At 62.5% G+C, this 57,286-nt stretch carries 54 protein-coding genes (1 of these 54 cut by a window edge); 35 read left to right on the top strand and 19 right to left on the bottom strand.

Annotated elements, in window-relative coordinates:
* The coding region (locus ACX80C_RS08915; RefSeq protein WP_459326112.1) for a MerR family transcriptional regulator at window positions 1–361 on the bottom strand (361 nt) is incomplete at its 3' end.
* A gap of 89 nt (window positions 362–450) precedes the next feature.
* Here ACX80C_RS08915 and ACX80C_RS08920 point away from each other — a divergent pair.
* Window positions 451–930 carry a nucleoside deaminase gene (locus tag ACX80C_RS08920; protein WP_459326113.1) on the top strand — a complete coding sequence of 160 codons (480 nt, stop codon included), beginning with the start codon at window positions 451–453 and terminating at the stop codon, window positions 928–930.
* Window positions 931–934: 4 nt separating this feature from the next.
* Here the strand turns inward: ACX80C_RS08920 and ACX80C_RS08925 are convergent, their stop codons facing one another.
* Window positions 935–1,447, bottom strand: coding sequence for a hypothetical protein (locus ACX80C_RS08925; RefSeq protein WP_459326114.1), 513 nt, complete (start codon window positions 1,445–1,447; stop codon window positions 935–937).
* Window positions 1,448–2,148: 701 nt separating this feature from the next.
* Here ACX80C_RS08925 and ACX80C_RS08930 point away from each other — a divergent pair.
* From ACX80C_RS08930 to ACX80C_RS08980, 11 genes are all read left to right on the top strand, one after another.
* Window positions 2,149–2,370: a hypothetical protein gene (locus tag ACX80C_RS08930; RefSeq protein WP_459326115.1), complete on the top strand. Its 222-nt coding sequence runs from the start codon at window positions 2,149–2,151 to the stop codon at window positions 2,368–2,370.
* Between the two features lie 71 nt (window positions 2,371–2,441).
* Entirely contained in the window at window positions 2,442–3,557 is a 1,116-nt protein-coding gene (locus tag ACX80C_RS08935) for an AI-2E family transporter (RefSeq protein WP_459326116.1), read from the top strand.
* Window positions 3,558–3,605: 48 nt separating this feature from the next.
* The gene (locus ACX80C_RS08940) at window positions 3,606–4,931 is read left to right on the top strand and encodes an APC family permease (protein ID WP_459326117.1); all 1,326 of its coding nucleotides are present in this window, start codon (window positions 3,606–3,608) and stop codon (window positions 4,929–4,931) included.
* Between the two features lie 93 nt (window positions 4,932–5,024).
* Window positions 5,025–5,774 carry a hypothetical protein gene (locus ACX80C_RS08945; protein ID WP_459326118.1) on the top strand — a complete coding sequence of 250 codons (750 nt, stop codon included), beginning with the start codon at window positions 5,025–5,027 and terminating at the stop codon, window positions 5,772–5,774.
* Complete coding sequence (locus ACX80C_RS08950) at window positions 5,771–7,402, top strand: RecQ family ATP-dependent DNA helicase (protein ID WP_459326119.1); 1,632 nt, start codon at window positions 5,771–5,773, stop codon at window positions 7,400–7,402. Before ACX80C_RS08945 ends, ACX80C_RS08950 begins: the two co-directional genes overlap by 4 nt.
* Before the next feature lie 85 nt (window positions 7,403–7,487).
* Entirely contained in the window at window positions 7,488–7,691 is a 204-nt protein-coding gene (locus ACX80C_RS08955; RefSeq protein ID WP_167995260.1) for a hypothetical protein, read from the top strand.
* A 143-nt stretch (window positions 7,692–7,834) separates the two neighbouring features.
* Window positions 7,835–8,173 (top strand): DUF6504 family protein, encoded by a 339-nt coding sequence (locus tag ACX80C_RS08960; RefSeq protein ID WP_459326120.1) that lies wholly within the window; start codon window positions 7,835–7,837, stop codon window positions 8,171–8,173.
* A 29-nt stretch (window positions 8,174–8,202) separates the two neighbouring features.
* Entirely contained in the window at window positions 8,203–8,955 is a 753-nt protein-coding gene (locus ACX80C_RS08965; protein ID WP_459326121.1) for a DUF1648 domain-containing protein, read from the top strand.
* Between the two features lie 20 nt (window positions 8,956–8,975).
* Window positions 8,976–10,433 (top strand): AAA family ATPase, encoded by a 1,458-nt coding sequence (locus tag ACX80C_RS08970; RefSeq protein WP_459326122.1) that lies wholly within the window; start codon window positions 8,976–8,978, stop codon window positions 10,431–10,433.
* A 25-nt stretch (window positions 10,434–10,458) separates the two neighbouring features.
* Entirely contained in the window at window positions 10,459–11,112 is a 654-nt protein-coding gene (locus ACX80C_RS08975) for an alpha/beta hydrolase family protein (RefSeq protein WP_459326123.1), read from the top strand.
* A 57-nt stretch (window positions 11,113–11,169) separates the two neighbouring features.
* The gene (locus tag ACX80C_RS08980) at window positions 11,170–11,631 is read left to right on the top strand and encodes an NUDIX domain-containing protein (protein WP_459326124.1); all 462 of its coding nucleotides are present in this window, start codon (window positions 11,170–11,172) and stop codon (window positions 11,629–11,631) included.
* 114 nt (window positions 11,632–11,745) lie between these two features.
* Here ACX80C_RS08980 and ACX80C_RS08985 read toward each other — a convergent pair whose 3' ends face one another.
* Window positions 11,746–12,639: a LysR family transcriptional regulator gene (locus tag ACX80C_RS08985; protein WP_459326125.1), complete on the bottom strand. Its 894-nt coding sequence runs from the start codon at window positions 12,637–12,639 to the stop codon at window positions 11,746–11,748.
* A gap of 82 nt (window positions 12,640–12,721) precedes the next feature.
* On the opposite strand from ACX80C_RS08985, the gene ACX80C_RS08990 reads away from it, so the two are divergent.
* The 3 genes from ACX80C_RS08990 to ACX80C_RS09000 all read left to right on the top strand — a co-directional run bounded on the left by ACX80C_RS08990 (window position 12,722) and on the right by ACX80C_RS09000 (window position 16,108).
* The gene (locus ACX80C_RS08990) at window positions 12,722–13,420 is read left to right on the top strand and encodes a LysE family translocator (RefSeq protein WP_459326126.1); all 699 of its coding nucleotides are present in this window, start codon (window positions 12,722–12,724) and stop codon (window positions 13,418–13,420) included.
* Window positions 13,421–13,502: 82 nt separating this feature from the next.
* Window positions 13,503–13,958, top strand: coding sequence for a hypothetical protein (locus ACX80C_RS08995; RefSeq protein ID WP_459326127.1), 456 nt, complete (start codon window positions 13,503–13,505; stop codon window positions 13,956–13,958).
* 131 nt (window positions 13,959–14,089) lie between these two features.
* A complete protein-coding gene (locus ACX80C_RS09000; protein ID WP_459326128.1) occupies window positions 14,090–16,108 on the top strand; it encodes a calcineurin-like phosphoesterase C-terminal domain-containing protein in 2,019 nt (672 codons plus the stop codon).
* A gap of 58 nt (window positions 16,109–16,166) precedes the next feature.
* Here the strand turns inward: ACX80C_RS09000 and ACX80C_RS09005 are convergent, their stop codons facing one another.
* The gene (locus ACX80C_RS09005; RefSeq protein WP_167995268.1) at window positions 16,167–16,442 is read right to left on the bottom strand and encodes a hypothetical protein; all 276 of its coding nucleotides are present in this window, start codon (window positions 16,440–16,442) and stop codon (window positions 16,167–16,169) included.
* Between the two features lie 109 nt (window positions 16,443–16,551).
* Between ACX80C_RS09005 and ACX80C_RS09010 the strand changes: the two genes are divergently transcribed.
* Entirely contained in the window at window positions 16,552–17,289 is a 738-nt protein-coding gene (locus ACX80C_RS09010) for an alpha/beta hydrolase (RefSeq protein ID WP_459326129.1), read from the top strand.
* Complete coding sequence (locus tag ACX80C_RS09015; protein ID WP_459326130.1) at window positions 17,289–17,849, top strand: dihydrofolate reductase family protein; 561 nt, start codon at window positions 17,289–17,291, stop codon at window positions 17,847–17,849. The genes ACX80C_RS09010 and ACX80C_RS09015 overlap by 1 nt, the downstream gene beginning before the upstream one ends.
* Window positions 17,850–17,871: 22 nt before the next feature.
* Here the strand turns inward: ACX80C_RS09015 and ACX80C_RS09020 are convergent, their stop codons facing one another.
* Both ACX80C_RS09020 and ACX80C_RS09025 read right to left on the bottom strand, forming a co-directional pair.
* A complete protein-coding gene (locus tag ACX80C_RS09020) occupies window positions 17,872–18,519 on the bottom strand; it encodes a hypothetical protein (RefSeq protein WP_459326131.1) in 648 nt (215 codons plus the stop codon).
* Between the two features lie 196 nt (window positions 18,520–18,715).
* Entirely contained in the window at window positions 18,716–20,275 is a 1,560-nt protein-coding gene (locus tag ACX80C_RS09025; protein ID WP_459326132.1) for an HNH endonuclease signature motif containing protein, read from the bottom strand.
* Between the two features lie 226 nt (window positions 20,276–20,501).
* On the opposite strand from ACX80C_RS09025, the gene ACX80C_RS09030 reads away from it, so the two are divergent.
* A complete protein-coding gene (locus ACX80C_RS09030; RefSeq protein WP_459326133.1) occupies window positions 20,502–20,819 on the top strand; it encodes a hypothetical protein in 318 nt (105 codons plus the stop codon).
* Between the two features lie 102 nt (window positions 20,820–20,921).
* On the opposite strand, the gene ACX80C_RS09035 is transcribed toward ACX80C_RS09030, so the two are convergent.
* Window positions 20,922–25,091: a family 20 glycosylhydrolase gene (locus ACX80C_RS09035; protein ID WP_459326134.1), complete on the bottom strand. Its 4,170-nt coding sequence runs from the start codon at window positions 25,089–25,091 to the stop codon at window positions 20,922–20,924.
* Window positions 25,092–25,345: 254 nt separating this feature from the next.
* Between ACX80C_RS09035 and ACX80C_RS09040 the strand changes: the two genes are divergently transcribed.
* Window positions 25,346–29,065: a glycosyl hydrolase family 95 catalytic domain-containing protein gene (locus ACX80C_RS09040; protein ID WP_459326135.1), complete on the top strand. Its 3,720-nt coding sequence runs from the start codon at window positions 25,346–25,348 to the stop codon at window positions 29,063–29,065.
* 141 nt (window positions 29,066–29,206) lie between these two features.
* A complete protein-coding gene (locus ACX80C_RS09045; RefSeq protein WP_459326136.1) occupies window positions 29,207–29,743 on the top strand; it encodes a GNAT family N-acetyltransferase in 537 nt (178 codons plus the stop codon).
* Here ACX80C_RS09045 and ACX80C_RS09050 read toward each other — a convergent pair.
* The 6 genes from ACX80C_RS09050 to ACX80C_RS09075 are packed head-to-tail and all read right to left on the bottom strand — an operon-like array spanning window position 29,724 to window position 36,607.
* Window positions 29,724–30,779 carry a Gfo/Idh/MocA family protein gene (locus ACX80C_RS09050; protein ID WP_459326137.1) on the bottom strand — a complete coding sequence of 352 codons (1,056 nt, stop codon included), beginning with the start codon at window positions 30,777–30,779 and terminating at the stop codon, window positions 29,724–29,726. The two genes, ACX80C_RS09045 and ACX80C_RS09050, sit on opposite strands and share 20 nt — an antisense overlap.
* Before the next feature lie 14 nt (window positions 30,780–30,793).
* Window positions 30,794–31,813: a LacI family DNA-binding transcriptional regulator gene (locus ACX80C_RS09055; protein WP_459326138.1), complete on the bottom strand. Its 1,020-nt coding sequence runs from the start codon at window positions 31,811–31,813 to the stop codon at window positions 30,794–30,796.
* A gap of 50 nt (window positions 31,814–31,863) precedes the next feature.
* Window positions 31,864–33,351: a glycoside hydrolase family 1 protein gene (locus ACX80C_RS09060; protein WP_459326139.1), complete on the bottom strand. Its 1,488-nt coding sequence runs from the start codon at window positions 33,349–33,351 to the stop codon at window positions 31,864–31,866.
* Entirely contained in the window at window positions 33,351–34,229 is an 879-nt protein-coding gene (locus ACX80C_RS09065) for a carbohydrate ABC transporter permease (RefSeq protein ID WP_459326140.1), read from the bottom strand. Before ACX80C_RS09065 ends, ACX80C_RS09060 begins: the two co-directional genes overlap by 1 nt.
* On the bottom strand, window positions 34,226–35,230 hold the full coding sequence (locus ACX80C_RS09070; protein ID WP_459326141.1) for a carbohydrate ABC transporter permease: 1,005 nt from the start codon (window positions 35,228–35,230) through the stop codon (window positions 34,226–34,228). The genes ACX80C_RS09065 and ACX80C_RS09070 overlap by 4 nt, the downstream gene beginning before the upstream one ends.
* A 57-nt stretch (window positions 35,231–35,287) precedes the next feature.
* Window positions 35,288–36,607, bottom strand: coding sequence for an ABC transporter substrate-binding protein (locus tag ACX80C_RS09075; RefSeq protein WP_459326142.1), 1,320 nt, complete (start codon window positions 36,605–36,607; stop codon window positions 35,288–35,290).
* A 369-nt stretch (window positions 36,608–36,976) separates the two neighbouring features.
* Between ACX80C_RS09075 and ACX80C_RS09080 the strand changes: the two genes are divergently transcribed.
* Window positions 36,977–38,086, top strand: coding sequence for a spore photoproduct lyase family protein (locus tag ACX80C_RS09080; RefSeq protein WP_459326143.1), 1,110 nt, complete (start codon window positions 36,977–36,979; stop codon window positions 38,084–38,086).
* On the opposite strand, the gene ACX80C_RS09085 is transcribed toward ACX80C_RS09080, so the two are convergent.
* Both ACX80C_RS09085 and ACX80C_RS09090 read right to left on the bottom strand, forming a co-directional pair.
* Window positions 38,054–39,103, bottom strand: coding sequence for a DUF808 domain-containing protein (locus ACX80C_RS09085; RefSeq protein ID WP_459326144.1), 1,050 nt, complete (start codon window positions 39,101–39,103; stop codon window positions 38,054–38,056). The two genes, ACX80C_RS09080 and ACX80C_RS09085, sit on opposite strands and share 33 nt — an antisense overlap.
* Before the next feature lie 126 nt (window positions 39,104–39,229).
* Window positions 39,230–39,823 (bottom strand): TetR/AcrR family transcriptional regulator, encoded by a 594-nt coding sequence (locus ACX80C_RS09090; protein ID WP_459326145.1) that lies wholly within the window; start codon window positions 39,821–39,823, stop codon window positions 39,230–39,232.
* 86 nt (window positions 39,824–39,909) lie between these two features.
* Here ACX80C_RS09090 and ACX80C_RS09095 point away from each other — a divergent pair, with 86 nt between their 5' ends.
* Complete coding sequence (locus tag ACX80C_RS09095; protein ID WP_459326146.1) at window positions 39,910–40,314, top strand: VOC family protein; 405 nt, start codon at window positions 39,910–39,912, stop codon at window positions 40,312–40,314.
* Here the strand turns inward: ACX80C_RS09095 and ACX80C_RS09100 are convergent.
* Window positions 40,311–42,650 (bottom strand): beta-galactosidase, encoded by a 2,340-nt coding sequence (locus ACX80C_RS09100; RefSeq protein WP_459326147.1) that lies wholly within the window; start codon window positions 42,648–42,650, stop codon window positions 40,311–40,313. The two genes, ACX80C_RS09095 and ACX80C_RS09100, sit on opposite strands and share 4 nt — an antisense overlap.
* Window positions 42,651–42,776: 126 nt before the next feature.
* On the opposite strand from ACX80C_RS09100, the gene ACX80C_RS09105 reads away from it, so the two are divergent.
* Genes ACX80C_RS09105 through ACX80C_RS09115 form a run of 3 tightly spaced genes read left to right on the top strand, consistent with a single transcriptional unit; the run spans window position 42,777 to window position 43,595 of the window.
* Entirely contained in the window at window positions 42,777–43,046 is a 270-nt protein-coding gene (locus ACX80C_RS09105; RefSeq protein WP_459326148.1) for a hypothetical protein, read from the top strand.
* Window positions 43,043–43,327 carry a hypothetical protein gene (locus ACX80C_RS09110; RefSeq protein WP_459326149.1) on the top strand — a complete coding sequence of 95 codons (285 nt, stop codon included), beginning with the start codon at window positions 43,043–43,045 and terminating at the stop codon, window positions 43,325–43,327. Before ACX80C_RS09105 ends, ACX80C_RS09110 begins: the two co-directional genes overlap by 4 nt.
* Entirely contained in the window at window positions 43,317–43,595 is a 279-nt protein-coding gene (locus ACX80C_RS09115) for a hypothetical protein (RefSeq protein ID WP_459326150.1), read from the top strand. Before ACX80C_RS09110 ends, ACX80C_RS09115 begins: the two co-directional genes overlap by 11 nt.
* 26 nt (window positions 43,596–43,621) lie before the next feature.
* On the opposite strand, the gene ACX80C_RS09120 is transcribed toward ACX80C_RS09115, so the two are convergent.
* The gene (locus tag ACX80C_RS09120; protein WP_459326151.1) at window positions 43,622–44,485 is read right to left on the bottom strand and encodes a GrpB family protein; all 864 of its coding nucleotides are present in this window, start codon (window positions 44,483–44,485) and stop codon (window positions 43,622–43,624) included.
* A 47-nt stretch (window positions 44,486–44,532) separates the two neighbouring features.
* On the opposite strand from ACX80C_RS09120, the gene ACX80C_RS09125 reads away from it, so the two are divergent.
* Window positions 44,533–45,015, top strand: a complete 483-nt coding sequence (locus tag ACX80C_RS09125; protein ID WP_459326152.1) for an AAA family ATPase — start codon at window positions 44,533–44,535, stop codon at window positions 45,013–45,015.
* A 118-nt stretch (window positions 45,016–45,133) separates the two neighbouring features.
* Window positions 45,134–45,346, top strand: a complete 213-nt coding sequence (locus tag ACX80C_RS09130; protein ID WP_459326153.1) for a hypothetical protein — start codon at window positions 45,134–45,136, stop codon at window positions 45,344–45,346.
* On the opposite strand, the gene ACX80C_RS09135 is transcribed toward ACX80C_RS09130, so the two are convergent.
* The gene (locus tag ACX80C_RS09135; RefSeq protein ID WP_459326154.1) at window positions 45,343–45,837 is read right to left on the bottom strand and encodes a GNAT family N-acetyltransferase; all 495 of its coding nucleotides are present in this window, start codon (window positions 45,835–45,837) and stop codon (window positions 45,343–45,345) included. The two genes, ACX80C_RS09130 and ACX80C_RS09135, sit on opposite strands and share 4 nt — an antisense overlap.
* 57 nt (window positions 45,838–45,894) lie before the next feature.
* Entirely contained in the window at window positions 45,895–46,503 is a 609-nt protein-coding gene (locus tag ACX80C_RS09140; protein WP_459326155.1) for a hypothetical protein, read from the bottom strand.
* Window positions 46,504–47,225: 722 nt separating this feature from the next.
* Between ACX80C_RS09140 and ACX80C_RS09145 the strand changes: the two genes are divergently transcribed.
* The 8 genes from ACX80C_RS09145 to ACX80C_RS09180 form a co-directional block, all read left to right on the top strand.
* Window positions 47,226–48,716 (top strand): type I restriction-modification system subunit M, encoded by a 1,491-nt coding sequence (locus tag ACX80C_RS09145; protein WP_459326156.1) that lies wholly within the window; start codon window positions 47,226–47,228, stop codon window positions 48,714–48,716.
* 2 nt (window positions 48,717–48,718) lie between these two features.
* Window positions 48,719–49,900: a restriction endonuclease subunit S gene (locus ACX80C_RS09150; RefSeq protein ID WP_459326288.1), complete on the top strand. Its 1,182-nt coding sequence runs from the start codon at window positions 48,719–48,721 to the stop codon at window positions 49,898–49,900.
* A 2-nt stretch (window positions 49,901–49,902) separates the two neighbouring features.
* Window positions 49,903–50,799: a HipA domain-containing protein gene (locus ACX80C_RS09155; RefSeq protein WP_459326157.1), complete on the top strand. Its 897-nt coding sequence runs from the start codon at window positions 49,903–49,905 to the stop codon at window positions 50,797–50,799.
* Window positions 50,784–51,542 carry an HIRAN domain-containing protein gene (locus ACX80C_RS09160; protein WP_459326158.1) on the top strand — a complete coding sequence of 253 codons (759 nt, stop codon included), beginning with the start codon at window positions 50,784–50,786 and terminating at the stop codon, window positions 51,540–51,542. Before ACX80C_RS09155 ends, ACX80C_RS09160 begins: the two co-directional genes overlap by 16 nt.
* Before the next feature lie 152 nt (window positions 51,543–51,694).
* Window positions 51,695–52,150, top strand: coding sequence for a helix-turn-helix domain-containing protein (locus ACX80C_RS09165; RefSeq protein ID WP_459326159.1), 456 nt, complete (start codon window positions 51,695–51,697; stop codon window positions 52,148–52,150).
* A 46-nt stretch (window positions 52,151–52,196) separates the two neighbouring features.
* Window positions 52,197–55,658, top strand: coding sequence for a DEAD/DEAH box helicase family protein (locus tag ACX80C_RS09170; protein ID WP_459326160.1), 3,462 nt, complete (start codon window positions 52,197–52,199; stop codon window positions 55,656–55,658).
* A 93-nt stretch (window positions 55,659–55,751) separates the two neighbouring features.
* Window positions 55,752–56,810 (top strand): LolA family protein, encoded by a 1,059-nt coding sequence (locus ACX80C_RS09175; RefSeq protein WP_459326161.1) that lies wholly within the window; start codon window positions 55,752–55,754, stop codon window positions 56,808–56,810.
* Window positions 56,807–57,286: the 5' portion of an ABC transporter ATP-binding protein gene (locus ACX80C_RS09180; protein ID WP_459326162.1), read on the top strand. The gene runs 477 nt beyond the window's last position; the window shows 480 of its 957 coding nt (coding positions 1–480); it begins with the start codon at window positions 56,807–56,809; the stop codon falls past the right edge of the window. Before ACX80C_RS09175 ends, ACX80C_RS09180 begins: the two co-directional genes overlap by 4 nt.

Raw genomic sequence — 57,286 nt, forward strand, 5'->3', positions numbered from 1 at the left:
CAGCCAGCGACAACAGGCCCCGCCAGCGAGCCCAAAAACCACAAATCACCCCGAGGCCAGAATCAACCGCGAGTCCAGCTACCAATCCGACCCTCATGAAAAATCCGGGCTCGAGGTGCTTCCGCAATGCACGCGTCGGTTTGGCGTTCCTGCCGAGCGCGTCCGCGATTGCCGGGAGCCCGAGCCCCAGATCACGAAGCAACAGGATCCGCTGCAGGCGAACCAGGGCGCCGTCGTCGTAATAGCGGTACCCGTTGCTGGCGACCCGCGACGGCGACAGCAGACCCACCCTGTCGTAGTGCCGTAGCGTGCGACTGGTTGTTCCCGCCAGCCGTGACACTTCCTGTATCGACCAGTCCATCCGTTCCTCCTTACGTGCCTTCACCACCGTATAAGTTGACGCGGCGTCAAAGTCAAGATGCTCTCTGGGGCGGGTGTAAGGTTCCGACCATGAGCGCTTTTGAGGAGCAATTCCTTGTCCGGGCGATCCAGCTGGCAACCGAAAACGTGCACGACGACGGCGGCCCCTTCGGTGCGCTGATCGCCACGGACAGCGGGCGCACCTTCGAGGGCACCAACCGCGTCACCGCACACAACGACCCCACGGCCCATGCCGAAGTGATGGCGATCCGCAACGCGTGCTCATCCCTGCGCACATTCGACCTGACCGGCTGCATGCTCTACACAAGCTGCGAGCCCTGCCCGCTCTGCCTCGCGGCCGCGCTGTGGGCTCGCGTGGGCGGCATCGTGTTCGCGGCGGACCGGCACGATGCCGCGCGCGCCGGCTTCGATGATGCGCTGTTCTACGAGTTCTTTGAGGCGCCTGTGGAGGATAGGTCCATGCAGGTGCGGCAGCTTGTACTTCCGGACTCGGCGAGCGCAGCCCCGTTCGACGCATGGGCGGCCCTGGCGAATCGGACCGACTACTGAGCGGTCACTCCATCGGGGAAATCTCGACCTGGGCACCTATCCATGCCGGCGGAGATTGCAGGTGGCCGGTCTCGAACCATGTGCTTATCGGATCGGTCGCGTAGTACGCGTAAATGGGGACGAGGTGAACCAGCGCAACTGCGATGATGGCGAGCGCGGTGGCCAATCCCGCCACACGGACCGAACGCGCGGACCGCTCACGCGCATTGACCCACAGCGTGAACAACACAGCAAGGGCGGCGATCAGCAGCACGACCGTGACGAGCGGCAAGGTCGTGATGGAGATGCAGGGCGGGACCCCGGCAATCGCGTTGCCGTTCGCGTCAACAAAACCGGCGCCTGCATCGACTCCGCCCGCGCATCCACCGGCGCTCGACGTCGATCCCACCCAGTACAAAACGCCGACGACGGCGGCGGTCACCACCACAGCACGGCCGGCACGCCGTGCGGATTTGCGCGCTGACACTCGTGCGGAGTCCTTGTGCGCGCCGTCGTCAGCTTTTCCTTCGGACTTCACGGGCGTACCGGTTCAGACAGAATCTTGATTCGATGCCATGTTGCGTTTCCCCCAACGTCGTCGTAGCTGCGCTGCTAACCACAACTATCCGCGACTGGTGGAGCAGTTGCGGACCCATACCCTGCCCCCCGGAAGTGACAGCAACGACTGCACCGCATGCGTTGCCTGCAGTGCAGTCAGATCCTGACAGCACATACCGCTTATCCGGAGGCCGCGGTTGGTCGGGCTCTTCGCGCTTCAAGCCCACGCAAAAATCGCGAGTATTAGGGTGGATCGAAACGCTTGGGCAAAGAGCGCCGCGCCAATAGCCCCGACCGCACCAAGCAATATAGCCGCACTCAGCGATACAGCCGCACCCAGGGGGATCAGTGCACGCCAGCAATACTAGACATCCACGAAATCACGGGCCATCAACGCTGCACACATTGTCAGCATTCTTATGCTGGTCGGGACGGCGCTCGGTACTCTCTTCCAGGTAACGGGTGCGCTCCTCTTCGGATCAATCGATATCGAACTCGCTGTCGTGCCCTTCTGGCCACAGCTGCCCGAGGGAACAGTGATAACGGAGGGGCCTCCGGCCACAGTGGTTTCGGGAGGTTTTACCTCCGCCGAGGTCACGGTCGCCGGGCTGCTGTGGGATGTGCGGATCCAATTGGCTGCGATATACGCGCTTCAGGGCGCCACAACGATGCTTGTGGCCTATGCCGTCTACCGGTCGCTGCACAGTTCCATCGGACTGCATCGTTCAAACTGGTTCCACCGGGCCGTTCGGCGTAGCCCCCGGTATCCACTTCGACGTCCAGCTCTGGCCCATCTGGGTTGGCCTGGCGCTACTCGGACTGGCCGCGGTGTTCCGCTACGGGGAGAAGTTAGAGGCAGAGAACGAGGAATTGAAGCGCGCTGCCGCCGTCACGCGGAGCTGAACCCTCACCCCTCCCGGAATGCAAAGTATGCTTAGTATTTAGTCCGGGCAGACCGCAAGGAGAGGAACCTTATGACTGAGCCGCATTTGAAACCCGCTCGTTCCAGCGTCTGGAAGGACGGCCTCGGGCGCACCGCGTCTCGTGCGGCCCAGATCCTCCTGATCCTCACCCTTGTAGTGGTGGCGATTTACGGTCTGCTGCAGATCCGCCTCCTGGTGATCCCGGTGATCATTGCCCTGATTCTGTCGGCAGCGATCGGCCCCTTCGTGAACCTTTTACGACGGCGGGGCGTCCCCGGCGCGCTCGCCACGGCTATCGCCTTCCTCGCCCTGTTGATAGTGCTCAGCGGCATCATCACAATCATCGTGTTCTCCGTGCGCAGCCAGGCGGACGAGCTCGTGACCGCAGCCACCGAAGGCCTGGATGAGCTGCAGGCCTTCCTCACGAGCGGCCCCTTCCCCATCACTCCGGAGCAACTGGAGCAGGCGCGGGCCGCCGTCGTCGACTTCGCCACCAGCGCCCAGTTCCGCTCAGGCGCGATCTCCGGCGTTTCGGTCGTGGCGGAGTTCCTCACCGGCGCCACCCTCATGATCGTGATCCTGTTCTTCTTCCTCAAGGACGGAAAGAAGATCTGGGAGTTCTTCCTACGGCCGTTCGGTGGCGAGCGTGAGCAGAAACTGCGCCGCTCCGGAGCGCGGACCCTCGAGGTCCTCGGCAGCTACGTCCGCGGAACGGCAATCGTTGCGCTTGTGGACGCCGTGGCCATCGGAATTGCGCTGCTGATCCTGCAGGTGCCCCTTGCCCTTCCGCTCGCGATGATCGTGTTCATCGGCGCATTCATCCCGCTTGTCGGCGCAACACTGGCCGGGGTCCTTGCCGCACTCGTGGCGCTGGTTGCCAACGGGCCGATCGTCGCGTTGATCGTGGTGGGCGTCGTCGTCGTCGTCAATCAATTGGAAGGCGACCTGCTGCAGCCGGTGGTGATGGGCAAGTCCCTGCGGTTGCACGCTCTGGTGATCCTGCTCGCGCTGACCGCAGGGACCATCCTCGCGGGGATCATCGGCGCAGTGCTTTCGGTGCCAATCGCCGCGGTTGCCTGGGCGGTCCTGCAGGTGTGGACTGCAGAGGACCCCCGGCTCGAACCGCTGAACCCCGATCTTCCACCCGCCGGCAGCGAACCGACCTAGCCGAATTCACAAAACCAAGCAGGCTTACTATCGGCTAGGATTCGAAAGATGACCACTGATACGGCGCCGAATTCGAAGCTCAAGCAGGGCATTTCCGGCAAGCTACTGTACCTGTTCATTCTCGGCGATGTCCTTGGTGCGGGCATCTACGCCCTGGTAGGCGTGATCGCTGCAGAGGTTGGCGGAGCCATCTGGATTCCCCTCATCATTGCGCTGGCCCTCGCGCTGCTGACCGCCGGCTCCTACGCCGAACTGGTCACCAAATACCCAAAGGCCGGCGGCGCCGCAGTGTTCGCGAAGCGCGCGTACCGGCCGCCGTTCATCTCATTCCTTGTGGGCTTCTGCATGCTCGCCGCCGGCGTGACCAGCGCGGCCGGACTGGCCCTGGCATTCACCGGCGAATACCTCTCGGCATTCATTGCGGTCCCGCCCACCTGGGCAGCAGCGGTCTTCCTCATCCTGTTGGCCCTGCTGAACGCGCGCGGGATCAAGGAATCCGTCCGAAGCAACGTCGTCATGACGGTCATCGAAGTGTCCGGACTGGTACTGGTGATCGTGGTGGTCGCACTGTTCCTGGGCCAGGGCGGCGGCAACCCGGAACAGATCTCGCAGTTCCCCGCCGACGTGAATCCCGCAGTCGCGGTGCTCGGAGCCTCGCTGATCGCGTACTACTCCTTCGTGGGCTTCGAAGTCTCCGCCAACGTTGCCGAAGAAGTGCGCGATCCGGCCCGCGTCTACCCGAAGGCACTCTTCGGTGCACTGGCAACCGCCGGGATTGTGTATCTCCTGATCGGACTGGCCTCCGCCGCGGCGCTCCCGGCCGAAGACCTTGCCGGGTCAACCGCTCCCCTGCTCGACGTCGTCACGGCCACCAGTTTCGGCATCCCACCATGGCTGTTCAGCCTGATCGCCCTGGTCGCGGTCGCGAACGGCGCCCTGCTCACGATGATCATGGCCAGCCGGCTCACCTTCGGCATGGCCGAAGAGGGGCTCCTGCCCTCCGTGCTGGGCAAGGTTCTCCCGAACCGCCGTACGCCCTGGGTAGCTATCATTATGACGACGGCGGTCGCCATCGCCCTGACCCTCACCGGAGACCTCGCCTCACTCGCCGAAACGGTAGTGCTGCTTCTGCTCTTCGTGTTCATCAGTACCAACGTGGCCGTCCTGGTACTGCGCAAGGACCGCGTGGACCACAAGCATTTCCGGATTCCAACGGTCGTTCCGTACCTGGCCGTCGCGTCGTGCGTCCTGCTGCTCACACAGCAGTCCGCCGAGATCTGGCTACGCGCGGGTATTCTCGTTGCAGTGGGCGTTGTGCTGTACTTCGTGAGCGCAGCGGTGACGCGCCGGTCCGGGCGGGAGGTGCGCGGGTGACCATTCCCAGAATTTCGGTCGACATCGACAAAGCAGCCCGTTTATCGGGCGCGTGGGTCGATTTCGGTCGATCTTGCAGCGGGGAGTAGCTCCATGGCGTTGGCGATTACCGGTTCGCTCATCATCGCCCTGGTGCTCGCGGGGCTGCATCTGGCCGCGCTTCGGATCCGCAAACTGCCGCTTGTGCCGGAGCAGGTCACGGGATCCTTCGCCGGCGGGCTGGCGGTGGCGTACGTATTCCTTCACCTCCTGCCCGAAATCGCCGAAGGCAACGAGGCAATCGGAGAACTCCTCGAGGACACAATCGAGGTAACGCCGCTGTTTGACCTAGGCATCTTCGTTGTCGCCCTTACCGGGTTCACCGCGTTCTACGGGCTGGACCACCTGGCCACGCGTCGGCGCACCCGGGACAGCCCGGACTCGGGCGGCGTGTATTGGCTGCACGTCGGCGCCTTCGCGATCTACAACGCGCTCATCACCTACACGATGACGCTTCGCCTGGAAACCGGGGTTCTCTTCGCCATCCTGTTCAGTGTCGCGATGGGCTTGCACTTCGTGCTCACCGACCGCCATCTTGAGGAGCATTATCCGCGCAGATTCAGGACCAGTGGACGGCTGGTGCTGGCCGGCGCGCTGATCCTCGGCTGGGCGCTCTCGGCCCTCTTCGCGCCGACGAGCACTGAGGTGGTCGCAATCCTGACCGCGCTCCTGGGAGGCTCCGTGCTACTGAATGTGTTCAAGGAGGAGCTGCCGTCCAATCGCGGATCGAGCTTCCCGTGGTTCCTCGCCGGGCTGGTGCTGTACTCCGCGCTGCTCGCCCTGATCACGGCGGCAGCCGAATGAGGAAGGCGCTCGCAGAGACAGCACGGTCCCTCTTCGGTTGGGATACCCTGCTGCCCGGCCAGCGGAAGGCCCTCGCCGCGGCCGACGACGGCAGAAACCTCCTCTGCGTCCTGCCGACGGGTTACGGGAAGTCCGCCATCTACCAGGTGACTGCGATGTCCCGGCCGGGTGTCGCCGTCGTCATCTCGCCGTTGATTTCGCTGCAGCGCGACCAGGTCGAAGCGATCAACGAGGCGCTGGGCCACACGCGCGCGTACGTGCTGAATTCCGCAGCGACCGAGACAGAAATCGACGAGGCGTGGGCAGCCGCCGAGGACGACGATGAAGAGCGCCGCGCCAAGTTCCTGTTCCTCGCGCCCGAGCAGCTGGCCCGGGATGACGTTGCGAAGCGGCTTGGCGCGCTGGACCTATCCGTGCTCGTCATCGACGAAGCGCACTGCGTATCGGCGTGGGGCCATGATTTCCGTCCCGACTACCTGCAACTCGGTGCGCGGCTGTTGCGGCTGAAGCGGCCCGTCATTGCGCTCACGGCAACCGCGTCGCCACCCGTGCGCCAGGAAATCGTGGAGCGGCTGCGGTTGGGGGACGCCGTCGTCGTTGCCGAAGGTTTTGACCGGCCCAACCTTCACCTCAGCGTGGAGCAGCACGAATCCAGGCGGGACAAGCGCCGGGCGGTGCTGGATCAGGTCCGCGGCCTCGACGGCCAGGGACTGCTCTACACGGCCACCCGCAAGGAGACAGAGAAGTATACGCAGGAGCTTCGGGAAGCGGGATTACGTGCGGATGCCTACCATTCCGGACGGAAGAAGTCGGAGCGGACCGCACTGCACGAGGCATTCCATCGGGGCGGGCTGGACGTGGTTGTCGCGACGACGGCGTTCGGCATGGGGATCGACAAGCCGGACGTACGGTTTGTGGTGCACGCTGACATCCCCGATTCGCTGGACAGCTACTACCAGGAGATCGGGCGGGCCGGGCGCAATGGTGAGCCGGCCGTCGTCGTACTTCACTACCGTCCCGAGGATCTGGGAATCCGGCGGTATTTCGCAGCGAAGGGTGTCGATGATGAGGGGCTGCGCGCACTGTTCGCGACACTGCGCGCGGCGGATGAACCGCTGGACTCCGCCGGAATCCGGCAGGCCACCGGGGTGTCGCAACGGAAGCTCTCCGGTCTGCTGAACCAGTTGCTCGAGGTGGGCGCGGTCCGCGAGCGCGGCGGATCCTACCGTGTTGCGTCCTCCATGGACGTGGACAAGGTGATTGCCGACATCGTCGAGCACCGGAAGCGGCGCCAGGAGATGGACCGTTCGCGCGTGGATATGGCACGGCAGTACGCGGAGCAGAAGGGCTGTCGCCGCAAGTTCCTGCTCGGCTATTTCGGTGAGGAGCGCGAGGACCTGTGCGGGGCATGCGATAACTGTGATTCGGGGCGTTCCGCCGGGCACGACGACGACGCCGGTCGCCGCCCGTTCCCACTGCAGGGCCTGGTTCGGCACCCAGACTGGGGCGAGGGTGTGGTGATGGGGTACGAGAGCGATGTGGTGACTGTTTTGTTCGAGGAGCACGGCTACAAGTCCCTGTCGCTGCCGCTTGTGGAGGAGAAAAAGCTACTCATTGAGGTGAAGTAGCCTCTGTTTGTTCAATGCCCCTCGCACAGAGAACCTCAGCATGGTTACACTTCGAGAAGTAACCCGTTGAACGTGAAAGTGACCTATGGAAACCAACCACAAGATTTCGCCGGAGGACCCGTTCCCGGAGGATCTGACTGTCCTTGACGATACCGAGTTGGAAGTGCTCAATAGCCGCGCGCACCGCGAGCTGGAGGCCGAGTACGCGACCGGTTTTCCGGAGCCCGAAACCGAGGCACGGCTGGAAGAAGTCAACCTTGAACTGAACCGTCGCGAGCAGCAAGGCTAGACGCTTCTTCGACACTTCCGGAATCCGGATTGGCAGCAGTATTCCCGCTCGCCGGTCCGGGTTCTTTTTTGGCCTGTCTTCGACTTCCATTAATCGAAGATCTGTTCTAGTTTTAAGTCCGGCATAGCGGAAGGTGGCGGACAGTGACGGCGCATCAGGTTGACGAGGTAGATCCGGGGTCGCGGCCCCTCAATGAAGAGGCTGATATCCGTTTCACTGGCCGGGATGAGCCGCTGGCGCTGCGCTGGCGCGGCAGTATCTGGCAGGTGCTAGGTGAGCCGTTGCACTGGTCCAGCTCGCGTAGCTGGTGGGAGCCGGACCCTGCCGGCATCATGGGCCAGGGCAGCATCATGACCATGCAGTATTGGCGGTTCAGGGCACAGACGGGGCCGGCCTCCCCCATCCTCGTGTTCGACATCTGCAGCGATCCGCGCTGGGAAGGATGGCGGCTGGTGCGGGTGACCAACCTGGCGGTGCACTGAGCAGCCGGAGCCGCACATATGGTTATTGCATGGGAATCGCTACACAGTCTCGCTTGGAGAAGGGTCGCTATAAGGTCTGGCTGACCTTTCCTGCGGCGCTGCTCATCCTTGTCTGCTTCTTTGCGTACGGCGCGTCACTATACGATTCGCTGCCTGAGCGCATTCCAACGCACTGGGGCATCAACGGGCAGCCGGACGACTGGGGCGCAAAGGCCTTCGCCACGGTATTTTCCTCCTTGGTCATCGGCGCGGGGGTCATCGTGCTGATCGCCTTCATCTCCGCGTTGATACCCGTGATGGTCCCGCCGCGCGAAGACGCCTCGGCGTGGGAGCAGTACCGCCGGGAAGGCATAATTCGGGGAACTGTTGCCGGGCTGGGCCTGGCCTCGGTAGGGATTGCGTTGCTGATGGGCGTCCTGAGTGTCGGCGCGTGGAACAACCCGGATGGCCCGTCCGTGTGGCCGACGGGATTGTTTGCCGTCTTCGCACTGGCAGCCATCTTCGCGAGTTATGCGGTGGCAGCGCGCTGGGCACATTCGTTGGCGGCGCGGGATGGCATTGAACCCACCGAGGAAGAAGCGGCGGAGGACAAGTTGTGGATCGCGGGCGTCCTCTACAACAACCCTGACGATCCGCACCTGTGGGTTTCGAAGCGTGAAGGAACGGGTTACGGGCTCACGATCAACATCGGGACGCGGAAGGGGCGAGTCGCCGTCGTCGTTTTCCTCGCCCTGGTGAGCGTGCCCCTCCTGTTGATCACGGTCCTACCTCTGGTGATGTAGCTCACTGCTAGGCTTCGGGCATGGATGAGCAGATGGGGATCTTCCTTTCCAACTTCAAACGCCTCGCAGATCTTGCATCCGAACACACACGGCTCAAAACGGCAGGCGAGTCCCTCCTGGACGCCCTCTCCGATTATCTTGGAGCGCCCGTTCAGGACCTTCCGGCAGTCAGCGAGGAAATCCCGGCGCACCGGTTCGTCGACGTCGATATCGCGGTGGATGAGATCAGCGGTCGTGACCCGGAGCGGCGGCTCATTGGCGTCGGAGGGGGCCAGCAACGGCAACATGCTTCGTTCGCGGACCTCATTCAGAACTCACTGATGCATTTCACGGTGCCGGTCGGTCAGCCCGACTTCGTCACGATCGACACCGGACCCACGACGCGCCGCGAGTCGCTCGGCTTCGGCATTTGGCTCTTCTCCTATGAAGGAGTGCGGCTCGCCGCCCTGCAGCGCAGCGCCAACCCGCAGTTCGGCAACAACAGTTCAACTGTGGAGGTTATCGGCGCCGATCGCGACGCCGCCTCAGCCTTCCTGAAGGAAATGCGGGAGCTTCTGCGGGACCACAGCGTGATCAAGGGCCAGGTGGTCTCCTTCACCAGAACGGACTACCACCCCGGGGCGGCAGGCGTCACCTTCCATGAGCGGCCCAGCGTTCGCCCTGACGAGGTGGTCCTGACTGCCGGTGTCCTCGAGCAGGTCGCCGCTCACGTGCTGGGAATCGCCGAGCATCGCGACGCAATCCTCTCGTACGGCCAGCACCTCAAGCGTGGGATCCTCCTCTACGGTCCACCCGGAACCGGAAAGACGCACACAGTGCGCCACCTCCTCAGCGAAAGCAAGGGTACGACGGCGATCCTCCTCTCCGGGGGTTCACTCGCCTTCATTGCCGAGGCGGCAAAAATGGCCCGGGCCATGGCACCCTCGCTGGTGGTCCTCGAGGACGTTGACCTGATCGCGGAGGACCGAAGCTTCGGCCACGGCCCGCAGCCCCTGCTATTCGAGGTGCTGGATGCCTTGGACGGGCTCGACAGCGACGTCGACGTGGCCTTTGTCCTCACCACCAACCGCGTGGACATGCTTGAGCGGGCGCTCGCGCAGCGGCCCGGGAGGGTGGATCTCGCCGTCGAAATTTCGCTGCCGGAAAGGAGAAGCCGCACAGCCCTGCTGAAGCTCTACTCGCCGAAGGGCAGGTTCAGCTCTGCGGCGATAGATGAGGTCGCAGAGCGCACGGAAGGCACCACCGCCTCCTTTGCCAAGGAACTGACCCGGCGGACCGTTCTTCGCGCGGCCACGACCGGTGCTGAACTGGCCGATGAGCATCTGCTCGCCGAGGTCGACCTGATGATGTCCGAAGGCGAAGCGCTGACCCGAAGCCTGCTCGGTAGCGGACCAGCCAATGAACCGGAGGGGTTGCCTGGCGGACACTTCCCGGGCAACGGAGGTTCAGCTTATGGGAGCAGTATCTCCTTCGACTAGTTCGCTCGTGCGCGATCATAGGAGCATGTCCTCAACCGAGCAACTCAGCATGACCGTTGACGAGAGCACGTTCTCCGGCGTCTATGCCCGGCCAAACAAGCCCAAGGCGACCGTTGTCATTGCGCACGGCGCCGGCGCGGGAATGGATCATCCCTTCCTCGCAGGTTTCAGCGACGCGATGAACGCGCTCAATTTCGCAACGCTCCGCTTCAACTTTCCGTATATCGACCAGGGCAGGCGCTTCCCGGATCGTCCGCCGAAAGCCGTCGCCGCGTGGCGGCAGGTGATGCAGGAAGCGACGAGCCGCGCGAAGGGTGAACCCGTGTGGGCGTGCGGGAAGTCTTTCGGTGGCCGCATGGCGTCGATGGCCGTCGCCGAAGGCATGCCTGCCGCCGGTCTTGTCTACCTCGGTTATCCGTTGCACCCGCCGGGCAAGCCGGAGAAGATCCGCGACGCGCACCTGTACGGCATCGAAATTCCGATGCTGTTCCTCCAGGGTCGCAATGACGCGTTCGCCCGGCCAGAACTGCTGGACGCCGTCGTCGCGAGAACCCCAACAGCCACGCTGCAGGCAGTGCCCGACGCCGACCACTCCTTCGCGATCAAGGGCACCAAGCGGGATCAGCAGGAAATCGGCGCATCGCTAGCGCGCAGCGTGGCGGCGTTCATCGCTGCTTGAGCGCCCCCGCGGATACCGTATTCAAGGCACTTATCAAGAACAACGAAATGGAGTCCCGTGTCTGTTGCCGAGTACTACCTTCAGCTGCCGAAGCGCCGTCTTGCCGCCGGCGCGGTGATCACAAACTCACAGCGTCACGTACTCATGGTCGAACCGACGTATAAGTCACCGTGGGAGGTGCCCGGTGGAAGCGTCGAGCACGGAGAATCCCCCAAGGGCGCATGTATTCGTGAGTGCCGCGAAGAGCTGGGCCTCGACATCAACGTGGGCCGCCTGCTGGTACTTGAGCACCAGCTGGAGGCACTCCCGCGCGGCGATTCCGGTATGTTCCTTTACGATGGCGGGAGTCTGGGCGAGTCGGCAGAGATCACGCTTCCGGCAGACGAGCTTCGCTCGTTCGCCTACGTGGACCCGATGCAGCTGTATGAAGTCACGTCCGCCCGGCTTGCCAGCCGTATCCAACACGCGCTGTCCGCCCTTGCCGCGGGCGATACCGTGGAGCTGGAGACCCAACGCTGAGCAAGACCCTCACGCCCCGGCGGGCCTTCCCAAACGCTGCCCTTAAGTGCAGGGCTGCCGGTTCGAACCGGCAGGCCTGCCGCTAAGGGCAGTTTCTACCTGGAGCCCACACGATCACGCCTGCGCCGCCTCCCTCAGCGCCTCGAGCACCACCTGGATCAGGCGGGCACGCGGAGGGTGCATCCGGACGTGGGCAACAATGCGCCGATGGACAGGTGGATCAGCGAGCGGCCGCACCACGAGCCCTTCCGAAAGCCCCACGATCGCCATCCGCGGAAGAACCGTGATGCCGAGCCCGGCTGCGGCCAGGCTGATCGCCGCGTGATGGTCATCGAGGCGGGCCACATAGCGTGGCATGAAGCCCGCGCTCTGGCATGCGCGCGCAATGATCTGCCCGGTTGGGCCGTCATGCATATCGTGGTCGATCCAGGGCTGGTCACTGAGCTCGCTGAGGGTGACAGTCGACCCGGAAGCCAGCGGATGATCAGCCGGCAGCACCACGCAGAACTCCTCCTCAGCAAGCACGTGGCGCCGGTAACCCTCCTGTTGTTTACCCGTTTCCACAACGGGCTCGTTGCGGACATCGACATCGGACCGCTGTCGTCCGCCTGCGGGGTTCAGTTCGTTACTGCTCATCTCAACAACGACGCCGGGAGACGCCGCATGCAACGCCCTCACCACGTGCGGCATCCACGCCTGCGCAACTGAGGCGAAGCAGGCGATTGCTATCCGTTCGGCCCTCCCTTCGCGGAGATCCGTCACAGTTCGCCCAAGCTGTTCCAGGCTGACAAGGGCGTCCTCGCTGGCGTCGGCGAACTGACGGGCTGCCGGCGTCGGCTCGATTCCCCGACCACTCTTCTCGAACAGCACCAGCCCTGTCTGCCGCGCGAGGCCCTGCAGGTGCTGACTGACGGTGGCCGGTGCGAGGTGCAAGCTGCGTGCAGCGGCATGGACCGAGCCAGCCGCGATCACCGAACGAAGAATGGTCAGGCGGTGCGGATCCAGCATGCAGCAATTGTACGGCTTCACCTGACGGTCCGCCGTAAATATTTGCTAGTGCAGAAGGGTCCCAAGCTGGCACCGTGGACCTATGAACGCTTCGAGCTACCTCGCCCTCCTCGGCGTAGCCATCGTCCTCGCCGTAACGCCCGGTCCGGACACCATGGTGACACTCAGCAACGCTCTCCGCGACCGGCGGGCAGGATTGCTGTCCGCACTCGGCACCACGGTGGGCGTGTTCGGCTGGGCGGCGCTTGTCGCCGTCGGGGTAGCGGCGTTCCTCGAGGATTCGCCGCTGGCCTTCCAGACGTTGCGTCTCCTCGGCGGCGTCTACCTCCTCTACCTGGGCCACCGCGCAGTGTCCGTCCACTTCTCGACGAAGCGCCCTGTGCCCGAACCCGTTCCAGCAGTCGGCGCCGCGCCACATAGTACCGGCACGACGACGACGGCAGTTCAGGCCCGCCCGCAGGTTCGCCGGACCGCGCGGTCCGGCTTCACTGCCGGGCTGCTCTGCTGCCTTACCAACCCGAAGACCGGCCTCTTCTTCCTGGCACTGCTGCCCCAGTTCACGCCGCCCGGTGCGGGGGCGCTGTTCGTCGTCGTCGTAATGGGCGGCACTGTGGCCGCAACGCTCGGGATCTACCTTGTGGGCGTTGCCCTTGCCGCGCACACGGCGAGCAGGTGGCTGGGCCGTGCGAGCGTGACCCGGTGGATCGACCTGGGCTCCGGCGTCGTTTTCGGGCTTCTCGGCCTGATGGTTGCGGGGCCGGTGGTGATTTCCTGGTTCTGACGCGGTTACAACTGGGCCTCAAACCCGCAGCGTGGCAGGTCAGCCGTATCGCCGGCAGTGCGAGCCGATGCACACTGAATCCATGCGGAAATTCAGCGCGGGAGTGTTCCTTGCTCTCGGTGCTTCGCTGGGTACATCGGGCTGTGGCGTTGACATCGGTACGGTCGCCTGCGCAGGCTGGGTCTGGTTCGAAACGCCGCAGGATGCATTCGACGAAGCCGAGCTGGTGCTCGTTGGGCGCCCCATCGCCGAAGACGGACAGCAGCGCATCTACGGCTACGACGCCCAGATCCATGTTGTGAGCATCGAGAAGGTGCTCAAGAGCGACGTGGAGCAGGACGAGATCCGCATCGCGTCCATGCCGCAAACCTGCACGGATGTCGGCGTTGTCTACCCCAACGGTGATCCGTTGGACATGGACCAGAGGGTGATTATCTTCGCGTCAGAGCAGGAGGGACAGTGGTTCACGATTACGCCGGAACAGGGAGTTCTCAGCTTCGCCGAAGGCGAGGAACTACCCTTCTCAGTTGGCCCATGAGTATCCCGATCGAACAACGGACCCTATTCACCTGATCGTCACCAGACTGTCAGTTGCCTGACCACACGGGGCCAACGGACCTCCCTAGCGTGAGGAGCGCGACATCACTCTCACGCGAAAGGTACTTCCGCATGACGCCTCGAACTATCGGCAAACGCACCCTCGCAGGTGCGGCAGCCGCCGTCGTACTTATCCCTGCCACCTTCCTCAGCCTTCAGGTGGCCACTGCAAAGGAGAAGCCGGAGCCGCCCATCGATCCAACCGCCTACGTAGGCGGACCTCAGATCATCCCGGCAACCGGCGAGCCGGACAACGTGCTGCGGGGCGCCGTCTTCGACGACGCCAACAAGGACAGCATCCGCCAGCCCAGGGAGAAGGGCATCGAAGGGGTTGCCGTTTCGAACGGCCGCGATGTTGTCCTCACTGACAGGTTGGGCCATTACAAGCTGACAGTCGACGACGGCGACACCATCTTCATCTCGAAACCCGCCGGCTGGGACACCCCGGTTGACGAGACGAACTTCGCGCAGTTCCACTACCACCATTCGCCGGACGGCACGGAGCAGGACCTGCGGTTCGGCGGCCTGGAGCCCACCGGCCCCCTCCCGAAGGCCATCAATTTTCCCCTCGCCAAGAACAAGGCGAGCGCCGGCGACGTAACCTGCGGCATGCTCGGTGACGTACAGACCTACTCCAACCAGGAAATCAGCTTTGCCCGGACCGGACTGGTTCGCGATCTGTCCCAGCGTGAGGATTTGGACGCCTGCGGGCTGCTGCTGCTCGGCGACGTGGCGGGCGATGACCTCGGCATGTATCCGCGGCTGAAGGAGAATCTGTCCGCTGCCGGCGCGCCGATCCGCGCGGTCCCGGGCAACCACGATTACGACATCGATGCGACCAGCGACGAGTGGTCCTTCGACACGTTCCGCCAGCACGTTGGGCCCACGAACTTCTCGTACGACGTCGGCCAGCTGCACATCATCGGCCTCGATAACGTGCGCTACCCGTGCACCCCGGAGGACAACGAGGACGGCAAGCACTCGTTCTGCAATGACCCGGAGAACATGCCCGCCTACAACGGCAAGCTCGGCGAGGAGACCCTGGCCTGGATCGAGGCGGACCTGAAGAACGTGCCGATGGACAAGCGCGTGGTCATCGCGACTCACATCCCGCTGGTCTCGCACGCGGACATGACCAGCCCGAAGCACCAGACCGACGACGTCCTGAAGCTCTACGAACTGCTCGAAGGCCGCGAAGCGCTCTCTCTGTCCGGTCACACGCACTCGTTGGAGAACCTGACTGCGGGCTCCTCGTTCGGCCCGTGGAAGGAAGCGGTGGGCGTGGACTCGATTCCGTTCGACCACATTGTTGCCGGTGCCCCGAGCGGTGACTGGTACTCCGGCGACATCAATCTCGACGGCATTCCCAACGGCATCCAGCGCGACGGCGCCCTCCCCGGCTTCCTCACCCTCGAGACCGACGGCGCCTCCTACGTTGACACCTTCCATGCGACCGGGCGCGACGACGACCAGATGGCCCTCGCCGTCAATTCGCCGCACTTCCGCGACTGGTTCCAGACCCTCATGAATTGGCGCGCCAACACACCGTACAGCGCTACCGACGCTGTGCCGCCGGTAGCACTTGGTGACCTCGGCGATCCCGGCATGGTCACGCCGTCGGACCTTGCGGATGGAACCTGGCTCACGGCCAACATCTGGAATGGAACCAAGGAATCTTCGGTGAACGTCTCGATTGACGGCGGCGCACCTGTCGCGGCGACCCACACCCAGCCGGCCACCGGCGAAGGACAGCTCTCCGGTGCCGAGTATGCCGATCCGTACGCGGCCATCCGCCAGTTGCAGGTTGCGCGCTTTGCGTTCGAATCGACGTCGGGCAACCCGGAGGCGCAGGGATTCAGCCTGTATGCGGGCAGCCAGTACGGGCCATCGGCGCCGCGTCCGGGTAACAACATTGCCCAGACGATGTCGCACATGTGGCGTTTCGACCTACCCGGGGACCTGGAGGTGGGGGTCCATACCGCTGACATAACGACGACGGACCGCAACGGCCGAACCTTCTCGGAAACCCTGGTGTTCGAGGTTGTCGAGGAACGTCCGCAGCAGAACTTCCGCTCGGAACTCTTCGACTGACGCCGTGAGCAGGATCGCGCCCGGCCCCCTTTTGGGCCGGGGCGCGATTTAGCTTGCGCTAGCGGTTCACGAGCTTGAAGAACGTGCTGGACTCGCCGCTCGCCTTTTCCTCCTGGTACAGGAAAGCGAGCTTGTTGTCATCGAACTTCTCAAACCATTCATCCCAGCTGATGTGCTCGAGGCTGTCCTCGCCTGCGCCTCCGGGGAAGTCGATGCGCAGGACTCCGGCGTCGTCGTTGCCTTCCGTTCCCTTGACGCTGGCAGGCTTGCCGTCGTTGCTCTCGACCCACTTGCGGATCTCATCGTGGTCGGTGGTTGTCTGCGACGATGCCATGGTTCCTCCTCGTGCTCCGGAAAGTACAAAGTACCCTTACTAAAATACGCACCTCAGTTCAACGCATCAACCCCTCGTTGAAGCGCGTGAGCTTCGCTAGTGTGAACCCATGACGAGTCCGCTCGACCTGACTGTTTTCCCCGCGACGACCGACACACCGCAGCCTTCTCCCGCTGTCCTCGTCCTTCCCGGCGGCGGGTATGGAATGACTGCCGCCCATGAAACCGAGCCGGTAGCTCAATGGCTCGCCGCAATGGGTATTCACGCTTTCGTTCTTCGCTACCGGGTTGCTCCCAACAGGCACCCTGCACCGCTGACTGACGCCAAAGCAGCAATGATCCGTATCCGGGAGGGCGCGCACGGACTGCCGGTCGACATCAACCGAGTGGGTGTACTGGGCTTTTCCGCCGGCGGGCATCTGGCGGCGTCCCTCTCCACGGCCGCCTCCTGCGGTGATCCGCAGTTTGACGTGCCCGCGGCGGTACCGAACCTGTCCATCCTCTGCTATCCCGTCATTTCCTTCATGGACGCCGTTCACCAGGGAAGCATCGATAACCTGCTCGGCCACGCGCCGTCGTCGGACCTGCTTCGCCAACTTTCGCCGGACCTGAACGTGACGGCAGCAACGCCGCCGTCGTTCCTTTGGCATACAGCCGACGACGACGCCGTGCCGGTCGAGCACAGCCTCGCCTATATGCGCGCGCTGGTCCGGGAGGGAGTACCGGCGGAACTGCACGTCTTTCCGCACGGCGCCCACGGACTGGGGTTAGCGCTTGAAGAATCCGGTCCGGATCAATGGACAGACCTGTGCGAACAATGGCTCAGACGGCAAGGATGGGTGAAGTAATGGCGAAGCTGATTTACTCCATGATCGGGTCGCTGGACGGTTACATTGCCGACGCGAACGGCAATTTCGACTGGGCCGAACCGGACGAAGAGATACTCGCCTACATCAACGCACAGGAACGTCCAATAGGGACCTACCTCTACGGACGGCGGATCTACGAGCTGATGACCGTCTGGGAAACAGATCCCGATTCCGTTGCCGACTCCCCCGCAGCCAAGGAGTACGCCGAGATCTGGCAGGCGGCCAGCAAGATCGTCTACTCCACCAGCCTGCAGGACATTACGACGACGAAAACCCGGCTTGAGCGCTCGTTTGAGCCTGCCGCTGTGGAGGAGTTGAAGCGCACGGCGTCAGCGGACATCGGCATCGGCGGGCCGACGCTCGGCGTTCAGGCCTTCCGCGCAGGGCTTATTGACGAGGTGTATTTACTGCTGCTGCCGGTGATTATCGGCGGCGGCTTGAGTCTTTTCCCGGGGGATGTGCGGCTGGACCTTCAGCTCAAGGACACCCGCCGGTTCGCTAACGGCACGTTGGCTTTGCAGTACGACGTCGGTCGCTGAGTCCGCGTTTCGAGCGTACGACTTAGGCAGGGCGGTCGCCTGAAGGGCGGTCCTCTGCAGGTTTAGCGGACGTGTCGGGTTCAGTCGACTTGAGGAAGACCGACGTGCGATGAAACTCGCGGGCCATCAGGCCAAACGCCGCCGCAAACGCCGCGACAACCGCAAGGAACCACCATCTCAGTCCATCTGATCCGATGAAGGCCTGAGGCAAGAATATGAGCACATATCCGGGCGCAACCAACAGTTGTGATGCAAGGCCCTTACGCATTTGGATGACCAGGCCGCGAGCCACGATGCGTTCGTCCCCTTCGGCCTGAACGGAACCGCGAATTTGCCTGCGGCCACGCTTCGACTCTCCTTCGCTGACCAGGTGATGGATCGACGGCCCATCCGGCGTTACGAGAGGGCTCACCTTCTTCGATGAGTACACGAACCCGCTGATCATTACGGCAAGCCCCGAGAACATCACTCCAATCCCGAAGAGAAGCCGGTCAGCGCGCCCGGAAATGACCACCCCGACAATCCAGACCACAATTACCGACACGACCACGACCAGCGGAAGCACGGTGACGTAGTAACGCTTCACGGCCGCGGAGATGCCGTGGTCCTGAAGGCCGCCAGCCAGCCGGACGGCACGGTTCCAGCCAGCGGAATGCTCGGTTAGTTCCACGTCTTACCCCCGTTCGACCCACAGTGCCTCTAAGCATCGCTTGCAACGAGCCACGCACACAAGGGCTGTTCGAATCAGGGCGCGACAGCGCGGGCGCAACGAAACCTCTCTACTCGCCAGGAGGCGGTGATCACTTCGTTTCGTTGGGCGCGACAGCAGTGCTCTCGATCGTGCGTTATGCGCGTGTTCGGTGGTGTCAGAAGGGTGGCGGCCGTTCGGCTTGTTGCTCCGGTCCGTCTTCCTCAGCGGGTTCGGTGTCCGGTTCACCGTCACCGTTGCACCGGGCTCGCATGGTGGTGGTGAGGTTTTGCAGGATCCGGGTGGTCGGTGAAACCTCACCATCGCTTGGTGGTGGTTCTGGTGGTGTGGTGTAGGTCCGTCCCCCGGGCGAGGTCCACGACAGCCCGCCGCCGCCGCTGCCCTCCGGGTGAGCTTTCGGTGTCCAGTCGGTTTGATGCTTAAGCATGTGATGCCGTTGACAGACCGGATACAAGTTGTCCTGACAGGTGGCACCATCCTCGGCCCAGGAGATCAGATGATCCAGGTCACAGCGGCTGGCCTGCCGGTTACACCCATAGAAAGAACACGTTTTCTCCCGCACCTGTATCCAGGTGCGCAGGTCCTCACTGGGCCGGTACCGGGTCCGGTCCAAACCCAGCACAGCCCCGGTATACGGATGCGTGAGCAGCCTGAGGAACGAGGTGGCGTTACCGGCCAACTCCCGGGCGGCTTCTGCCGGGATCGGCCCGTAACCTTCCAACTCTGCCGGTTCATCGGTCAGTCCCATCAGAGAGAACACCGGGACGGTGACCAGGATCTTCGCCGTAGAAGGAACCAGGCCATCACTTCCCTTAGAACCTGATGCGTTCAGGAGGATGTCAGCGAACACATCAGCGCGGAGTTGGGTCAGGGTCCGCGGGTCATCGGCGGCCCGTAAACCGCGGGCGGTGGCATCAAGGGTCGTATGAATGGCGTGAGCCCGCTCCGCCGGCAGGTACGCGCTGAGCCAGGACATCCCATCCGGGCCCGGTTCGATGAGCACGCACCGCTCGGTCTCGGCTCTGACCCGGCGGGCGGTGATCGTTTCGGGATGCAGTTTCTCCCGCAACCGCCGACACCGTGCGGTGAGCTTGGGCCGGTTCAACTCCTGTGCGGTCTCCAGGACCTTCGCCTCAAACCCCGGTACAGCCTCCGCGGGAAGGGTCCGGGACTGCTCAATGATGACCGATGCCCTTCCTGGACACAGCCGGCCCTGCTCCAAGGCCTGCAGCGTGCCCGGCAATGAACCGGTCAACGCCAACGATTCAGACACCAGACGGGCAGCGGCACCCTCGGACAGCTTCAACAGTGCAGCTGTCTCCGACACGGCCTCGGTGAACTGCAAATCCCTACCCGACCACGACGAATTCCCGCCATCACAAGCCGAATATACCGCCGAGACCAGCCGGGCGCGCTGCCCTGCAGCCCACGACGTCAACCGGTCCGCCGCCCGCAACGCATCCAACGTATCTGCCAAACCCAACGAACCGAACGAAGCCAACGAAGCCAACGCAGCCGCGGAACCGGTCTGAGCGTGCTGCACGAAGCCGACCAACTCGTACGGGGACGCGTTCTCCACCCGAGCCCGGGCATGCTCATCAGGGAAGGAGCCACCGCCACCGGGATCCAGGTTCTCCTCGAAATACGCGCCACGCCAGCCCCGGTCCGCGTCACGATACGCGTCCTCAAGGCTCGGCAACCCGCCAACGAAATCCATACCCTCACTCAATCATCCGGCTCTGACAAAACCGGATCGAGCAGCACCAGAACCGAAAAACCGGCGTAGACCGCCGGTCTACGCCGAGGTCTACTCGAAACCCGAGGCCTTACTCCCCGAACCGCTATGGTTCGGCCAGACCCCATGTGGACGTCGAGACTGCCACACTGACCTTGAAGCAAATCAGGCCAGTAAGAACCTGCGACTTCTACAGTGAGGAGACCGCATGAAGATCTATGTGATTCTCGGCAGTGTTCTGCTTATCACTGCTGGGATCGTCAGCCTCGTCGTAGGCAACTGGACCGTCCTGACTGGCGCTTTGCTCGGATTAGTCATGGTCTTCACTATGGACCTGGCTTTCGATTGGAGCGAGCGATACTCCCAAGAAACCGAGCGGCATCGCGAGACACTGGTCGGCACTAGGACCGTCGAAGCAACGACCTACTATGACGACGACGGAAACGAGATACTCCACAACTCTTCTGACATGTTGCCACGGAAGGATCCAGCCGGCCCTGAAACGTCAGAGGGACAAGGAAAGTGACAGCATCCCTTCCAGAAAGGATCGTCGGGTTTGCCCGCCAACCCAGAAGAAGAGCGCTCCAGCCAGTGGCCCGAGCGCTCCTCAATCAATAGGTCCAGATGCCTAGCGCCCCGCTCGTCCCCGCGCCTTGGTGGGCTCGACGCTAAGCTCAACCTCGGTCTCGGAAGGGGCGTACGACGCATCGCCCACGTACCGAACCGTCAGGTTGTGGGTGCCCTCGTCAAGCATCACGCGGAAGGACAACTGCGCGGTCCCCTTCTTCTTCAAAGTCTGCGCGTCGATCACCTCGTCACCATTCAGCAGCTCAACCACGCCACCGGGCTGACCGGCAGGCGAGTTCACCGTCACATCAGCGATCGCCCTGCGGAACTGCGGGAGCGAATCGTCCTTCCACGTCACGGTCACAGACGTCTCAGCACGTCCGTCGTCGGCCTTCGGTACTTCGACCGTGAGGGCCTCCGCGACGTTACCGGCCACATCAACGGCCCGGTAGCGAACCGTAGTCTGTGCGTCGGAGACCACGATCGGTTCGCCGTACTCTGCGAAGGCCGCGTCGCCTACCGCGTACTCGACCCGGTCCACTCCGGAGCCGGCGTCAGTCGCCCCCAGCGACACAGTCCGCGCGTCCTCGTCCACCACAGCTGAGGTGACCGGCTTTTCTGTGTCCACCCTGATGTCCAGGCTTACGACGTCGGACACGTTGCCCGCCGCGTCGGTCGCCCTCGCGCTCACGGTAGAAACACCTTCGGTGGAAACCTCCACCGGGCCCTCGTACGGCTGCCACCCGGCACCGGCGTCGATCTCCAGCGTGGGTGCGGAGTCGCCGTCGTCGGTGGCCGTCGCGGTGACGGTTGCGGCCGACGTGTGCCAGCCCGAAGCCGGCGTAGCCGGATCGATCGCAAGTGAAGCAACTGGAGCAGCGTTATCAACAGGAGTGCCACCGATATTGATCTCGGCTGCACCGGCGAACGCGTTGCCCGGTATCGAGTTCAGTGCACTGAGCTTCACGTAGCGGCCGCGCGTGGATTCAAGCTCGACGGTCTGGCTGAACGTGTCCGCAGTGAACGCACCGGCAGCAACCGGGTCCGACCACGTTGTTCCATCGGCCGAAACCTGGATCTCGTAATCCTTGATCCGGCCGTTTGCGCCGCTCTGACGCGCCAGGTACTGCAGCCCCGTCACGTTGTATTCCGCCCCGAGGTCAAGAGTGATCCAGTGGGGGAACGCCGGCTGCGCTGCACTCCATTGCGTGTGCCAGATCGTGGCGGGATCACCGTCGAGCACGTTGATTGCCGCACCATCCTCGGCCTCGGTTTCCTCGCTATCGACGTCGTGAACACTCAACAGGGACTGATCCAGCGGATTCGCCAGCACCTTGAAGTCAGAGTCGACGTCGAAACTCACTGACGCTGTTCGCTCGCCCTGGCTGGCGGTGAGGGTGGCCTCACCGGCTGGAGTTTCCCTCGGAACCACGCCGTGACCGGTGAACGTACCGTCTTCAAGCGTACGCACGGAGTAGACGCGCTCCCCGTTCACGCTGATGTCCACGTAGTCGTTGGGCGCGAAGCCAGTGAGGCTCAGCGGTTCCCAGTTCCCTGCAACAGCGGCCTTGTCAGTGTGCCCGGCAGTAACGGCGGGGTCACCGGTTGGGCCGGGCTCAATCGGCGGCAGCGGGTTATCCGGCGCTACGGCAACGTTCACGGACCGGGTTTCGCCGGTCGAGAGCGTCAATGTGCAGGATGCATCAGCAGCGAACGCATGGTCCGCAACCGCACTGTAGACACCTGCACTGTGCAGGTTGTCCCGCTCCTGATCCTGGGTGAAATTCACCGGAATTATGGTGGTCCCACAGACCAGTTCACCGGTCAACGGCTCTGTAAGAGCACTGTTGGAGACAGTATCTCCATCCGTGGTCACAGTGTCAGCGACAATCGACGTTCCGTCCGCCGAAGACTTGGTACCCGGAGCGACAACCTGACCAACTGGCCACTTCGCCTGCGCGTTCGTCCGGGCGTCCAGATCCAAGCCGGCGACGTCGGTGGTCCACTTTGTTGTGGGAGTCTCGTAGTAGTTGGCTCCCTGCACGGTAAGGTGCTCACCGAACTGGCCGAGACGATCCTTGAAGGACTCGACGTCCTTTCGATCCGCGGCGCTCCACCCTGTCTCGAGTACTGCTGCTGCACGAGGGAGAGTCAGGTACTGCGCCTGGTCGAGGCCTCGCACCGTTTCAGACCAGAGCGGCGCGGCGACGCCAAGGAGACCGGACTCCGGCACGCCGCCTGGAACAACTGTTGTCGGTTCCCAGTTGTAATAGCGGTCGACGTCGCACGTTCCGGAGCAGGCCCAGCTAAGTCCGATCGGGGTTGCCGGGGTGTACTTCTGGTCGATGTAAGCACCGCCAGCAGCCGAAACCACAGCCTTGCCGCCCTTGGCGACGAAGTCCCTGACCCAGCTTCCGGCGCCTACCCAGTAGTGCACCACTGAGCCGTTCCAGTAGCCCGGCCCCTGCTCCAGTCCGGCTTCCGCATACTCACTCCAGCCGATCGTGCCTGCGCCGCCGGTTACCTCACGGACCTTGGGGACCACCTTCTTGATGAAGTCGACGTACCGGGTATGCCCCATTGCGTGAGACTCGTCCCCGCCGATATGCACGTAGGGGCTGTCGGCCATTTCCGCGACCTGCTTGAAGACGTGCTGCACGAAGGTGTAGCTAAGGTCCAGCTGCTCATCGAGTGCCGAGTAGCCGACATTGCCCGTACCATTCCAGGGAACGACGCCGGTCTTTGGGTCACGCGCGGGAAGCGAACGCTCCGTATTCAACTCGGGAATGGCGTACAGAGCGGCATTCGTGTGGCCGGGCACGTCAATCTCCGGGACGATGGTGACGAAGCGTTCCTTCGCGTACGCCACGATGTCACGGAACTCATCCTGGGTGTAGAACCCTGTGCGTCCCAATTCGTCCTGGTAGCCGCGGGTGTTCATGCCGGTCGACCCCGATACTGAGGTCAGGCGGCTGTAGTCGATGGGGTCCCCTTCGACTTTGCCCTCGTTCGTGATCTGGATCCGCCAGCCTTGGTCATCGGAAAGGTGGAAGTGGAGAACGGACATCTTCAGCTGGGACAGCGTGTCAATGTACTTCTTCACGGCATCGACACTCTGGAAGGAACGCGCGACGTCCAGCATCACTGCACGGTAAGAGAACCTCGGGGCATCCTCGACGTGAATCGCGGGCACGGCCCATTCCGTGTTCACTATAGTGTCCGAGTGTGCCCATGCCGGCAGGAGCTGGCGGAGGGTCTGCGTGGCGTTGAACGCACCGTGCGGCGTCTTGGCCGTGATGGAAACGCCGTCTGTTGTGACGTCCAGGACATACGACTCCTCGGAAGCCGCCGCGCCATCCACCGTGTATGCGGCATCGGGATCGACGGTGATCGTGATACTTCCGGCAGCTTCGCCGCCTGCCTGAACCGGTACGTCATACCCGGTGGAATCCCGCAGGCCCTGTGCGAGCAGCTCGGCTACCGGGGTGGCGTCGCCGGTGGTATTGATTGTCAGTGACGGCTCGAGCACGAAGGGGGCGGCGTCGTCGTCGTTCTCAACGACCGCAGGCTGGGGAATCAACGCGGCTTCCTCCTCTGGCTTCGGTTCCGGTCCGGTCCAGATTTCCAGTTCCCACAGCGAAACTCCATAGAGCCGTCCGCCAATAGGGGTGCGTTCGAGCGTTTGCATCCTGACGTACTGATAGGCGGTCAAAGGGTCGGCTTCCCCTCCGACAGTCTGGGTGTCCAACTGCGCGCACGCCGGCGCAACCTCGCCCGTCGCGTCCACCCAATTTTGCCCGTCGGTGGATACCTGGAGGACATACCGCTTGGCACACGCAGTCTCCCAGTAGATGTTGACATGATCGATGACAACCGGTTCGGCGGTCTTCACGGTGATCCAGGCGTCATCCGCGGCGTTGGATGACCAGCGCGACGTGTTGGTGCCCGCGGGTCCGGAAGTGATTCCGTCGATCACCTTCTCGGGTGTCCACCCGAACGAACCGTCACCTTCACTGCCGGAGGCCGATACCACCGCGCCGCTGGACTTCAAGGCGGCATTGACCGGCTCGGCGGCAGTCTCAGCCGCCGCACCCTGTTGAACAAAGGTGGCAGCAAGCATCATCAGGGCGATGGACGCCGCTGCGGTGCGGGCAGCCCGTCGAAACCCCTTCCAACGACGCCGGGGCAAGCGGCTTTCCGGCTTTGAAGCAACGGGGCTGAAGTGAGACATGTTGGCTCCTGGGAAGTTGAGAGCCGGCGTAGATGGAGGGCGAAATGTGAACTACATCACCGGCTTTGTTTACCCTAAGCACAAAGTGTGAAAACATCCAGACACTTTTGCAATTTTTTGAATTTTCAAAGCACGGTGTTTTCAATATCCGTCACTTGTGCCACTCTGTAGCCTATATTCAAAGCTCGAACGTCGGATGTTTGAGTCAACTACGTGCCCTCGGAATACCAATCCTCGGATCTGGAGCCACAAGAATGAGACTATTTTTATCAGCTGTGCTGACCGCGGCAATTGTAGTACCGCTGCTCAGCGTCGCCCCACCACCGCCTGAAGCGTCCGATACGCAGGTCGTCACGGAAACGAGCGATTCCGGCATTCCCGCGGAGGACCCATTGCGCATGTGGTACACCACTCCTGTCACCGACTGGGAAAGTCAGGCGCTTGTGCAGGGCAACGGCACCACAGGCCTGATGGCATTCGGGCACCCAGGCAAGGAGCGCCTGCATGTCAACGAGAAGACCCTGTGGAGGGGTGGTCCGGCCCAGGGACGGAACTACATAGGCGGCAACCGGACTGTCGGGGTCACACCTGAACAGTTGGAGTCCTACCGCGAAGCGCTGGACACAAAGTCCACCCATGTGTTCGGACTTCCGGCGGGAGAGTCGAACAGTCGGCTGACGAGCCAAATGTTCGGGAATACCGGAGGAATGGGCCAATACCAGGACTTCGGCGACATTTATCTGGACTTCGCTGCCGCCGGGGTAACAGACGCCGGTGCTTCCAACTATGTTCGCGATTTGGACTTGCGCACCGGTGTCTCGACTGTGAACTTCGATTCCAACGGCGTGCACTACGAACGGGAGTACTTCGTAAGCTACCCGGATCAAGTCGCGGTGGTGAGACTGAGCGCAACAGAGCCGGGCAAGCTTACCTTCACCGCGGCAGCGCAATCGGCCGCAGGTCTGACCACCAGTGCTGAAGCGGATGCGAGCAGCAAGTCAATCACGCTTGCCGGCCAGGTGAATGACAACCAGATGAAGGCCGAGATGCAGCTGAAACTGGCGAACGAGGGCGGAACGGTGACCAGCGCGGACGGCAGAGCCCTCACCGTCACCGGTGCGGACGCTGTCACATTGGTTTACTCAACGGGCACGAACTACAAGAACGAGTATCCGGCCTACCGCGGGGAGGACCCGCACGAGAAAATCAGCGAACGCGTTGAATCCGCTCTCGCCGGCGGATATACAAGTCTGCTCGAGCGACACCTCAATGACTATCAGGAACTTTTCTCACGGGTGGAAGTAGATCTGGGCGCGGCTGTACCCGATGTTCCCACCGACCAGCTCATGAGGGAATACCGGGCGGGCAAGTACGATCTCGCCGTTGACGAGCTGGCTTACCAGTTTGGCCGCTACCTCAGCATCTCCGGATCCCGGGCAGGGGATCTTCCAACCAACCTCTGCGGACTGTGGATGATCGGAGATGCCAGCCGTTTTTGGGGCGCCGACTATCACTTCAACGTGAACGTCCAGATGAACTACTGGCCCGCCATGACCACCAACCTGGCGGAAACACAGATCCCGTTCAATGAGTATGTGGAGTCCCTGGTTGTTCCGGGACGCCTGACCGCCGAGCGATCAGCAGCCGTGAAGACGGAAGGATTTGAGACAGCGCCAATCGGCGAGGGAAACGGCTTCCTCATAAACACCCAGGTCAATCCGTTCGGGCACACTGCGCCCATCGGATCCCAGGAGTACGGCTGGAACATAGGAGGATCTTCCTGGGCACTGCAGAACATCTACGACTACTACCGATTCACTGGTGACCAGGACTTCCTTCGCGAGACCGCTTACCCCATGCTCAAGGAAATGGCGGTCTTCTGGAACGAGTACCTCTGGTACAGCGACTACCAGCAGCGCCTCACCGTAGCTCCCGGCGTTTCTGCGGAACACGGTCCTACCGCTGTGGGGACCGCCTATGACCAGTCAGTGGTGTGGGAGCTTTACAAGATGGCCATCGACGCTTCCGAGGTCCTGGGAGTCGACGAGGATCTGCGTGAAGTGTGGCAGGAAAAGCAGTCCCAGTTGGACCCGATCCTGATCGGGGAGGAGGGCCAGGTCAAGGAGTGGTTCGAGGAGACCACGCTCGGTAAGGCCCAGGCCGGCTCCCTTCCGGAAGAGAACATCTGGAACTTCGGCGCCGGAGGAAGCGCCAACCAGGGTTCAGTACACCGCCACGCTTCCCAACTACTGGGGTTGTTCCCCGGAACGTTGATCAACAAGGACACACCTGAGTGGATGCAGGCGTCAATCAAGTCACTGGACCAGCGCGGTCTGAACGGCACCGGCTGGGCGAAGGCGATGAAAATCAACATGTACGCCCGGACCGGGCAGGCGGAGGACACCTACTTCATGGTTCGCGCGATGCTCGCCGGAAACACGAACGGTCTACTGGACAACCTCCTGGATTCGCATCCGCCGTTCCAGATCGACGGTAATTTCGGGCTGACGGCCGGCATGACGGAGATGCTTGTGCAGAGCCAACTGGGCTACACGCAGTTCCTGCCGGCACTTCCCACGGCATGGCATACCGGTAGTGTCGAAGGCCTTGTGTCCCGGGGGAACTTCGTCATCGATATGGATTGGACGCATGGTGCCGCAACCAAATTCTCGGTGACTGCGCGCAACGGCGGAACCTTCACTGGCGAGTACTCGGGAATTGCCGATTCTACGGTCAGGGACTCGAAAGGCAACGAAGTTGCTGTAACTGCAAGTGGTTTGGACAGGATCTCGTTCGCCACGGAGAAGGATGAGACTTATGTGATCACGCTGGAGAACGTCGAGTTCGAACCACTCAACGTTGCTCTTGGCAAAGACGCATCGCAATCATCCACATACACGGCCGATGGCGCGGGTTTGTATGGACCTGAGAAAGCCGTCGACGGCAACACGTCCGGAAATGGCACCAACCTTTCGAACACCGCAGGAGGCGAATCTGACCCGTGGTGGCAGGTCGATCTCGGCGCTCAACACAATCTGACCGAGACAGCCGTCTGGAATCGTGTCGATTGCTGCACCACTCGGCTCAAGAACTACACGATAGCCGTGTCACCCGAGCCGTTCCCGGACCGAGCGCTCACAGCGGAGGACCTGAGCGCGGACGGTGTGTGGTCCACCGTGGTGGCAGACCAGGCGGGCCGTCCGTCGAAAACGGCCACCGAGACGACCGGGCGCTACGTCCGGATCCAGCTGAACAACACAACCAGCGAACTGAATCTCCCCGAGGTAGAGATATTCGGCTACCCCGCGTCGGATCCCGATCCGGCGTTGGCGAATATGACGGTTTCCGGTGTCACCGGGGCTCAGGCGTCCCCCGGTGCCGAAGTCACGCTTTCGGCAGTTGTCTCCAACGACGGCGACGCAAGCGCTTCAGCTGTTGTCATTGACTTCACGGTCGACGGCGATGTGGTTGCTTCCGCCGGACCGGTGGATGTTGCGGCGGGCGTGGATGCGACTGTGACGGCATCCTGGGACTCGGGGGATCGGGACGGTGCGCTGAGTGTCACTGCGGTTGCTGACCCGGCCAATGTGGTGGAGGAGTCCAATGAGGATGACAATATCGCCACGGGTACGGTGACAGTTGCTCCGGCAGTCAAGGAACCGCCGGTGCCCGACTTCACGCCCACTGCACCGGGAAAGAACGAACTCAAGCGGGAGAGCGAAGTCGACTTCGGTGCTCCGAGAGGTCCGGTCGGCCCAAATGAGGACGTAGTCCTGACCGCGCCTACAGCCGAAGCATGGTTCTACGTCTACGTTGACGCGACGCCTGTGGGATGGCTGCTCGCGGACGCAAACGGCAAATTGACCTTCAGGTGGCCAAGCGACCTGAAGTCGGGCGCCAAGCGGGTCTCGCTGACTGACGCTGAGGACACCCTCCTCGGCTGGGACCGCGTGATCAAGAACGGCGAGCGCTGAACCTTCAGTGTTCCGAAGTGATTCACGCCTAGTTGAACTGGGCCATTCGCTTTAGGGCGAAGGTAGTATGCAAATGCGCGTACTACCTTCGCCCTTTTGGTGGCACGGCCCTTGGACTTCGCCCCACACGGAAGGAACGACGTGGCAGAAAGCGCGATCCTCCGCCAGTGGACAGCCGACGACGACGGCGCCCTCCACCGCGCCGTCGCCGGCAGCGGTGATCTCCGCGTCCAGTTCGGCCACCACAACCTTTCGACGCCTGACGAGTGCCGCCGCTTCATCGAGGACCAACTCGCCCGGGAAAGCGCGTCGGCACGGCACTTCGCGGTCGAGGCGGGCGGGAAAGCCGTGGGAAGCATCGGCGTCACCAATATGGAGTTCAACCACGGAACGGCCTGGATCTCCTACTGGCTAAGTGCCGATGCCCGCGGTTCCGGTCTCGCCGCCCGCGGACTGGCATCCGCAAGCGAATGGGCCTTCTCGGAGGGACTGTTCCGGCTAGAGCTCGGGCACCGCGTGAACAACCCGGCCTCGTGCAGAGTTGCTACCCGCGCGGGCTTCCCTGCAGAGGGCATCGAACGGGAGAAGCTCCGCTACGGCGTCGAACGGTTCGACGTGGAAACCCACGCCCGTCTGGCAACTGACCCCGAGCCCGAGCTCACACCGCTGCCGCGCTGAACTGGACGCGGACCTCATCCAGTAAACGCATGGTCAGGAGCGTGTCTGCCCAGGGCATCGTGGGGCTTTCCGTAAGTCCTGCCTGAATGCACCGACTGACTTCCCGCAACTGATACACGTAGTTACTGCCGACCTGCTCGAACACCTCGGTGCGGCTGTCACCGCCGGACTGGATGAGTAGTTCTGCAGGGTTGTACAACGGCGCCGAGGTTCTCAACCATCCTGCATTCCCGCTCACGGTTGCCGTGCTGGGATACGTCGCCGTGATCGACGTCGTCAGTTGGGCGAAGGCCCCCGTCCCGTAAGTGAGGGTCAGCGCGTTGCGGAGGTCCACGCCGTCGTCGTTCACCGTGCCCGTCGCCGTCACACCGGTTGGGACGCCCAGCGACCCAAAGGCCCACGTCAGTGGATAGACCGCGAGGTCAAGCAGGGCACCGCCCCCGGCCGCTGGATCCCAGAGCCGGGATCCGGCGTCATATGCGGAGACAAAACCCAGGTCAGCCTGCACCCACTGGATGTCCCCGAGTTCGCCTGACGCCATGATGTCCCACGCCCGGTTCGCACTCGGCAGGAACCGCGTCCACACCGCCTCCATGAGAAAGAGTCCCTGGGTTCGAGCGAGCTCCACCAGTGCGGCTGCGTCCGCCGCATTCACGGTGAACGGCTTCTCGCACAACACATGCTTCCCTGCCTTCAGCGCCGCTTCCGCGACCTCCCGGTGTTGGCTGTGCGGCGTGGCGATATAGACGACGTCGACGTCGGGATCACGCACCAAACGCTGGTAGCCGGCCACGCCGTCGTCGTCGTGGTAGCTCACCGCGAAGCCGAACTCGCGGGCGAACTCAGCGGCAGCGGCTTCCCGGCGGGAGCTGACTGCGTGCAGGACGGCGTCCTCCAACAGTGCGATGTCAGCGGTGACCTTGCGGGCGATCTGCCCGGTAGCCACCACGCCCCAGCGCAGCTTCCTTCCGGTAGCGGCCAGCGGGTTTGCGTTGGGTTCCGCGCAGGGAGGAGGAGCGAGAATGTGTCGACGCATGGGTTCCTTCGGGGTCAGGCCGAATCCCGGATCACTAGCGAGGTTGGCAGCCTCGTCACCCGCTCAGCGGGATTGCCCTCGATGAGCGAGAGCAGGATTTCGGCCATTCGGTGCCCCATCTCAACGATGGGGTGGTGGACGGTGGTCAGGGTCGGAGTCACCGACGTGGCAAACGAGTCATCATCGAAGCCGACGACGGCGATCTCGCCCGGGATGCGGATGTTGCGTTCCGCGAGCACAGCGTAGGCGCCAGCGGCCATCTGGTCATTGGCAGTGAAAAGCGCGTCAATCTTCTCGCCGCGGTCGAGAAGCCTTCGCATCGCTTCCCTGCCGGAGCTTTCAGTGAAGTCGCCGAATTCCACGAGTGAGGTGTTGAGCCGGGCTGAGTGCAGTGCCGCTTCCCAGCCCCGCAAGCGGTCAATGCCCGCGTACATGTCCTGGGGACCGGCAATCGTGGCGATCGCCGTCCGGCCCTGCTCGACCAGGTGTTGGGTGGCGCGTTCGGCGGCCGCCTGGTTGTCCACCTCCACGTAGAAGCTGTCACTTTCCCCGCGGAAGGGCCGGCCGGCGAAAACCACCGGAAGGGAATCGTTGATCCTCGTCCAGGAGTGATCCCCGCTGTGGTGGGATACCACGAGGGCGCCGTCAACGTTGCCGCCGAGAAGGTAACTCCTCGTCTTCTCCGGCCTGGCCTCGGAGGACACGATCAGGTTGAGCGTGTACTTCGTTTCCACCAGGGTCTGGGCGACGCCCTCCACCAGGGTTGCGAAGAACGGGTCAGCGAAGACCTTCGAGGTGGATTCCGGAACCACCACTGCAACCGAGTTGGTGCGCCTACTCGCGAGCGAACGCGCAGCACGGTTGGGAATGTAGTTGAGCGTTGTGATGGCTTTCTGCACGGACTTCACAATGTCCGGATCAACATTCGGCGCATCGTTGACCACCCTGGACACCGTTGATCGTGAGACGCCAGCCAGCGCGGCCACCATTTCGAGGGTTGGCGCGGGCCTCGACCGGCTGGCGTCTGTTGTCACAATCATCTCCGTGCATGGGCTTTGAACGTGTGGCTCCAGTCTAGGTTGGGTCAGGCCCCAGACGGCGTGAGCACCTGTCCCCTTGACCGGTCCACCTCCCCGTTCGCCCGTGCCCCGGTGATCAACCGGCGATAGGCATGCCCACTGTCCTTGATGGTGCGCTCGAAGGACTCGTAGTCCACGCGGACAATGCCGAACCGCTTGCCGTACCCCCAGGACCACTCAAAATTGTCGAGCAGGGACCAGACGAAGTACCCGCGCACATCGGCGCCGGCGTCAATCGCCGCACCTACGGCGGCAACATGGTCGAGCACATACCGGGTGCGCTCGACGTCGTGAACCGCGCCGTCGCTGCTGACGACGTCGTCGTACGCTGCCCCGTTTTCGGTGACGTACAGCGGAGGGAGGGATGGGTACTCCTCACCCAGCCGGACCAGGAGCTTCCGCAGCCCGTCCGGATTGACCTCCCAGTTCATCGCGGTGCGAGGCAGCCCCCGGCTCGGGAACGAGATGTCCTCGGAACCGATCCAGCACGACGAGGTTTTGCGGGTGGTGCCGCCGGAGTGACCGTCGTCGCCGTCGTTGTTGGGGTGACCGCTGATGAGGTCATCGTGGTAGTGGTTCACGCCGAGGAAGTCGATCGGCGTGCCGATGACCTCGAGGTCACCGGGGTGGATCACGTCCCGGATCCCGAACTGCTCCAGGTCCGCGAGCGTGTCTTCCGGGTAGGCACCGCGCAGGATCGGGTCGAGGAAGATCCGGTTCTGCAGCGAGTCGAAGCGGCGGGTGGCGTCCAGATCGATGGGGTCCGCCGGGTCCCGTGGAATCGCGTTGCTGAGATTCAGTGTGATGCCGAGTTGGCCGGCGCCGCGGGAGCGCAATTCGTTGACAGCCAGGCCGTGGGCCAGGTGCTGGTGGTGGACGGCGGTAACCGCGGCACGCGGATCCTGCCGGCCCGGTGCGTGCACTCCGGCTGCGTATCCGAGCAACGAGGAGCAGAACGGTTCGTTGAAGGTGGTCCAGTGCTGGACCCGGTCGCCCAATGACGAGTAGACATCGTTCGCGTACTCCACGAAACGGTAGGCGGTGTCCCGGTTGGCCCACCCGCCCTTTTCCTCCAGTGCCTGCGGCAGGTCCCAGTGGTAGAGGGTCAGCCAGGGAAGGATACCGGCGCCCAGCAGCTCATCGACGAGCCGGGAGTAGAAGTCCAGTCCTTCGGGGTTGGGAGCGCGGTCCGCGGGACGGACGCGGGCCCAGCTGGTCGAGAACCGGTAGGAACCGAGCCCGAGCTCCTTCATGATGCGGACGTCTTCGGGCATGCGTTCATAGTGGCGGACGGCGTCGTTGAGGTTGTCACCGTTGGCGATCGCTCCGGGTACGCGTGCGAATGCGTCCCAGACCGAGTCCTCCTTACCGCCCTCGTGGCTGGCGCCCTCAACCTGGGCCGCAGCGGTGGCGGAACCCCATAGGAAGCCCTCGGGCCACGTCCTGGCGGCGCCGTCGGCGGTGGATAGGTGGTGTATTGCGTCGAGTGGCATTAGCCCTTCACTGCTCCTTGCATGATTCCTGAGATGAGTTGTCGGCCTGCGAGCGCGAAGAGCACAAGCAGGGGAAGTGTTGCCAGAACGGCACCTGTGAGCACGATCGAGTAATCGACGTAACGCGCCGCCTGCAGTTGGCTCAGCGCCGTCTGCAGGGTGGGGTTGCCGGCGTCGAGCACCAGGAGCGGCCAAAGGAAGTCCGTCCAGGCCGTCATAAAGGTGAACAGGCCGAGGATCGCCATGGCCGGGCGCGCGGCGGGCAGCGCCACATGCCAGAAGGTGGAAATCATTGACGCACCGTCCATGCGGGCGGACTCGATCAGCTCGTCGGGGATGACGTCAACGAGGTACTGGCGCATGAAGAACACGCCGAAGGCGGTTACCAGGGTGGGAATAACGACGGCGCCGATCTCACCTGTCCAGCCCAGGGTCCGCATCATCATGAACAGCGGGATGATGCCGAGCTGGGTGGGGATCGCCATGGTGGCGATGACGGCGACCATTAGTCCGTTGCGGCCCCTGAAGCGGAGCTTCGCGAAGGAGTAGCCGGCCAGGGTGGAGAAGGCCACGACTGAGACGGTGATGATGCCCGAGATGAGGACGCTGTTGCCCAGTGCCAGCCAGAACGGGATGGTGTCGAATACTTCGCCGACGTTCGTCCAGAAATTTCCTCCGGGGAGCAGCGGCGGCCACGTTTGCCCGAGTGCCTCATTGGATCGGCTGCCGATGACTACGGACCACCAGAGCGGGTACGCCGAGGCGAGGAAGAAGGCGAACAGCAGGCCGTAGGTCAGGAACCCCGGACGGTGGCCGTTGCGGAAGATCCGCTTTCGCAGGGGGACCGTCCTGGGGCTGGTCTTCTCGATGACGGTCATTGCACTCTCCTCGAGGTAACTCTGGTGCGTATCTTTCGGATGTCACCGGAGGTGGCGATGCGGCGGGTGATCAGCCAGTTCACAACTCCGAAGAGGATGATGATGAGGAACAGAAGCCACGCGATGGTCGCAGCCTGGCCGAAGTTCTGGCGCTGGAAGGCCATCTCCCAGAGGTACAGAACGGTGGTCTGGAACTGCCGTGCGGTTCCGCCGGCCGACCTGGGGTCGTAGAGCTTCGGTTCGGTGAAGATCTGCAGGCCGCCGATGGTTGCGGTGATGACCACGAAGATCATGGTGGGCCGGATGCTTGGCAGAGTGATACTGAAGAAGCGCCGGAACGGACCCGCGCCGTCGATCGCGGCGGATTCATAAATGTCCCGGGGCACGGCCTGCATGGCTGCGAGCAGGATGAGGGCGTTGTAACCGGTCCACCGCCAGTTCACCATGGTGGCGATGGCGATGTGGCTGGGCAGGGTCTCGTTCATCCACATGACGCGGTCGATGCCCAGACTGGCCAGAATGTTGTTGATGAGCCCGTACTGCTCGCCGAACATGTTCGCGAAGATCATGGCCACGGCTACCGGCGTGACGATGTATGGGAGCAGGATGCTCATGCGCCAGAACGTCTTGGCCCTCAGGTGCTGATCCAGCACGGCCGCTATCGCGGTTGCAACCACAAGCTGCGGGATGGTGGAAAGCAGGAAGATGCTCATGGTGTTGAACAGCGAGTTCCAGAAGAACCGGTCCCGGAGTACTTCGGCGAAGTTCGCCATGCCCACGAACTCGCCCTGGCCCTTCAGCAGGTGCCAGTCGAAGAGGGAAACGAAGAACGTGTAGCCAAGTGGGAACAGCCCCACGAGAGCGAACAGGAGAAAGAACGGCGCTATATAGAGGTAAGGGGACGCCTTGACGTCAAGGACGTTCAGGCGCTGGCGGAAGGTCGGTGCAGGTTTGCCGGCAGCAGGGGCGCCGGTTGTCGGGCGATTCAGTGTCGTGGTCATGGCGGTTCCAGACTCCATGGGGGCCTCCGGTGATCCCGGAGGCCCCGGCCGGTGCTGCTAGTTGTTGACTACGAGGTCGTTGAGGAGCTTCACGGCTTCGTTCCAGGCCTCATCGGCCGTGCCCGAGCCGGTGTCGAGAATCTTCAGCGCGGGTGCGAAGACGTTCTCCTGGATCACCGAATCCTGCGGACCTTTGAACTGCGCGACGACGCCCTCTGCGCGCGATGCGAAGATCTCACCGTAAGGCGCGTCGTTGAACAGTTCATTTGGTACAGCAGCCTCGACAATCGCCTGCTGCGCCTCAATGGTGCTCGGGAAGTTATTCGCTGCAGCAGACTGCTTGACCTGCTGCTCCGGGGCGGTGAGCCAGGCTGCAAGCTTGGCGGCCTCGGCAGGGTTCTCTGAGGATTCGGGAACGGAAAGGAAGGCTCCGCCCCAGTTGGAGGCACCGCCCGGGAAAACGTCGGCCACGTCCCAACCGCTTTCAGGTCCTCCACCAGCAGATTCAAGCTGCTCCTTGATGGTGCCGAGCATCCAGGCCGGGCACACGTGGACTGCGAAGGAGCCGTCGACGAATGCCTTGCCCTTGCCCCAGTCGAACTGCTTCTGGTTGGCGGACAGTCCGTCGGCTGTGCCGGCGGCCAAGAGGTCGAACTTGGCGCGCATCGCTTCATTGCCCTCGATGTTCAACTCGCCGTCGGTGGTGTAGTAGCCCTCTTCCATCTGGTTGACCATGGAGTTCCAGACGAACGCGGACTGGTCATACCAGGCCTTGCCGGTGGCCTCGTTGTATTGGCGGCCGAGATTGAAGTAGGTTTCCCAGGTCGCGTCATCCCTGCCGAAAAGTTCTGCTACTTCCTCGCGGTCCGTGGGGAACCCGGCTGCTTCGAAGAGGTCCTGGTTGAAGCACAATGCCTGGGGACCGATGTCTGTGCCGTAGCCGATCACGCGGCCGTTGGGATCGGTACCCTGCTCAAACTTCCAGTCGACCCAGTTGTCTTTGATGTCCTGGGCACCGTGCTCGTTGAGGTCCACAAACTGGTCGGCAACCTCCATGATGGAGCCGAGCCAGCCTTCTTCGACGGCAACGACGTCGCTCAGGCCGGAGCCCGCCGCGAGCTTGGTGAATGTATCGGTGCGGGCATTGGCGCTGCCGTCGATGTTGTTCGCCTCGATGGTCACACCGGGGTTCTGCGCCTCGTACTCGGCGTACAGATCGTCATAACCGAAGTTGCCGAAGGTGGTAACGGTGAGTTCGACCGGGTTCTCGGCACTGGCAGGTTCTTCACTGCTGCTGCCGCAGCCGGTAGCTGCCAGTGCGAGGGCCAACGTGCCGGTCAGTGCGGTGATGGTTCTGGTGCGTCGTGAAAAGGTCACGGTCACTCCTTTGTGTGCGTGCTGTGGGCGGAAATGGGCGTGCTTGAGAAGCCCATGCGAATCGGTGCGGGAGATGTGATGGAGCGCTCCATCGACGGTTTAGCCAATGTACAGATGACGTGCATCACATGTCAATAGAGCGCTCCATCAGTTTCTCCGGCAGCGTCCGAGGCGCTCCATCAGATTCCCTGGCAGCGTCCTGGGGACAGAGCGTCCCACTGAATCGGGCAGTTCAGTGGGAGTGTCTAGACATCCCCACTGAATCGGCGGATTCGCTGGGATATCCCGACCGCCGGCGCGAGCATTGGAGCAAGATGAATCCCGGCAGCACGCGGAATGCACCGGGCATTGGGAGTGTTGTGAATAGTGATGACGCTTCCCAAGGAACTGGATCTCACCGCACTCTCCCCCACCCGCCTGTGGGTTCCGAAACACGTGCTGATCACGCAAGCGGCAGCTGAGCTACCGCACACGGCCGAGATCGTCAGGCGCTGTGAACAGGCCGGCGTGGACGACATCCGAATCCTGCCCGGCAATGCGCTTACGGGTCTGCGCGGCGCAACCGAGCGTGAGACGTACGCGTCGGCGAAGAACACGCTCGCCGTCGTCGTCGCCCCTCCCAGCGCGCTCAAGCCGCAACCGATCCCGCCGAGCGCCGACTGGCGGATCGACCTCGCGAGGGGCTGCCCCGCTCACTGCCAGTACTGTTACCTGGCCGGTTCGCTGCAGGGACCGCCGGTGACGCGCGTGTACGCCAATATCGACGACGTACTGGGCGGTATTCGCACGCATGCGGGCAGGGGCTCCGTCACCAGCGGGACCCTAGAGCGGGGTGGCGAGGGCACAACCTTTGAGCTGTCCTGCTACACCGACCCTCTCGGCATCGAGAGCGTGACCGGTTCCCTCGCTGCCGCGATCTCCCGCGTAGGAGCGGGGAACTTCGGAAGCAACGTGTCCTTGCGATTTACGACGAAGTTCGACGACGTCGGCGGGCTGCTGAACCTCAACCACGGTCGCAGGACGCGGATCCGGTTTTCAGTCAACGCGGCAGAAGTGGCGAACAGGTTCGAAGGCGGGACGGCGCGCATGCCCGCCCGACTCGACGCCCTACGCACTGTGGCAGCCGCCGGCTACCGGGTGGGCCTGACTATAGCCCCCATCATGCCGATACCGGGCTGGCGGGAAGAGTATGCGGACCTGCTCGATGACGTCTCCGCAGCGGTCGAAGGCATCGACGATCTCGATCTAACCGCTGAAATCATCACCCACCGGTTCACTCCCGCCAGCAAGGAGGTATTGCTGGGCTGGTATCCGAGAACCAGGCTCGAGATGGACGAGGAATCAAGAAGCCGGAAGCGCTCGAAGTTCGGTGGCGTGAAGTACGTCTACCCGAAACAAACCATGACTGAAATGCGCGGGTGGTTCACGAGCGAGCTGGAGCGGCGCCTACCGGCCGCTCGGCTTCTCTACTGGACCTGATTCGGAATCGGCACTGCTCTTGTTCGGCCGATAGCCGGCTACCGCGGCTCGGATGTCGCCCTCCTCGTGGCCGCCCTTCTTCTTGCCGAACGGCAGCACCTTCAGCAGCGGGTGCACGATAGCCATGATGAGCAGCCCCCAGGCCAACCCGACCACGGCCGAACACAGAGTGTTGACCAGCCAGGCCAGGAAACCACCGACCACGGCAATGCCGGCGAAGGGTTCTTCGAGGGTATGGATCAGGTCATAGGGTGCATGCCAACCGAGGTCGTGGGCGCCCTGCACCATGATGTGACCGCCAACCCACAGCATCGCCACCGTTCCAACGAGCGTGATGGCAGCCAGTACAGCGGGCATCCCCTTAACAAGCAGCTCGCCGAAACGCTTGGAGCCCACTGAGTCCCGGGTGGTCAGGTGCAAGCCGAAGTCGTCCATTTTGACGATCAGCGCAACGGCTCCGTACACGACGACCGTGATCACAACGGCCACGACGATCAGGATCAGAGCCCGTGTGAGGATGGATTCTTCGGCCACCTCGTTCATCGAGATGACCATGATCTCGCAGGACAGAATGAAGTCTGTGGTGATGGCGCCCTTGGTCACCTTGGCTTCCGCCTCAGGACCCTTCTCCACCGCCGGGGTTTTCTCTGCTGCATGGTCGCCGCGGAGCTTATGCCAGACCTTCTCAGCGCCTTCGAAACAGAGGTAGGTGCCGCCCAGCATGAGAATGAACGGGATGGCCCACGAGGCGAAAGCACTCACGAGCAGCAGCGCCGGCAGGATGATCAGCAGCTTGTTCCGGAGCGATCCCCAGAAAATCCGCTTGATCATCGGCAGTTCGCGGGACGGGTCCGCACCGGACACGTACTGCGGGGTCACTGCGGCGTCGTCAATCACCACGCCGGCAGCCTTGACCCCCGCCCTGGCGGCACCTGCAGCGACGTCGTCAACCGATGCGGCGGCGATGCGGGCCAGGGCCGCGACGTCGTCCAGGAGTGCGACGAGACCGCCGCTCACAGCTCACTCCGGTACTGCTTGAGGGCGGAAGGCCGGGCGTGGATGCCTTGGTCGAGGCGCATGTTGGGCATGCTCGATTATATGGCGGCAGGGTGCGTGGCGTCGTCGTTCGCTTTCCAACGGTTCTCAGGGGGATGAACGAAGAGAATTGAGCATCCTGTCGAGTGCCGCTCCTGCCAGCTGCAGATCGCGCTCCGGTTCTTCAGAGCGGGCAATCCACAGCGCGGCCTCGTTCATTGCGCCGGACAGGAGTCTGGTGGCGGGGGTAGCGAGGTCGGGGGCGATCACGCCATCCTTTTCCAGCCGCTGCAGTGCGGCCTCCAGCAGACGCCTCGAATGGGCGGCGTCGAGGTTCATCCACTCCCGCCAACCGACTACTGCCGGGGCATCGATCAGCATGATCCGGTGGACGAGGGGATCCGAACCCGAACCGATGAAGGCGTGACAACCAGCCACCAGACCATCCCAGCCCGAAGTGGCCCGCGCCGCCGCCTCGGTGATCTGATCCGCGACATCCTTCTGCACCCGGTCGAGAACTGCCTTGAACAATCCGATCTTGCTGCCGAAATGGTGGTAGACCGCCCCGCGCGTGACCTGCGCATTCGCTGCCACTTCCTCCAGGCCAACTTCCGCAAAGCCGCGCGTGCCGAAGAGTTCCATGGCCACCGTTACCAGGAGCTGCGCAGTTTCCTCACTCTGTTTCTTGCTGGACCTACCCATGGAACCTCCACCTCTTGATTACATACACAGTGTACGTTTACGATTACCTACACACTGTATGTATTAACTTGGAGAGGTAGAAACGAATGACTCTGACCAGCTTTTATCCGGTCATCCTGACCAGGAACGTCACCACAACCGCGGACTACTTCAGAACCTGGTTCAACTTTGAAACCACCTTCAGCTCGGACTGGTACGTCAGCCTGGTACGTGATTCAAATGTGGAACTGGCCATCCTTGACCACAGCCACGAGACCATTCCGGACGGGCATCGGGCGCCGTCGCAGGGGATGCTGCTGAACTTCGAGGTGGACGACGTAGACCAGGAATATGAACGGCTGGTAACGCGCGGGGCCCACACGCCGTTGCTGGACATCCGGACCGAAGACTTCGGGCAGCGTCACTTCATCCTTCGAGGGCCGGAAGGGATCCTGATCGATGTCATCACGAACACGCCGCCGTCCGGAGAGTATGCGGCGCAGTACAGCTAGATTCCCCTCACCACCGGCGGAATAGCCGTGGAAGACGGCAAGGAGATCACCTCCATTTCCCGGTAGCTGACCACCGACGCGCTGGTGATCTTCGCCGTCGGCTCCGTCAAGGATGCCCGGATGCGGTCCGCCGGTTCGGGCAGCCAGACGGGCGCGGACGCCACGAGCGGGTACACAGCCACCTCAACCACTCTCCGGTCAGTGTCCGCCGCGGGCGTGATGTCGATGTCCCACTCGGACCCGTTCCAGTAGACGTCCTCCTCCCGGCCTTCGAACGACGACGACGCCACGTCGCCCACCAACTCCAGCCGCAGCAACGAGCGCTCCCCGGCGCGAGCCTTGCCGGTCACCGTGATCGTGAAACGGGCAGCGTGCGCTTCGAACGCCGCGCGCTCCGGCGCCGAAGCCCTACCCGGCACAACAACGGGACGCTCTTCAGGCGTGGACGCCGGAGCTGACTGTTCGACGGTCAGTTCCGCTGCTTTCGTTGGGCCCGTGAACGTATGCTGCGAAAAGCCGCTCGGGCCGGCCTCGCCAAGGGGCGGAAACACTGAAACCTCACCCGATTCAGCGGCAAGAACCGCAAGCGAGCCGTCCCGCTCAACAACGTCCGCTTCCGAGAGCACCAGACGACGACGGCCTCCCGCCACCGACGTCCACGCCTGAAGAGCCTGGCGGGCGGTAAGGATCAGGATGCGCAGCCTGGCGCCGTCGTCGTTGGTCAGGGTAATCAAACCGGACACACCCTCCAGGACCAGTTCACCATCAACCTCGATCGGTGCGTGGCCCTCCACCGAGTACCCGGCCGGCACCGCAAGGTGGGCATCGACACCCTCATTCGCGGTCAGCACCAGAACCGGGCACTCCCCTTCCTGGTCGAGGATCGTAAGCACGTTCAGTGTCGCCCAGCGCACCACGACGCCGCCCACCTCGAGCGCCACCGGCCACGCCATGAACTCACCGGACGGAATGTCGACCCGCCGGTGCGGGAAGCGGACCGTACCGTGCTCCAGGCCGATTTCGAAGCGGACACCCGTACGCTCCGGCAACGGCTCGTTCGGCCGGTGGTTGTTGATGAAGACAAAGCCACCGCCCCCGTCGCTTCGCAGCGCCCAGCGGAGGGCGCCGTCGTCGTCGTTGTCCGGGATAGTCGCGTTCATTGATGCGAGGCGGTCCCCGAACGCAGCCAGGAACGAGTGCTGGTTCCGCAACCGGTGAAAGCTCTCCCGGGTCTGGAGGTGCGCGCCGATGGGGGCGCCGAAGTCGTAATTTCGTTCCGGAAGGTCGTTGGGATAACCCGTCGCGTGCGACTCCTGCAGCCCTCCCCGCGGATTCGTGCCGCCCACGTACATGTAGTAGCCCTGCCAGGCGGATCCACTGCCGAGCTTGCAGTGCGCGACGGCGGCAATGTCCCGGGCGCTCGGCGCAGGCCGGCGGTGGTAGGCGGTTGCCATCCCGCCGCCCAATTCACACGTGGCAGCGGGGAAGTCCGGATGCTTGACGCCAACAACCCCGGTCCAGGCCTCCCCCGCAAGGTCCTTGCCGATACCCGGATCATCCCACTGATGAGAGAAGGAAAAGTGCGCCTGGAAGCTCTCGTGCCAGCCTTCATCGGTGTCCACCCAGAAACCGTCCGAGTATCCGCCGTAGAGGGGAAACACGTCGCCGACCGGGATGTCCGCGCTCCCCCACGCCGTCGCCGTCCACAGCGGGGCGGACAGCCCCGATTCCCTGGCAATCTCCTTGAGCGCGAGGATGTGGTCCGGTTGGTCGTAGAGCTCATTCTCGACCTGGATCCCGATGATCGGGCCTGCCTCGCCGCAAAGCCCGGCGACCTCCGTGCCGATCCGCGCGAACCACTTCCCGACGGCTTCGAGGTATCGCGGATCGTTGGTGCGCTCGGTGTAATCGGCGCCGACTATCCAGTCCGGATGGCCGCCGTTGCGGACCTCGCCGTGGCACCACGGGCCCAACCGGAGGATGACCTCCAGCCCGGTCTCCTTGCAGAGCCGCACAAACGCAGCGAGGTCGAGGTTTCCGTCGAAGCGCGGGTCCGCTTCGGTTGGCTGGTGGTGAATCCAGAAAACGTAGGTCGCCACGACGTCGATGCCGCCCGCCTTCATGAGCCGCAGGGCATCGGCCCACCGTTCACGCGGCTGGCGGCTGTAGTGCATCTCGCCGGTGACCGGGATCCAGGGCTCACCGTTTCGCAGGATGTACCGGTTGGTGAGGTTGAGGCCCGGGCGATGGTCGACGTCGTTGGCCATCTGGGGGCGGGTTTCGGGTGCGTTCCAGCTGGCGTGCGCGATGCGGTGAATGGTCTCTACGGCGGGCATGGTTTCGACGGTAAGCGGTTTCCTTACGAGGGGCAATGGTTACGCAGGGCATTGCTCTGGCACCAACGCATCGCAGGCGCTAATGTTCGGAACAGTTCGCTCATTCGGGGCGGGACAGGGGGATTCATGAACTGGATACGCGCCAATCGGCTCTTGACTGCGGGAGTGGCGATCGCCGTCGTCGGCCTTGTGCTGATGGGCATCGCGGCGCTGGCCGTGCCGTTCACACCGACGTTCGGGTGGTTCGCGTACGCACCGCTGGCCGAAGCGTCGTTTACACAGGGATCACCGGTTCCGGGTCTCACCGCTGGTGAAATCTTCGGCACGTCGATTGCCGCAGTCGGGCTCGTACTCGTCACCGGGGCGCTGGCCTATTACCGCGCTCGACGCGCATGAACAAAATCAGCGTTGTGCTTCTGAGCCTCGCGGTGCTGCTGATCCTGGGTGGGGTAGCGTTGCTGTTCGGCCAGCCGTCAACGGTCTTCGCGATGCAACCCATTGCTGAAGAGGCCAGCGTTGCGTACTCCTCGGAGCTCGTGGTCTCGTTCGACGCCGAACCCTCCCTCTCGGACAACCTCAGCCGAGTGGGCTGTGCGCTGTTGGTCGGCGGTCTCATGGTGAGCGCGGGGGCTATCGGCTGGCGGAACGGCCGGAAGGCGGCGGACGATGCTTCGTAGTTCCCGGGGCGCCCTGGCGGTGCTCGTGACCGGTGGTTCGCTGCTGCTGATCGGGATCCTTATCGCGGTCCTTTCGCAACCGGTCATCGTCGGGGACTTCGGCTTCATCGCCGGGAAGAGCGGCGAGGTATCGGTCGACGGGAACGGGTACATCACCAATATCCCGGGCTTTCCAACGCGCCCTGTGGGTGGGCTCCTGCTCGGTGGAGGGGTCGCTCTTGCCGCCGCGGTTGGCGGGTATGCCCTCGGACGACGACGGCGGGCCTGACGCGGCCGCGAGACTCGCGCCACGGTTTACCTGAGGATCCTCGCGACTATCGCGGCTTTCCGCCCGGTGTAGTCGGTCCAGTTCTCGGCGGTTACCGCGGCCTGCCGCTTCACTTCGAGGTACTCGGCTCTTGCAGCGCGATCGCGGCGCAGGATGTCACGGAAGCTGATTCGGCGCTTCCACTCCGCACCGCCGAGTACGACGACGTGGATCACCGCGGTGCGTTCCCCGTCTCTCATCAGCGCCAACCAGGCATGGCCCTCCCTGCTGCCGTCCTGTGGGAAACCATCGGCGACGAGGATCGCAACGGCCTCCGCCCACGCATCCGCATCGACGCCGACCAGCACGTCCACGACGTCCTTCGCAGGAAGGTCGGGAACTGCGGTGGAGCCGATGTGCTCGATCGCTGCATGTGGGAGCAGTGCCTTCAGCCGCTGCTCGATCGTGTTGTACCGGTTGGCCCAGCCCTCCCGGTTCGGCGCAACGAGAGCGATTCTTTCGACACCGTGCGGGTCCACAACAATCTGGAAGTCATCCTCATACAGGACCCTGCCCGGATCCTTCGACGTGACCCGGACGCACTCGACGCCGTACCGCTGGAGCAGCTCCATGTACTCGTCAACCTTGGCCAACAAGGGGGCTGCGCTGCCCTTGAACCAGGCTTGCGCCGCGGGGTTCACGGCGCGATCGTAGATGCTGGCATCAACCGTTGACGGGTCCGGATAAGCCGCGTTGCACCAATCGTTGGAGGTACGCCACCAGGCGTGGTCCGCAGCGGAAAGTTGACCTTCACGTGCCAGCCCGTTTGCGAGGCCGAAGATACCTGCGTAGCGTCCGTGCGCATTCGCGTGTGCGCTCTGAAACCGCACGTAGCTGACTATCTCGTCCACACGGTCATCCTGCCAGCTGCCGCCGACTCTTCTGCAAGACTCGACGCATGACTCCGAAGGTGCATCTGCTATGCGGGCTTAACGGCGCCGGCAAGACAACCTACGCGCGCCAACTTGAGCGCGAGCTCCCAGCCGTGCGCTTCAGCCTCGACGAATGGATGCTCCGCCTCTTCCCTGAGCTTCCCTACTCCGGCGACGATTACGGCCGCCAAGCGTCGGTATGCAAGGACCAACTCTGGACGGTGGCGCTGCAAGTTCTCGCAACCGGTACCGATGTGGTGCTGGACTGGAACCAGTGGAGCCGCCGTCGTCGTACTTTCTGGAAGGAGCGCGCCAACAGTGCCGGTTATGAGGCACTGTTGCACCACATCGCAACTCCGCTCGACGCGGCGCTGGCGCGATCGCGTGCGAGGTCGGCAAGTGAACCCGCGTGGGCACACAACCTGGCCGATGACGACGTCCGGCACCTCGCGAGCATCTTCGAGGCTCCCGCTGACGATGAAGGGCTGCAAATTCTCACTGTCGGGTAACCATAGTGCTCCTGGAAGAGTGCCAGCAGTGCAGGCATTGCCTGCAACGAGTGCAGATGAGGCATTCTCCAGGGAGCACACCCCCTCCGACACCCCGACGGCATGTCATGCTCAACCCATGAACATCACTGGATGGTGGCCTCGCCTGGATCAGGCGACCCGGGATTGGCTAATTGCCCACAACGGGGAGCCAGTCCCTGCGTCAGTGTTGGAGAAGATAAGTGCGGTCGGCGCAGCGCCGGATGGCATACAGGAGGACGACGGTTTCAACTTCGCTGACCACATTGTCGACTGGATCGAAGCCGCGGCCAACGAGGAGGAACCCGGCTAAAGCGCCAGCTTCATCCCCTCGTGCGAGGTAACGAACCCCAATCGCGAGTAGAAGCGGTGGGCATCGGTGCGCCGCTTGTCGGTGGTGAGCTGCACCAGTGCGCAGTTCCGGCGTCGTGCTGCACCGATCGCCCAGGTAATCATCTGGTTGCCTAAGCCGGAGTTCCGCGCAGATGAGGCAACCCGCACCGCTTCAATCTGCGCCCGAAGCGCACCGCGTCGAGCCAGACCGGGCAGGAAACTCAACTGCAGAGTGCCGACCACCGAAGAGCCAAGAACGACGACGACGAGAAGGTGGGCAGGATCATCGTCTATGGCGTCGAAGGCCTCCAGGTAAGGTTCCGCGTCACCTGGGTTCGCGATGCTGTCGCGCTCCCAACCCAGCTGATCATCGGCCAGCAGCGCGACGATCGCCGGCACGTCCTCCCGCATCGCCCGGCGCAGCACGGCCGTTTCGGAAAGAGCTTGGGGAAGGTTGTCGTGAGTGGTCATGCCTTCACCGTAATCGGCTCGCTGTGCATTGATGCATCACCCGCTACACCGGGGCCGCTAGTCCACGTGCTCAAGGTTGTAGCGCAGGCGTCGTTCGATGGCGGGCAGCTTGAGGGATGTCGCAGCCCGGACAATGGACCGGCGAACCTTCCCCATAGCTCGGAGCTCAGCTTCGTCCCTCAGCTTCTTCTTCTCGTCCAATCTCCGCGATGACTTCGTGCCGCCCCGGTGGACGTACTCGCTGACCGCGACTCGCACTATAGCGCCGGGCCACCAGTCCGAAGGAAGCAACCACTGCCGGTTCTCGGAATTCCACCGCATGCCGAGGTGTACAAGAATCACCGAACACACCAAATCTACAAGCAGGTCGTACGAAAGCGACGGCCAATCACCTTGACTAATCGCGATGATTGCGGAGAGGGCAATACCGAAAGCGAAGGACGCCGCCATGCACCACGATCCGAGCCTGGTTGTGGAGTCTGGCGATCTCGTACCGGCGGCAAGGTAGGTGTAGGCGAATGTCACCCACAGCGCGACAGCCGTGCTGATCAGGTACACCAGAACGGTCCTCCGCATATCCAACTGCTCCTGCATTCCCCAAATTACGCAGTTGATGATGGCCGCAGGGAGTGCAATCAGTAGAAGTTGCACAACCAACCAAGTCATGCGTTGTACCCGATTCTTGCAAGGCCAAGTTGTGGATGGCATTCGAACGCGCCTGAAGTGAGCGAGCACTCGTCGCTCTAGCTTGACGGCGTGCACAAGGGCCGGCACACCGCCCGCGTCGATCCGACCTAGCGCATCTACGGCAGCTAGAGAAGTCAGGTAGGTCAGCGCCAGAACGAACAGGATCATGCCGATGCTGGGTGGCGCCGATTGCACGAGGCCCAAAACGGTCAAATAACAAACGATTACCGCAACCGCAGAACACGCGAACATTCCCTCCGCCAGTCTGCGATCGCGTTTCCACTGATCAGAGAAGTCTGGACGGCTTCTCTCTTTTCTGGGCCACGCTTTAACTTGCAAACTGATCGCCACCGCTGCATAGCCGATGAGGGCGGTGAGCCCAATCTCAAGGTCAATCACGGGGACAAAAAATTCGGCACGCGGAATGCCTTCCGGCGAATTCTCCCAGAATAACCAAGAGCCCCAGACGACGAGCGCCGTAACCACTGCGCCTAGGACCGCCAGTCTGGCCACCGAATGCCCCGGTTGTTGGGAGGCCTTCCACCACTTGGTCAACCTTCGCTTCCGAACAGCAAACGAGACGCGCATTCCTACCTCCTTGAGACCGTGCGGTGCCTTGATCAGCACCATTTGGAAGACCTTAGAACCTGGCACCGACAATCCGTCACGGGCGTAGGAACAGCGCCACTAAGCTGGAACGCGTGATCAACGGGACAGTGCGCGCGCAGGTAGACAAAGTTTGGGACACCTTCTGGACCGGGGGCATCTCCAACCCCTTGGAAGTCATCGAGCAGATCACGTACCTGCTGTTCCTCAAGCGGCTCGACGAAGAGCAGACTGCCCTGGAGAGGCGCGCCAACCGCACTGGCAAGCCCATTCAGAACCCGATCTTTCCCGACGGAACAGACCCGCGCGGACGAGATTACGGCGATCTGCGGTGGGGCAAGTTTAAGGGGCTCTCACGCGAAGAGAAGTTCACACTCTTCTCCGACCACATCTTCCCGTTCATGCGCGAGGAGCTCACCCGTCAGTCGAACGGGGAGCACTCCACCTATAGCCATCACATGAAGGACGCCCGCTTCACCATTCCGAACGCCGGCGTCCTCGAACGCGTCATCGACATCATCGACGGCATCGACATGACCGGCCGCGACACCAAGGGCGACCTTTACGAGTACATGCTCTCGAAGATCGCCACCGCCGGTACCAATGGGCAGTTCCGCACACCGCGTCACATCATCAAGCTCATGGTGGACATGACGGACCCGCAGCCGGAGGAGGCGATCTGCGATCCGGCGTCCGGCACATGCGGCTTCCTGGTCAGCGCGGCCGAGCACCTGTGGAAGACCGACTTACTTACCAACGAAAAACAGCTTGCGTTCTACCATCACAAGCAGTTTCATGGGTACGACTTCGACAACACCATGCTGCGCATCGGGTCGATGAACATGCTCCTGCACGGCGTCGAGAACCCGGTGATCACATACCGGGATTCCCTAGCCGATCTGCACTCGGCCGAAGATGAGAAGTACCACCTGATCCTCGCGAATCCGCCGTTCGCCGGCAGCCTCGACTATGAGAACGTCGCCAAAGACCTCTTGAGCCTGGTGAAGACCAAGAAGACCGAACTCCTCTTTCTGGCACTGTTCATCAGATTGCTGAAGCCGGGCGGGCGCGCGGCGGTGATCGTGCCCGACGGTGTCCTGTTCGGATCGTCGAAGGCACACAAGGACCTTCGCAAACTGCTGGTCGAGGAGCACAAGCTCGACGCCGTCGTGAAACTCCCGTCCGGCGTCTTCAAGCCCTACGCGGGAGTCTCGACCGCGATCCTCTTCTTCACCAAGACCAATTCAGGAGGCACCGACAACGTCTGGTTCTACGACGTGAAGTCCGACGGCTTCAGCCTGGACGACAAACGCACTCCCCTCGGCTCGTCCGATCTACCCGACGTCCTGGAGCGGTACAAGCAGCGCACGACGACGGAAGCTGAGCGCGCACGAACCGAACAGTCCTTTCTTGTTCCCAGATCAGAAATCGCCGAGAACGGCTACGACCTCTCGCTCAACCGGTACAAGGAAGTCGAGTACGAAGAGGTCGAGCACAAAGCGCCGGAGGAGATCTTTGCGGAGCTTGAGGTCCTCGAGAAGGAGATCACGGACGGCATAGCGGAGTTGAAGGAACTGCTCAAGTGAGGATGGTTCCGCTCGGTGAAGTAGCGCAGGTTAACCCTCGCCTCGATCGCGCTTTGTGTGCCGACCAAGAGGTCTCCTTCGCCGGTATGGCGGACATGTCTGAAACTTCTGGGTCCCTGTTGACGCCATCGCTTCGCTCCTACGCAGAGATACCCAAGGGCCTTACTCCCTTCCAACGGGACGACCTTCTAATTGCAAAGATCACGCCGTGTTTCGAGAATGGGAAGATCGGTCGGGCCTCGATTAGTACTGAGCTCGGATTCGGATCGACTGAGTTTCACGTCGTCCGCCCTATCCAGACCGCGCTGGATAGCGGATACCTACGCCAATTCCTTCGCCGCCCACACTTCAGGCTTGCCGGGGAGTTGCGTATGACCGGCAGCGCAGGACAACGGCGGGTGCCCGCCAGCTATGTGTCAGGCACCTTAATCCCGCTGTCATCCCTCGACGAGCAGCGGCGCATCGCGGCGATCCTAGACAAGGCTGACGACCTCCGAGCCAAGCGCCACGAAGCCCTCGCGCGCCTCGACACACTCACACAGTCCATCTTCGAGGACTTATTCGGTGACCCTGCCATTAACCGCTTCCATTGGCCGATGCTCGCGCTCGGCGATATCTCTACGAAGTTCTCCGACGGCCCCTTCGGATCTAATCTAAAGAGCTCTCACTACGTCAAGGCCGGCGTCCGTGTCATTCGCCTCCAGAACATCGGGGTTGGGGAGCTTCTTGATACAGATAAGGCTTTCATCAGTGAGGAGCACTTTCAGTCTCTGATAAAACATGAATGCCTCCCTGGGGACCTTTTAGTCGGAACGTTGGGTGATCCGAACCTTCGCGCAATCATCCAACCCGGAACCCTACCCAGAGCGCTCAATAAGGCCGATTGTGTTCAAATCCGGATCAATCAGGATCTAGCCTCGACCGCCTACGTTTGTGCGCTTCTCAATATGCGCTCAACTGAACGTATGGCTCAGGGACTCGTGCTCGGACAAACGCGAGGTCGGATCAGCATGGGACGGTTGAAAGGGTTGAGAGTCCCAATGCCTCCGTTAACGAGACAGAAGGAATTCGACTCCCGCGTCGCCGCCCTCGAGCGCTTGAAGGAGCACCACCGCACTCAGCTCGCACACTTGGACACCCTCTTTGCTTCCCTCCAGCACCGCGCGTTCAAAGGAACACTGTAGGAATGAGTTGGGATGTCGTCGATCTACGCGCTTGGGAGTTATCGCAACAGGAAACTGAAGGCGATAACGAGAAGCAGTGGTACATCGAGCCGTCTACCGGGCACCGCTGGCTTTTCAAGCCGAATCGTCCTGACCGCTCCCCGTTCGAGAGCCACGCCGAGGTGATCGCGTCGCGAATCGCACAGCTCTTGAATGTCCCCGCAGCACAGGCTGAGCTCGCAAGTTTGGGCGATTCCTTGGGATGCATCTCGAAGAACGTCCTTGCTCACAGGGACAATCAGGAGATCCGACCGGACCAGATCCTCGCGATGCGCGTTGAGAGCTACGAGCCAAAGGCGAAGATCAGGGTTGGACACAACCGAACTAACATTGTCGAGATACTCCAGTCCTGCAGAGCGCCAAAAGCAGTGGAAGACGTTCAGGGTCTTAGTGCACTCGACTGGTTCGTCGCATACCTGTTCTTCGATGCGCTGATCGGCAACGTCGACCGACACAGCAGCAACTGGGCACTCGAATTCGATTGGTCAGATTCCGGCGATCCCTGTATCCGCCTGGCACCGTCCTTCGATCATGCCTCGTCTCTGGGAGTATCGATGAGGGATCGGGGACTTGACCGATTGATGGCCCGCCCGGATGGCCCGGCTGAGTACCCGCTCAAAGCGAAAGCCAGCAGATTCGAAGATGGGATTGGTGTCTCGCTGGTCGACTACGCCACCTCGTACTTGCCCCACTGCACAGAAGACGGCAGACGGCGCCTTGAGCGCCAGTTCACGCAAGTTCCACTCGGTGAGATCACATCCGTCATCGGGTCAGCCAACTTGTCACCGGCCAGTACTACACTGGCGAATACACTCATCAGAACGAACGCGGAGAGGATATCCCGGTGTCTAAGTCAATGACGACGCGCTTGATTCCGCCCCTCCGCGAAGCCTCACAGGAGCACACCACCAAGCTGCTGGTCGCTTGGCGCAACCCCGTTCACAAGGCATACCTGCTAATCGGTTCCGTAGTGCATGTCGACACCCCAAACGGTGAGGTCTTCGAATTCTCGTACCGAAAAGATGTCGAGAAAAAGCCCCTGTTTCACCGTATCCCGGGGTTCGACGATGTTGACCGTGTCTATCGATCAAAGCAACTGTTCCCCTTCCTCGCTGGGCGAATCATGAGCGACAGCCGGCCCGACCGCGGTCGTTGGCTGGACGCAATCGGCGCTTCGAAGAGTGCTGGGCCGCTCGAGATTCTGTCGCATTCGTTCGGAGTTCGCGCAAACGACACATATGAACTGTTTGCCGCACCTTCCGCTGACGAAGCGGAAGACACGCTCGCCTTCGACGTGCTTGTCCATGGAACGCGTTATCAGGAACCTCAAGACGCGGTGCACGCAGAGATCAATCTCATGGCGCCCGGGTCCGCATTGAAAGTAATTCCGGAACCTGAGAATGGACGGGACTCTCGCGCACACGCCATCCACGCGCCAAGTGGACAGCGGCTCGGGTACGTCCCAGCACCGGTGCTTGATTACCTTCAGGAGTACTGCACTATCTCCGGACACTTTACGGCTGAGACACTCCGAGTCAATCCGGAGGAGCTAGGGCCGCATCTTCGCTTGGTAATGCGTCTTACGTACCATGCACGCAGCTGATCGTTATGCCTACAAGTGCAGCAACGTCGAACGGCGACGCGCAGGCGAAGCAGACCTACGACCTCGGCAACCTCCACTAAGACTACTTCGAGTAGCTTGCACTTATTTCACTTGAGCGCCATCATTTGTTATCGAGTGAAAAGGAGTAGTCAATGAGCGCACTCACGGGCACAACCCTGATGTCCATCCTCAACATCAGCGCTACTCAGTCGCAAGAAGCAACAGAAGTCTCCCAGCACTTCAGCGAAGTAGATCCTAAGGAACTCCGGATTCGAATCGAATCATCGTCCGCCGAGGCAGTCACGCTCCCCGAAAACCTGAACGAGCTGCTGCAGACGGTTCTAAGGCTTGCGGCGTCCGGCAAGGATATCGGGCTGACCCAGCGCTCAAAGGCCTTGACCAGCGTTGAAGCCGCCCAGGTGCTCGGAATCTCCCGGCCTACGCTGATCAAAATGGCAGCAGCAGGGGAGATCCAGTCCCATAAGGTTGGCTCCCATAACCGCTTCCTTCGAGCGGATCTTGAGCAGTTCGCCGAGCGTCGCGCGGATGTTGAACGCGCAGCTTTCAACGCATTCCGGGACCTGGAGCACGCGCTCGATCAAGAATAGATTTGCATGATCAGATATCCTGCAGCAAGGGACCAGCAGAGGGGCAATGATGGGGGACGCGGCTCAATTACAGAGCAACTTCGCGTTCCTACGTGCCGAATGGCCCGATATCGCCGTCGAAGCCCGCAACGCTGAGCGCTTTGCCCGTATCGACCCCCGCACGTCCCTCCTTTACTGCCGCCGCACCCTCGAATTCACCCTGCAGTGGATCTTCATCGCCGACACGTCGCTGGACCAGCCGTACAAAGACGACCTCAACGGCATGCTCAACGAACCCACCTTCAAGAAACTCGCCGGTGAGCGCCTCCTCGACAAGATGCATCTGGTACGGAAGGTCTCCAACAAAGCCGTTCACACCAACGTCGCCATCAATGTCCAAACGTCCGAGGCCATCCTCCGCGAACTCTTCCAAACCTGCTTCTGGCTAGCCCAGCGCTACGCCCGCCAGGAACAGAACCGCCCGACACCGGGACTCGCCTTCGACGGTGCGCTCCTCAGCCCCCAGCGCCGCCCAATGCCCGCACCGCCAAAACCAGGCGGTCCAAAACCAGCCCAACCGGCCGACGTCGTACCCAAAACCGCCGAGCAAGTTGCCGCCCTCGCGAAGGAGCTTGAGGAGCGGGATCGCAAGCTCGCCCAAGCAGACCAGCAGCAGGCGCGCCTTGAGGACGAGCTCAGGCAGCTTCGCGAACAGATCAAGCTGGTCACCGCACAACGCCGCCACGAGCCGGACACACATGACTACGACGAGGGCGTCACCCGCACCGACCTGATCGACCCCCAACTGGAGTGGGCCGGATGGGATCTGTCCCACGAAGACGTCAGAGAATTCGCCGTCGACACCATGCCCACACCGCAGGGCACACTCACCGGCAAGGGCGCCGCAGACTATGTGCTCTGGGGAGCCAACGGCTTACCGCTCGCCGTCGTCGAAGCCAAACGCACCACCAAGGATCCGCACAACGGCCGCCAGCAGGCCCGTCTCTACGCCGATTGCCTGGAACGGCGCTTCGGCCAGCGGCCCATCATCTACTTCACCAACGGATACCAGACCTACATCTGGGACGACGCGTTCTATGCCGAGCGGAAAATTCAGGGCTTCCACACTCGCGATCAGTTGCAGCTTATGGTGGACCGCCGCACCACCAGGAAGTCGCTCGGGGAAGCGATCATTGATAACGCCGTCGTGGAGCGGGACTACCAGCACGCCGCCATCCGCGCAGTCACCCAAGCATTTGAGAACGACGCCGAGAGGCGCGCCCTCGTGGTGATGGCCACGGGAACCGGTAAAACCCGCATGGTCATCGCTCTCGCTGATCTCCTCATGAAAGCCAACTGGGTCAAGCGCGTCCTCTTCCTCGCGGACCGGGTGGCGCTCGTGGACCAGGCCGCGCGGGCCTTCAAGACTCACCTACCCGGCTCTGCTCCGGAAGTGCTCGGGCGTGACAAGACTGCGGACAGCCGCATTCATCTGGCCACCTACCCCACCATGATGAACCTCATCGACGAGACGGTGGGCGACGGCAAGGTCAATCGCGAGCGATACAACATTGGCCACTACGACCTCATCATTGTCGACGAAGCGCACCGCTCGGTCTACCAGAAGTACAAGGCGATCTTCGACTACTTCGACTCTTTCCTCATCGGCCTCACGGCGACACCAACCGATGATGTCGACCGCAACACCTTCGCCCTCTTCAACATCGAGGACAACGTCCCCACCTTCGCCTACGAGCTGGACCGGGCGGTCGCAGAAGGCTGGCTTGTCCCCCGCCGGGGTATCGAAGTACCCCTCAAGTTTCCCTACGAGGGCATCCACTACGAGGACTTGAGTGAGCATGAAAAGGACGAGTGGGATTCCAAGGAATGGGACGACGATGGCGAGATTCCCGACGAAGTGGACCGCGCCGTCGTCAATAAATGGCTCTTCAACAAGGACACCGTAGATAAGGCGCTTGAGGTCCTGATGGAGCGCGGACACCGGGTCGCCGGCGGCGACCGGATCGGCAAGACCATCATCTTCGCCCGGAACAACGACCACGCCCGGTTCATTGAGGAACGCTTCAACGTCAACTACCCGGGAGAGAAAGGCGAAGCCGCGCAGGTCATCACTTACCAGGTGAACTACGCGTCCACCCTCATCGAAAAGTTCGGGAAACCGGCTAGCAAACCCGACATCGCTATCTCAGTCGACATGCTCGATACCGGCATCGACGTTCCACAGGTGGTCAACCTGGTGTTCTTCAAACCAGTACGCTCTAAGACCAAGTTCTGGCAGATGGTAGGACGCGGAACGCGTCTCTGCCCTGACCTATATGGCCCGGACAGGCACAAGGAAGAATTCCTGATCTTCGACCTGTGCCGCAATCTCGAGTTCTTCAACGCTGAGCTTGAACTATCCGAAACCCCGATAGCCAAACCCTTGGCACAACGCACCTTCATCACGCGGGTCCGCTTACTTCAGGCTTTGCAGGACGCGGACTACGACAGCGGATATGTCGATAGCATCCGAGATTCGCTCCACTGCACAGTTCGCGATCTTCCGCGAGAGAACTTTCGCGTACGTCCGAGGCTGGAGCACGTTGACCGCTTTGCTCGCAGGGAGCAATGGGACTCTCTGGAACCACATGATGCCGAGGTGCTCGAATCCCACCTGAGTGGTCTGGCCGTCATCACGGCCCCGAAAGACACAGAGGAATCCAAGCGCTTCGATCAGCTTCTGTTCAACGCACAGCTTGCGCTCCTGACTGACCCAGGGAAGTTGGCACCCCTTCGGCGGAAAATCATCGACATCGCGTCGGCTCTGCAGGATCAACCGAGCATCCCGGCAATTGCCGAGCGGCTCGGGTTGATTGAAGACGTTCTCAGTCCGATCCATTGGGAAGCCGCCTCGCCAATCTGGTTGGAGGAGATCCGGCGAAAGCTTCGGCCGCTTGTGCATCTCATCGAGAAGAAGCGCCGCAAGGTGGTCTATACGGACTTTGATGACGAACTTGGCGAGATACGCGAGGTGGAAATTCCCTCCGTCGTCAGCTCCGTCGATCTGGTTCGGTACGGCGAGAAGGTGCGCCTCTACCTTGCTGACAAGATGAACCACGCTACTATCCAGCGTCTCCGCCGGAACCGGCCTTTGACGGAACTCGATCTGCAGGAACTCGAACAGTTGCTCGTGGACAGCGGCGCCGGCTCCAAGGATGATCTGGCTCGTGCCGCCGAGAAGGGCCTCGGCTACTTTGTCCGCTCGCTCGTCGGGCTCGAGCCGGACGCCGTGAAAGAGGCGATGGCGGAATTCATCGCGGGCACGACGATGAACACCGCGCAACTCGACTTCGTTAACATGATCGTGCAGCACCTCACGCGGAACGGTGTCATGGAGGTGGGCCAGTTGTACGAGTCGCCGTTCAAGGCCGTAGCGCCAACCGGGCCGGATGACCTTTTTGGCGTGGAGAAGGCGGATGTCCTTGAGGGTGTGCTGCGTCACCTCAAGGAGACAACCCGCGCGAGCTGAAGTCACCAAAACTCCAACCCAACTCTCAGGATCCGGGTGTAGCGTAACGGTCAGGTCTGCCGAACAGAGCACTAGCAGGGTGAGGAAAGTTCAATGACTCCGACAACACACAAAACCTGGAGACAATGGACACCGGCCGCCATCGCCGCCGGAGCAATCGGCGCGGCCGCCGTGATCACGCCGCTTACCGCCAGCGCCGCCGTTGACCTTACCGACAAAACACCCGCCCAAGTCCTCGAGCTTGTCCAGAACGAGAGCGTCGATGCGTTCTCTGGCACCGTCGAGCAAACCTCGAACCTCGGCCTGCCCGATCTTGCCGCAATCGGCCCAACAGATAACGACGACGGCGGTGAAACCTCCCCCGCCAACGCCGCCCTTGAACTCCTTACCGGCTCGCACACGGCCAACGTCTTCGTCAACAGCCCGGACCAGGCGCGCCTGCAGGTCCTCGACCAGCTCGAGGAACGCAACATCATCCGCAACGGCGACGACCTCTGGTACTACAATTCGGACGAAAATGAGGCCGTCCATGCCACTGCCAAGAATCACAAACAGCACGACGGCGACACCCACGCGCCCGACGACATCGCCGCCCGCTTCCTCGAGAAGATCGACCCCTCAACCGAAGTGACCGTCGGCTCTGACCGCTCGGTCGCCGGACGCGCCGTCTACGACCTGATCCTCACTCCCCGTTCAAACGAGACACTCGTCGGCTCGGTGAGCGTCGCTGTCGACGGCGAAACCGGACTCCCGCTGGGCGTCACTGTCGTTGCAAAAACGACCAACGAGACCGCCTTTAGCTCCAGCTTCACCGAAGTCAGCTACGAGGAACCGGACGCCAACCTGTTCACCTTCACCCCACCGGAGGGTGCAACAGTCACGGAAGTCGACAAGGGCAACAAGCCGGACACCGGCGAGAAGCCCGAGGGTGCAGAAGAGCCAACGGTCGTGGGCAAGGGCTGGGACGCCGTCGTCGTCATGCCTGCCGGGGAGCAGGAACTGCCCGAAGCGATGAACCAGCTCAGCACCCCGGTGGACGGCGGGCGCCTCATCGAGACCACGCTCGTCAACGTGCTGATCACCGACGACGGCCGAGTCCTCGCCGGCTCCGTCACCCCGGAGCGCCTGCAGGCAGTAGCCGCCGGCCAGTGAGCGGCGGCTCCGACCTCGTCATAGAAACCGAGGGCCTGACCAAAAGGTTGGGCGGCAGAAACGTGGTCAACGGCATTGACCTTGAGGTTCCACGCGGTTCCGTCTTCGGTTTCCTCGGGCCCAACGGTTCCGGGAAAACAACGACGATAAGGATCCTCCTCGGACTCGCATCGGCTACGTCCGGCGACGTCCGGGTCCTGGACCGGGCCATCCCGCGGGCGCTACCCGAAGTACTGCCCCGGGTCGGGGCGCTCGTCGAAGGGCCAGGGTTCTACCCGTTCCTCTCCGGCACCGCGAACCTCCTGCGCCTTGACGCTGCCGACCGCTACGTCACTCCCGCAACCCGCCGTCGCCGCGTTGAACAGGCACTCGAACGGGTGGGCCTCTCGCAGGCCGCCCGCAAAAAAGTGGGCCGCTACTCGCTCGGGATGAAGCAACGGCTCGGCATCGCGAGCGCGCTGCTCACGCACCGCGAC

This window comes from Arthrobacter tecti (genome assembly GCF_054511355.1).

Excerpts from the sequence above, each read along its gene's own strand:
- ACX80C_RS09170 (WP_459326160.1), top strand. The coding sequence starts at position 52,197 with ATGATGGGGGACGCGGCTCAATTACAGAGCAACTTCGCGTTCCTACGT.
- ACX80C_RS09010 (WP_459326129.1), top strand. The coding sequence starts at position 16,552 with ATGACGAGTCCGCTCGACCTGACTGTTTTCCCCGCGACGACCGACACA.
- ACX80C_RS09035 (WP_459326134.1), bottom strand. The coding sequence starts at position 25,091 with ATGTCTCACTTCAGCCCCGTTGCTTCAAAGCCGGAAAGCCGCTTGCCC.
- ACX80C_RS08965 (WP_459326121.1), top strand. The coding sequence starts at position 8,203 with ATGGGAATCGCTACACAGTCTCGCTTGGAGAAGGGTCGCTATAAGGTC.
- ACX80C_RS09060 (WP_459326139.1), bottom strand. The coding sequence starts at position 33,351 with ATGCCACTCGACGCAATACACCACCTATCCACCGCCGACGGCGCCGCC.
- ACX80C_RS09130 (WP_459326153.1), top strand. The coding sequence starts at position 45,134 with ATGAACATCACTGGATGGTGGCCTCGCCTGGATCAGGCGACCCGGGAT.
- ACX80C_RS08930 (WP_459326115.1), top strand. The coding sequence starts at position 2,149 with ATGCCGTCTACCGGTCGCTGCACAGTTCCATCGGACTGCATCGTTCAA.
- ACX80C_RS09115 (WP_459326150.1), top strand. The coding sequence starts at position 43,317 with ATGCTTCGTAGTTCCCGGGGCGCCCTGGCGGTGCTCGTGACCGGTGGT.
- ACX80C_RS08950 (WP_459326119.1), top strand. The coding sequence starts at position 5,771 with ATGAGGAAGGCGCTCGCAGAGACAGCACGGTCCCTCTTCGGTTGGGAT.
- ACX80C_RS09025 (WP_459326132.1), bottom strand. The coding sequence starts at position 20,275 with ATGGATTTCGTTGGCGGGTTGCCGAGCCTTGAGGACGCGTATCGTGAC.
- ACX80C_RS09095 (WP_459326146.1), top strand. The coding sequence starts at position 39,910 with ATGACTCTGACCAGCTTTTATCCGGTCATCCTGACCAGGAACGTCACC.
- ACX80C_RS08970 (WP_459326122.1), top strand. The coding sequence starts at position 8,976 with ATGGATGAGCAGATGGGGATCTTCCTTTCCAACTTCAAACGCCTCGCA.
- ACX80C_RS09015 (WP_459326130.1), top strand. The coding sequence starts at position 17,289 with ATGGCGAAGCTGATTTACTCCATGATCGGGTCGCTGGACGGTTACATT.
- ACX80C_RS09030 (WP_459326133.1), top strand. The coding sequence starts at position 20,502 with ATGAAGATCTATGTGATTCTCGGCAGTGTTCTGCTTATCACTGCTGGG.
- ACX80C_RS09040 (WP_459326135.1), top strand. The coding sequence starts at position 25,346 with ATGAGACTATTTTTATCAGCTGTGCTGACCGCGGCAATTGTAGTACCG.
- ACX80C_RS09125 (WP_459326152.1), top strand. The coding sequence starts at position 44,533 with ATGACTCCGAAGGTGCATCTGCTATGCGGGCTTAACGGCGCCGGCAAG.
- ACX80C_RS09155 (WP_459326157.1), top strand. The coding sequence starts at position 49,903 with ATGAGTTGGGATGTCGTCGATCTACGCGCTTGGGAGTTATCGCAACAG.
- ACX80C_RS09100 (WP_459326147.1), bottom strand. The coding sequence starts at position 42,650 with ATGCCCGCCGTAGAGACCATTCACCGCATCGCGCACGCCAGCTGGAAC.
- ACX80C_RS09050 (WP_459326137.1), bottom strand. The coding sequence starts at position 30,779 with ATGCGTCGACACATTCTCGCTCCTCCTCCCTGCGCGGAACCCAACGCA.
- ACX80C_RS08955 (WP_167995260.1), top strand. The coding sequence starts at position 7,488 with ATGGAAACCAACCACAAGATTTCGCCGGAGGACCCGTTCCCGGAGGAT.
- ACX80C_RS09000 (WP_459326128.1), top strand. The coding sequence starts at position 14,090 with ATGACGCCTCGAACTATCGGCAAACGCACCCTCGCAGGTGCGGCAGCC.
- ACX80C_RS09135 (WP_459326154.1), bottom strand. The coding sequence starts at position 45,837 with ATGACCACTCACGACAACCTTCCCCAAGCTCTTTCCGAAACGGCCGTG.
- ACX80C_RS08940 (WP_459326117.1), top strand. The coding sequence starts at position 3,606 with ATGACCACTGATACGGCGCCGAATTCGAAGCTCAAGCAGGGCATTTCC.
- ACX80C_RS09140 (WP_459326155.1), bottom strand. The coding sequence starts at position 46,503 with ATGACTTGGTTGGTTGTGCAACTTCTACTGATTGCACTCCCTGCGGCC.
- ACX80C_RS09110 (WP_459326149.1), top strand. The coding sequence starts at position 43,043 with ATGAACAAAATCAGCGTTGTGCTTCTGAGCCTCGCGGTGCTGCTGATC.
- ACX80C_RS08975 (WP_459326123.1), top strand. The coding sequence starts at position 10,459 with ATGTCCTCAACCGAGCAACTCAGCATGACCGTTGACGAGAGCACGTTC.
- ACX80C_RS08935 (WP_459326116.1), top strand. The coding sequence starts at position 2,442 with ATGACTGAGCCGCATTTGAAACCCGCTCGTTCCAGCGTCTGGAAGGAC.
- ACX80C_RS09080 (WP_459326143.1), top strand. The coding sequence starts at position 36,977 with ATGACGCTTCCCAAGGAACTGGATCTCACCGCACTCTCCCCCACCCGC.
- ACX80C_RS09070 (WP_459326141.1), bottom strand. The coding sequence starts at position 35,230 with ATGACCACGACACTGAATCGCCCGACAACCGGCGCCCCTGCTGCCGGC.
- ACX80C_RS09065 (WP_459326140.1), bottom strand. The coding sequence starts at position 34,229 with ATGACCGTCATCGAGAAGACCAGCCCCAGGACGGTCCCCCTGCGAAAG.
- ACX80C_RS09005 (WP_167995268.1), bottom strand. The coding sequence starts at position 16,442 with ATGGCATCGTCGCAGACAACCACCGACCACGATGAGATCCGCAAGTGG.
- ACX80C_RS09150 (WP_459326288.1), top strand. The coding sequence starts at position 48,719 with ATGGTTCCGCTCGGTGAAGTAGCGCAGGTTAACCCTCGCCTCGATCGC.
- ACX80C_RS08945 (WP_459326118.1), top strand. The coding sequence starts at position 5,025 with ATGGCGTTGGCGATTACCGGTTCGCTCATCATCGCCCTGGTGCTCGCG.
- ACX80C_RS09165 (WP_459326159.1), top strand. The coding sequence starts at position 51,695 with ATGAGCGCACTCACGGGCACAACCCTGATGTCCATCCTCAACATCAGC.
- ACX80C_RS09105 (WP_459326148.1), top strand. The coding sequence starts at position 42,777 with ATGAACTGGATACGCGCCAATCGGCTCTTGACTGCGGGAGTGGCGATC.
- ACX80C_RS09175 (WP_459326161.1), top strand. The coding sequence starts at position 55,752 with ATGACTCCGACAACACACAAAACCTGGAGACAATGGACACCGGCCGCC.
- ACX80C_RS08985 (WP_459326125.1), bottom strand. The coding sequence starts at position 12,639 with ATGCTGGATCCGCACCGCCTGACCATTCTTCGTTCGGTGATCGCGGCT.
- ACX80C_RS08995 (WP_459326127.1), top strand. The coding sequence starts at position 13,503 with ATGCGGAAATTCAGCGCGGGAGTGTTCCTTGCTCTCGGTGCTTCGCTG.
- ACX80C_RS08920 (WP_459326113.1), top strand. The coding sequence starts at position 451 with ATGAGCGCTTTTGAGGAGCAATTCCTTGTCCGGGCGATCCAGCTGGCA.
- ACX80C_RS08990 (WP_459326126.1), top strand. The coding sequence starts at position 12,722 with ATGAACGCTTCGAGCTACCTCGCCCTCCTCGGCGTAGCCATCGTCCTC.
- ACX80C_RS09090 (WP_459326145.1), bottom strand. The coding sequence starts at position 39,823 with ATGGGTAGGTCCAGCAAGAAACAGAGTGAGGAAACTGCGCAGCTCCTG.